Raw genomic sequence first — 57671 nt, 5'->3', positions numbered from 1 at the left:
TGGCTCGCCGATGTTCGCCGGGCTGGACCGCCTGGCCCGCGAGTTCGCGCACGCGGCCAAGATCAAGTGCGAGACGCTGCGCACCGACGACGACATCTTCGAGGTCTGGACGTCGTTCGTCGTGTCGGCGGAGAAGCTCGCCGGCTTCCAGCCGCTGCTCGGCGCGGACGCCTCGCCCCATGAGCGGGAGCAGGCCGCCCGGGGCGTCGAGCTGATCGTCCGTGGCAAGAACGTGATCTCGTACATCACGCGCGCGCGCGTGCCGATGCCCAAGACCACGGGCGAGCTCCTCGAGCGGTACGAGCGCTATCGCGCCACGTACGGCGCCGCGCCCGCGTCCGGGCCCGCGCGCAGCGTCGCCTGAGCGCCCGGGTCGCGGCCGCCGCGAGCGCAGAGGCTTTCACGCTCATGAGCGTCAACGGAGCGGTGTTGTAGGCGGGCGCCCGACATTTCGCCTGTCTGCTGTCGCGGAATGTTTCCGTTGACGCTGGGGCGCGCGTCTCTGTATCACCAGGTGATGAAATGCGCTTTGATCCTTTCGGGAGCGCTCTTCATCGGCCTCTCGTCGCTCCCCGCGAGCGCGCTGGTCACGCAGCCGAACGGCAGCGTCATGCCGCAGGACTCGAGGAACAACGAGGTCCAGCTCTACACCCTGTTCGCCAACCGGGGAGAGGCGCTCGACTACCAGGCCGATGGGAACACCGAGCCGTCCACGTTCTCGCCGCTCTGCGGCTTCACGGCGGAGCTGGTGCTCCGGCAGACAGGGTCTCGCCTCGGGGTCGGCTGGTACAACGTCGACCCCGCTGCCACGGCGCCGCCGGCGATCGACGACATCCACGAGATCGTCCCCGCCGGCTCCTCGGTCGGCACCGTCATCACCGCCGCGGATATCCGGAGCAATCCAGCCTATGCGGGCGGGCAGATCGGCTTCGCCCTCATCGGCGCGCAGACCCACTACTCCGAGCAGCGTTGGAATCAGGTGTGCACGGGCTGCGCCACGCCCGGACCCTGGGTCACCGCAGTCATCTATGCTTCGACGGTGACGCCGAACGCGTTTTACGTCGCGTTCGAGGATGGCGACGTCGGCCGGAACCCTGGCGACTTCAACAACGATGGCGACTACAACGATTATGTCTACTTCTTCAGCGGACTCACCTGCACCGGCGGCGGCGAGCCGTGCGATACCGGGCTGCCCGGCGTGTGCGCGCCAGGGGTGACCCAGTGCTCGGCGGATGGGCTCACCTGCCAGGGGCTCGTGCCGTCGTCGCAGGAGACCTGCGATGGGCTCGACAATGACTGCAACGGCACCGCCGACGAAGGCGACCTCTGCCCGCCGGAGCACGTCTGCGACCGGGGCGTGTGCGTGCAGGCGTGCGGCAGGGGCGAGTTCGTGTGCCCCTCGGACAAGGCATGTAATGCCGCGGGGTTCTGTGTCGAGCCCGCCTGCGCCGAGGTCGCCTGCGACGCGGGCGAGGTGTGCGTCGGCGGGCGGTGCCGCGCGCCTTGTGATGGAGTGCAGTGCCCCTCCCCGACGGTGTGCCGGGTCGGGGTGTGCGTCGACCCGTGCAGCACCGTGACGTGCGAGGAGGGCACGGTCTGCGACGGCGGCGTGTGCAAGCCGGAGTGCCCGTGCACGCCGTGCTCGAGCGGGCGCACGTGCGAGGAGGCGAGCGGGCTTTGCAGAGAGTCGGCCTGCGTTGGCGTCGCGTGCTCGCCTGGCCAGCGCTGCGACGCGGGCACCTGCGTGGACGCGTGCGCTGGAGCGGTGTGCCCGAGCGGGCAGACCTGCGCCGGCGGCGCCTGCGTGGAGGACACGAGCACGACAGCGGCCAGCGGGACCGGCGGTTCGACGGGAACGAGCCTGGACTCCGGCGTGGGCGGCGGCCTCACGGATCCGGCCGGCAGCGGCGTCACGGGAGGCAGCGGCGGCGGCGGCGGGTCAGGCGGCGGTTCGGGCGGGGCCGCCGCGGGCGGGGCCGCCGCGGGCGGCTCCGGCGCGGACAGCGGCTGCGGCTGCACCGTGGCCGGCGCGCACGGCTCGCCCGGAGCGCCGCTCGCGGCGATCGCGCTGGCGCTGGCTGGAGCGATTTGCCGGCGGAAGCGCGGCATTGCTTCCGCAAGGGGCCGGGCGTTTCGGAGATCGACAGGAGCATGACACCGCCCTGGCCGCTCCTCTCCGGCGAGCGGTCATGGCATAGTCCGTTCATGAGACATGAACTCCTTGGCTCCGTGTTGTGTGGCCTCCTCCTCCTCGCCGCCTGCAGCGACGACGAAAACGTGTCGCCGATCGGAGCAGGCGGCGCGGGCGGCATGGGCGGCGCGGGCGGCAGCACGACCGGCGACGGCGGAGGCGGAAGTGGAGGCGCAGCGCCGGTCGCCTGCGGAGGGAGCGCGGGAGCGGTCTGCGGCGAGACGGAGTACTGCGCGACGCCCGACGTGGCGTGCGACGCAGACGCGCAGGGCGAATGCACGCCGAGGCCGAGGGTAGGGGAATGTCCGGACGAATGTCAGGGGGTCTGCGGGTGCGATCAGCGCACCTATTGCAATGCGTGCATGGCGCACGCGGCCGGGGTGAACGCGTCGAGGGATACGGTCTGCGCAAGCGCAGATTACGTGATCGCCGATCACGACCGCGTCTACGTGCACCACGCCGACCTGCGAGAGGATCGGTGTCTGGCGATCTCGATCGCGGCGTTCGCCGATAGCGATCCGCTCTATGCCGGGATCGAGCTGGAGGGGCTCTGGGGCGTGCTGGACGTGGCGCTCACCGACAAGATGGGCGATTGCACCGAGCCCGGCATGCCGCCCGCCGACGAGCGCGCTTATGCCGTGACCGGGGCCACCGGGACGCTGACGTGGGAGGCTGAGCCGGTCACCGACATCCCGTGCATCATCGACATGGATATCACCCTCACGCTCGACGGGGAGCCGGGGACCGTGCGCTTCCAGGAGACCGGCGTGGTCGTCGACAACACGTGCCTGTAGCCAGCTGCTTGCCGGCAACCGGATCCGGTCGCGAGGCTGCCGAGCTGCCTGTCCGTAATCGGGTCCGGTTTCGCGAGGCTGCTCTTTCTTTCGCTGCTTCACCATGCCCCCGGTCGCGTGTGAACCCGGGGCTTCGTGGTGCGCTCCTCCTCCGCAGCGAGGCGCCTCGCGAGCGCTTCCTGCGCGCCCCGGAGCGCTCTCGTGCGCCGCTTGTACGCCGTGCTGAGGGGCATCTCTCTCGTCTCCGCGATGTCTCTCATGGGGATCTCGTGGAGGTCGCGCTGGACCAGCACCGAAGTCAGCTCGAACGGTAGCTCACGGAGGAGCGATCTCATCAGGCGCCGCCGCTCCGCTGCGAGCAGGAGCTCGAGGGCGGTCGCGCTCTCGCCGGCCTCGCTCAGCTCCACGGGATCCGTGATGACCTCGTTCCGCCGAGAAGCCTTCGCGTGGTAACGCGCAGCCAGGTTCACCGCCAGGCCGTTCAGCCACCGCGCGATCGGGCCGCGCGAGGGGTCATAGTTGCCGAAGCTCATGACAGCCGCCAGGAAGACGTCCTGGCTCAGGTCGTGCCGATCGCGCTCGGGCACACGGAGCCGCGCGAGCCACCGGCGAACGCGCCGAATCGTTTCTGCTTGAAAGAGGCATTGAAACGCATGAGCCCGAGACGGGCTCGCGGCAGGCTTCACCTCGTTCTTCCGAGGTCCCGGCTGCGCCGCCGTCCGTTGCGCGGTGCGAGGCGCGCCGACTGCGCTTGAAAGAACCGTCCTGTCGTGCTGGACCGGAGGAGCCCGCTCCTCGGCGAAGACGTGTGTTCTGATGGAATGCATCATCACCCCGCGCGAGGGCAGCGCCAGAAGCTCCATGGTTCGCCTCCAGGTGAAACGTGAGTGCTCCGCGCGAACGCTCGTCCGCGCGCGGACACGATCGCTCCTCTGAGGGCGTCGCTCGGCGCGCGACGTCCTCTCAGGAGGCGCTCAATCCCCTGCGACGAAGGCCGCGAACCACGGTGGTCCAGCACCGCCTCCGTGACGAAGGCGCACGTCGTGAGCGCAGCGATGCCTATGGCGCGGTCATCACCTGAGCCCCGCCAGCTGCGCGTCGCGTTCACGCGCCATGCGACCGCGCGGGAATCTCCGCCCGTGCTCCTCCAGCAGGCGTCGCGCCTCGACGAGCGACACGACATCACCGGCCGCCATGGCCGTCCGTGCGCGGGCGATCAGCTCCTGCTCGCGGGAGCTGATCCTCGGGCGGCGCTGCGCGGCTGGCCAGCCTGTCGGCATGGCGGGGACGGCAGGGGCCGTCACCGCCCCATCCAGCGCCGGAGGGGCCATCACCGCCCCGTCCAGCGCACCGCTCACGCGCGCCGGCCCGGCAGGGTCCCGCGCGGCCTGCCCGGTCTCCGGCTCGGTCGTCCTCCTGGAGAGCAGGGTGGCCATGCAGGGGTGGAGAGGCGCGACGGGCTCCATCGGGCCCACGGCCAGCACACCGAGCGCCGCCGCACAAGCGATGGCGAAGCCTCGCGCCATCCAGCGCGCGGGACTACCTCGCCGCCAGGAACACCGCTCCAGGAGCCAGGGCGGGAACAGCGCGGCGCGCAGCCGGCGAGCGCTCCGGCCTCGTTGCCTCGCTTCCCAGCGGGCCGCCGCCTCTTCGAACTCCTCCCAGGCCCGGCGCAGGCGACTTCGTGCCGTCTCCAGCGGGATCTCCTGCTCTCGGGCGACGTCGGCGATCGGCCGTTCCAGGAGCTCGCACGCGATGAACACCCCGCGGCGCCGCTCGCCGATCTCCTCGATGAGCTGCCGCACCAGCGCCGCCTCCTGGCGAGCGATGGCGTGATCCTCGGGGCTCTCTCGCTCATCGCAGAGCGCCGCCTCGTCGAGGCCCGTGAGCGCCTCCTCGCGCCTGCGCGACGCTCGCCGGTGATCGCGGGCCGTGTTCAGGACGACGCTGTCGCACCACGCGCTCGGGTTCCTGGCCGATCGGGCCTGCTCCCGCCGCTCCCAGAGCCGCGCCATCGCGTCTTGAGCGACGTCGTCGCGGTCCCTCTCGGGCACGCCAACGTAGCTGATGAGCGCTCTCACGCGGGCGGATACAGGGCAGGTCGGCGTTGGTCGGTCCACGATCCAGCAGACGATCCGAGCCCGGCCCGACGGTCAAAAAATCGAAAAAATCGACCGAGTCCTCGCAAGAGGCGCTGCGAGTGGCTCTACGGTGGGCGAGCCCGCAGAGAGGACCCGCGGCTCGGTGAGGTCTCCTCCTCCTCCGCACCTCCGCCCGCTGCGGATCTCAACGGGTGCCCAGCAGCCGTCGTGGGTGCGGTGCTCGTTCCGTCCTCAAAGGCCCTCCGGAGCGGAGCCATGCATTGTATCATCATTGCTGAAATTCTCATGCATCCGGTGGCTTGCGGATGATTTCCGACCATCGTGAGCTCACTGGACCACGAGGCCGAAATACGAGGAGGCTCGGCGCTCGCCGGTCCCTGTGCGTTGACATGGGCCCGCGCACAGGAGTATTCCGGGGCGGCGTGCGCCATGAGCTCCTCTCCGTCTTGCCGTGTGTCTTTCTCGGCGTCGTCGCGGTGGTGGAGGGCGTGGCGAGCGCGCAGGATCTCCATGCGATCGCGGGGACCCACGAGCCATCGACCGCGGAGGATCTGCTGCGCCGTGCTCGGCAGGCGCGCGATGCCAGGCGATGGGCCGAGGCCGAGGCGGCGTACGAAGCGGCGCTGAAGGCGGCCGACGCGGCGTGGACGACCGACGCGGAGCGCGCCGAGATCGCCGCGGAGCTCGGCCTGTGCGAGCTCGCGCTGGGCAGCTATCGAGACGCGGCAGACCACCTGGCGCAGAGCTTGAGACACCGCGGCGCGCTCCGCAGCCTGCTGGCGGAGCGGGCCGAAGAAGGATTGTTGAAGGCCGAGAGCCGGGTGGTGACGCTCTACCTGGGTGTGAGTCCACCGGACGCCGAGGTCTTCGTCGACGGCAAAGCGCTGGGTCGCCGGGCGCCGACGTACGAGCTGTTCCTGGAGCCGGGGCAGCACACCGTGCGCGCGCGGCTGGATGGCCACAGCGAGGCGGTAGGCGCGTTCGACGGGCAGGCGGGCAAGGCCAGCTCGCTGACCCTGAAGCTGCTTCGCGCGCCGGAGCGCGCCGCGCCTGGGGCGGCCGGCGCCGGCCCGGTGCGGCCGGCGGCCCCGTCGCCTCCTCCGGCGGCGCGGCGGGCGCTCCCCCTGACGGAGCTGCGGATCGGGGGCGCGGCGCTGGCGACGGCCGCGGTGGCGGCCGGCACGGTGTTCCTGCTGCGGGCCCATGTGATCGATGACGATGCCGCCGAGCGCGAGGTGGCGCTCCGCCGGCAAGGCTGGACGCCGACGACATGCTGGTGGCCGAACGCGCCCTCGGCGTGCGTGGAGATCCGCGACGACGTGGCGGAGCGGGATCTGTTCGCCACGCTCGGCAACGTGGCGCTGTCGACTGGGGCGGTGTTCGGGATCGCGACGGCGGGCTCCTTCCTTGCAGAGAAGTGGATTTTCGACGAGACGCCGGTCCGCGGGCGCGTGCAGGTGGTACCGAGCACGACGGGAACGCAGGCCGGGTTCGTCCTTCAGGGCGTGTGGTGAGGCGAAGCGGAGCGATGGGGATGCGCGGGGGGCGACGTCGAGGAAGGCTGCATTCGATCGCGGTGCTCGCGCTCGGCTGCGGAAGCGCCGCGGGGAGCGCCGGGTGTTATTATGCCGAGGATTGCGCGAGGACGTTCACGTGCCATCCGCTTCCCGGCGAGATGCCGCCCGCCCTGCCGGCGTCGCCGTGTGACGGCGATCCCGCGACGAGCCCGGCGAAGAACGGGTGCGGGGTGTTCGTCTCGCGGGGTGGAAACGACGCGAGCGACGGGACGAGGGGAGCGCCCGTGAGGACGCTGCGACGGGCGGTGGAGAAGGCGTCGGAGCCCGGGGGGACGCGGCGGGTGTACGCCTGCGCGGAGGACTTCGAGGAGGCGGTCACGCTGCCGTCGGGCGTCGCGTTCTGGGGCGGCCGGGACTGCGCCACGGCGGCGTGGACCTGGGGCGGCAAGGACCGCTTCACCGGGATCGCGCCGGCGCCGGAGCTGGTGCCGCTCGTCGTGGAGGCGCGCGAGGCGAGCATGACGTCAGCGGTGTTCGGCGTGCGGCTCGTGGCGGCGGACGCGGTGCGGCCGAGCGGGTCGTCCATCGGGATGATCGTGCGGGAGGGCGCCGCGGTGGACGTGCTGTCGAGCGAGATCCTGGCGGGGAACGGGGCCGATGGGGCGGACGGGGAGAGCGCTCCGCAAGCATGGCGGGCGCCGGATGGGGCGGGGGGCAATCCCGGCAGACTCGGGTGCCTGGCGGACTGGACCGAGGGCGCGCCGCCGGCGGTGACCGTGTGCGAAGACGGCACGAGGTCCATCGGAGGCGCGGGCGGCGAGGGCGACGTCGCCGCGGGTGGCGATGGTGCGAAGGGTGCACCGGCTCCAGGGGCTGGCGCGATGCACGACGGTAAGGGGGGAAAGGGCGGGCCAATGAGCTGTACGCCCGGCGAGAACGGCGGCGATGGAGCGCCCGGCGCGACCGGGGTCGGCGGCGGGATCGGATTGGGCGAGCGGCTTAAGTACGGCAGCATCAGCGCGCGCGGCTGGCAGGGCTTCTCGGGACAGCACGGCCAGAACGGGGGGATTGGGCAGGGCGGAGGCGGTGGGGGCGGTGTCGGCGCGAACGGGCAGTGCCATCCCGTGGATCCGCAAGGTGGACCGTCCGGCGGCTCGGGCGGGGGTGGCGGTTGCGGGGGACGTGGTGGCCGGGGGGGCGGCTACGGGGGCGGTAGCTTCGGGATCGTCGCTCTGCATGCGCACGTGCTGGTGGATAAGACCGATATCATCACCGGCAACGGGGGTCGCGGCGGCAACGGAGAGCGGGGGCAAGAGGGTGGTCGGGGCGGGCCAGAGGGCCCCCGTGGAGGTATCACAGGCACGGCCTACCGCGCATGCGAGGGTGGGCTAGGCGGCAACGGCGGCTCTGGCGGCCATGGCGGCGGAGGGCTCGGGGGCGTATCCATCACCATCGCGCTCGTGAACAGCAGTATTCACCTCACGGAGAGCGCAGACTGGGATTGGGGAGCCCCTGGTGCCGGGGGAGTCGGAGGCGATCCGAACGACGATAACGCCAAAGGGGAGGACGGCCAGACCGCCGTTCTCTGGGAGTTCCCGGAGCTGATTGTGCCGCCTCAATGAGGCCGTTCGCACGGGAATGATCAGGGAGAGAGGAGCATGAAGATCACAGCCGCTGCATGGATCGTGCTGCTGTCCGCTCCGGCCGCCCTGGGGTGCGGGACGGAGCCGTTCGCCCCACCGTGCGCAGAGGGGGGCGCCTGCGACCCAGAGCCCGCAGCCGCGCCCTCGGAGGAGGAGTGTCTCGATGGGCTCGCCGCGCTGCGCGTGCAGGCCGGGTGCGGGGTGTTCGCGAGCCGGTCGTTTGGAGACGATAGCAATCCCGGCACGATGGAGAAACCGGTGAAGACGCTCGCCCGTGCGGTCGCGCTTGCGCCGCGTGCTCGCGGGAGGGTGTTCGCCTGCACCGACTCTTACGCCGAGGGCATCACGTTGCGCTCCGGCATCGATCTGTGGGGCGGGTTCGCTTGCTGGTCGAGATGGAGACACTACACGGAAGGGGTGACCAACAAGCCGGCGATCCTCTATTCACCAGACGAGGGGGGTCCCCCGATCACCGTGGTGGCAGCGCAGGACGACGGCGAGGGGGCCACCGACGGCATATCGACGATTGTGGACATGCAAGTGCAGCACAAGCGCAGATTGCAGCCGGCTCGCTCTTCCATCGCGATGAGGCTCCAGCCGGGCGCGGTCGTGGAGGTGCTTCGGAGCGAGATCCAGGCGGACAGGGGCGGCGGAGGCGAGCACGGCCAGGATGCGGTCTACGTTGATCCGCAGCCAGCGTACGGGGAGATCGGAGCGATCGGCAAGGACGCTTGCTCGGCAGCGACTGTGGCCGGCGCGCCCGCCGTGACGACCGTGTGCGGCGAGCTGGTATCGACGGGCGGCAAAGGGGGCGACGGGACCCCGGACCGCGGTGGCAATGCCGAGGACGGCAAGCCGCTGACGGCCCCGACCCCCACGGATGCGGGCCTGGGCGGCGCGGGCGCGAAGGACGGCGCCCCGTGCGCGGACGGTCGCCGTGGAGGAGACGGCGCGCCGGGCGCGCCCGGCGTAGCCGGCCAGGGTGGACGCCTCACCGAGGCCGGGTGGGAAGGCGTTCCCGGCAGCCAGGGTGGCACGGGGGCGCCCGGCCAGGGGGGCGGTGGTGGCGGTGGCGCGCCGGGCGGCCGGAGCGCCTGCGGCAACGCGGCGCTGGGCGGCGCGTCGGGCGGTTCGGGCGGCGGTGGCGGCTGTGGCGGCTCCGGCGGCCGCGGCGGCGGCGCGGGCGGCGCGAGCATCGCGATCTTCGCCCATCCGGGCAGCAAGCTGACCCTGCGGGAAACGCGCGTCATCACGGGCCCGGGCGGCCCCGGAGGTCGAGGGGGCCGAGGCCAGTTCGGCGGGCAGGGCGTGCAAGGAGGCCCGCCGGGGCTGGATCCGCCCATGCTCGGCGAACACGCCTGCCGAGGCGGCTACGGCGGTTGGGGCGGCATGGGCGGCTATGGCGGCGGGGGCTCCGGCGGGCCCTCGATCGGCATCGCGTATGCCGATGACGAGCAGCTCACCCTGGATCGCGTCACGTTCGAGATCGGCGAAGGGGGCCCGGGCGGCATCGCGGATGTGTTCGACGAGACGCGCGACAAGGCGAACCGAGGCAGCGACGGCTTCTCCGCCGAGACGATGCGCTTCGCGCGGTAGGTTCGCGCGCGGGAGCGCCGCGACCGGTTCCCCTGACCGGTCGGGAACAGGGTAGGACGAGCGCCTCGCCCCAGGACCAGCCGCTGTGTTGACGGCCGCTCCCATGTCGCCGTCTGCGCCGGGAACTTCCATCGCGCCTCGTCTGCTCCCGTCACGTGCAGCGCCGCCGGCGAGCAGGCCTTATGCGTTGTCGTTGCTTGGTCCTTCCAGCGGCCCCTCGGGCGCGTCCCACCCGCCGGGAGGCTCTTCAATTCCCAGTGCGGCGAGGAGCTCGCGGGCGGCCTTCGAGATGTCGGCGGGGATCTCGGGCCCCGGTTCCCAGGCCGAGAGCAGCGCGCGAAGCCTCCGAGCGGGCGCGGCGAATTTCTGTTGATCGAGCTCCGTTCCGAAGGCGGACAGGAGCTGGTCCATATGCTCGACCAGATGCTCTCGCGACGGCCACGACGTCGCCTTGGCCCACAGCGAGGGCGAGGCGAGCAGCTCAGCGACGTTCACTGCGCCCGCGAGTGCCTGGGCCAGCTGGGCCGCCTTCTTCGACGCATCGCCGTAACCCCGCGGCGCGCCCACGGCCTCCGCTTCGGGCGGCGGCTCCGCGTCGTCTGTGTCGCGATCCATCGCCCGGACCTGGTAGCCGTCGTCGTTCTCCCAGCCGCAGGCGGGCACCCTTATGCCGAGCGAAAGACAGAAACGCCGGGCCGCCTCGTACACTGCCTGCGGGACCTCCTCGCCCTCTCTCCAGGTAAGAACCGCCTCCCGGAGCTCTCGCGCTCGCTCGCGGGGCTCATCGAGCGGGAAATACGCGATGTAGTCGTCGGCCGCCAGGAGGACTTCCGCGCGCGTCGGTCGTCTCACGAGGGTCGACAGCCTGCGGGCCGAGGTCATCTCACGCAACAGGTCGAAGGCGTTGTTGAGGGCCTCGCCCTCCTTGTCGTCAGGGTCCGATCTTCGACGGATGGTGCGCGGCTCTCGCGGTTGGGTAGGCTTCACGGTATCGTCCCTCCTGCTCACGGATACGGCATACAGACGGGTCCGACGTAGATGTTCCTGAGTGCCGAGATGGCGCCGGCACCGACGGCGACGACCTCGGGCGGCGAGGTCCCGGTCTTGACGCAAACATAGGAGCACCACGCTCTTATCACGATGTTCTGCAGGAGCTCGTTCACGAAGTCCGGGCACGTGGGGCACTTCGCCTTCCCGCAGTCGTTGATGATGCAACGATGACTCACGGCAGGTATGTAGCCCTGCTGGCATCGTGGCAGAGATTCGCAGCCGTAGTCTCCCTCGCATTCGTACTTTGGTATCACCCTGTATGCGAGCATCGACGGGTCGGTGCCCGAGAGCCACGCCCGCGCCTGCTCCATCGCTCCCGGCGCGTACTGCTCCAGGAGCGCCCTCAGCGTCTCGTCGTCGAGCGTGGCCGGATCGATCTGCGTGGCCTCGACCGCGCCGGCCATGGCGCACGTCATGTTCCCAGCCAGGGCTGAGGCGAACGCCTGCTCCTCCGGGTCGAGCTGAGCATAGGCTTCCTCAGCCAGCCGTTGCTCCTCCGGGCTGACGCCCGTGCCGTCGTCGACGGTGCTGCTGCCGCCCGTGCCGTCGTCGACGGTGCTGCCGCCCGCGCCTCCCTCGGGGGCTGTCCCCCGTCGTTGGAGCTATGCCACGCTCCATCCTCATCTCCCGGACCCACCCGGATGACGCATCCGGGAACCACCGCATACCCGGCCAGCCCCATGAACACGACCGCCGCCGCCCCTTGAGCTGCTCGCTTCGCCATCTCGACCACCTCCGCCCCCTAAGTCGCTCGCTTCGCCGTCGCACCCGCTCTGAAACATGGCGGGTCCCATTCGGCCACACTGCCAAGCGTCCAGCCGCGTAGCACGCGCGCTCTCCCACCACAAGCGAGCGGCGGACGAGCTGCCGGCAAGCGGCGCAGCGCCGTTCGGTTCTGAATGTGGAGAAAGCGGGACGGCGACGACTCGCACGCACTTCCATTGCACGTGGAGATCGGCGCGATCGGGAAGGACGCCTGCTCCGCAGCCACCGTGACCGGCGCGCCCGCCGTGACGAGCGTGTGCGGCGACCAAGTATCGACGCGCGGCAAAGCCGCGACGGGACCCGAATCGCGGCGGCGATGAAGAGGACGGGGAGCCGCTGCCGACCCCGAACCCCAGCAACGTAGGTCCGGGCGGCACAGGCGCGAAGGACGGCGCCCCGTGCGAGCTCGGCCGCGATGGGGAAGACGGCGCGCTGGGCGCGCCCGGCGCCGGCGGCAGGGGTGGACACCTCACCGAGGCCGGGTGGGAAGACGTGCCCGGTGGCCAAGGCGGCACGGGAGCGCCCGGCCAGGGGGGCGGCGGCGGTGGCGCGCCGGGCGGCCGGAGCGCCCGTGGCAACGCGGCGCTGGGCGGTGCGTCGGGCGGCTCGGGCGGCGGCGGCGGGCCCTTGATCGGCATCGCCTATGCCGACGACGAGCAGCTCACCCTGGATCGCGTCACGTTCGAGGTCGGCCCAGGGGGCCCGGGCGGCATCGCGGATGTATTCGACGGGACCCGCGACAAGGCGAACCGGGGCAGCGACGCCTTCGCCGCCGAGGCGATGCGCTTTTCGCGGTAGATTTGCGCGCGGGATCGCCGCGACCGGTTCCCCTGCCCGATTGGGAGCAGGGTAGGACGAGCGACTCGGGTTTGAGCTTTTTGTGCGCGACTTGGTACTACGGTTGCACGTAGTGGCGAAGCGCTCGACGTCGGCCGCGATTTCTGCGGAAAGTTGGGGAAGTTTACTGGCTGGCCGCCTGGTCAGATCCTCACGCTCGGCGCTTATGCAACTGTGGTGCTACAAACCGAGAATGCAAAATCCGAACTTAGAGATCTTGATTTGGAAGAGCTCGCTCCACAAGCGCGATGCGCTCCAGCAGTTCGGGTGAGGAGGATTGGCCAAGCATCTCTAGGATTTGGAGCATTCTGTGAAGGATGATGGATGTTTTGGGCGCAAATGCATGAGGCACGTCTAGAAAACAGGGCCAGATTGTGTCGAGTGCCTCTTGGGTGGAAGCGAGCGCCGCTTCCCGCTGCCCCAGTGCGCTCTGCCGATTGCCTAGGTTGTTGAGGCTCATGGCGAGGTCGGGCAGGAACGCATCGGGCCGTTGCTCGGCCAGCGTGCGGCGGATGGTGACGGCCTCTTGGGTGGAAGCGAGTGCCGCTTCCAGCTGCCCCAGCTCGCTCTGCCGATTGCCCAGGTTGTTCAACAAACGCGCTCGCTCGGCCAGCCGCTCCAGCTCAGCGCCCTCCGGAAGGTGTTCCAGGCGCTTCTGCTCTGCCCACAGCGTGACCTCGCGAAGCGATACGGTGCGCTCCGGCAGCCCTGCCCGCGCCATCTGCTCCGCAAGATCAATCGTCCCCTCCCGCTCCAGGGCCTTCGCGAGCACGCTTCCGAGCCGCGCATGCGCCGTGCGCTCGCCGAGAGCCTTGGCCGCTTCAAATGCCGCCATCGCTCGGCTCACAACGTCGCGCCCGAGCACGTGCGTGATCCACTGTTCTCCATCCTCGGGCTGATCCTCGGACAGCCGCCCGAGTACCGTGAAAGCGGTCCCCAACGCATCGTCGCCAGCAAGGCACTCGAGCACGCGGTCCAGGTACGAACCGGCTTCGCCGCCCTCCAGCGACAGTGTCCGGTGCACCATGGCCTCGCCCAGCAGATCGGGCTCGAGTCCGCCGAGGTAGTCACCTGCGCGAGAGGCACGGCCTTGCCCGGGATAAAGGTCGCGCAGGAAGCGGAGGTACCGATCCACGAGCTGCTCGTCACGCTCGTCCATGATCCTGGCCACGAGCGCGGCCGCCTCACCGCGGCTCGGCGCGCCACCTCGCAGCGTGAGCGCGGTGACGGCCCGTCGCATCTGCTCGATGAATCGCCGCGCATCGAAGGAGTCAGAGCGCGGGAAGCGCGAGCTCCAGAAACGCTGCTCGTGATCGAGCGTGCTGGCCATCAGCGTCTCTGCGGTAAACTCCCGCCCCTCGACCGTCGCGAGCGCCGCCATGTGAAGGTAGAGCACCCGATCGTAGCGCCGATCGTTGAGCGGCGGCGTCGCACCTGGAACGGCTTTCCTGAGAACGTGTGCAAACGATGCCGCCGCCTCCCGGAAGGCCCCTATCCGCTGGGGGCTCGCGGCGACCCCGGGTGGAAGCTCTCGCGGCGCGTGATCGCCAAGCAATGCTCCCAGCTCGGCATCGGAGCCCTGCAGGAACGTCCACCAGTCGCCGGCGTTGCGGGCGAGGAGCACGAGCCGCAGCCGACCCCGGCCCTTCCGGGCGCGAGCTCGTCCAGCTGGCTCGAGGAGGGCGCGCAGGTCGGGGCGGCTCTCGGCGTAGTCGACGACCGCGAACGTGGGACGCTCCGCCGCCATGAGCGCTTCGACCTGCCGCTCGTCGACGCCTCCTGGGATGAAGCCCGCTCGCCAGCCCTCGCGACGCAGCTGAGCGCAGGCCTCGATGAAGAGCCTCGTCTTCCCTATGCCGCCAGGACCGTAGAAGAGGCGTGCGCGTACGGGGGCTGTAGCACCGCACCAGGCATGGATCTCCTTGAGCACATCGGCGCGGCCGAAGAACGGCACGACCTGGTAGCGAGCGTTCAAGAGCGCGGCGGGGCTCGCCTCGACCGGTGGCTCCGACGTCCCCGGGACGAGGAGGTCGTCGAGCGGGTCGTTCGGCGCTTCCGGTGGGAGGTTGTCGCGCAGGAACGCGATCAAGCACTCGGCCGAGGCGCGAGCGGCGTACTCCTTGAAGTGGTCGTCGCGCCCGTGATTGGCAAAGTCCATGACGCCCTTCATCACCAGCGCGTCGAGCCTCGCGTCGCGCTGGGCATGCGCGAGCGCGCCAAGGGCCGCGGCTTCCATCTCGAGGCCGAGCGTCTTGCGCATGTGCTCCGACACGAAGCTCCAGTACGCTTGGTCCTCGACGACCTTGTTGCCGCTGCCCATCGGCGCGACATGCACCTTGAAAGGGAGCAGCGCGCCCGCAGGAGAAAGATCCGGGAACCGGCCTCGCTGCTGGATCAGGATTCGCACGATCCGTTCGCGCCCCTCCTCGGTGAGCGCGAGCGTGCCATCGTGTAGATGGCCGGACTTCCACAACGACGCGATGACGTCCGCCCATCGTGGGCACATCTCGTCGCACTCCGGCGGCGCGCCAGGATCCGCGACGCCCTCGTGCAGCTTCGCGAGGACCCAGTTCTCCTGCCATTCGCAGGGGATGGGGCGCGCCTTCCACCAGGAGGCGTTCTTGAAGCGCGCGCTGAAGTCTGTGTGCTCCAGCGCAACCTTCCAGTCATCGCGCAGGTTGTATGTCCTCAGGTCCTGTTGCACCCCGTCTGGCAGAGCCTTGCCTGTGTCATGCAGAAACAACCGTTCGGCGGCGACGACATCGCCCAGCTTGGTCTTGCCCGGCCGCCCCGCGCACACGCCGCACATCGCGACGCACCGCGGCCGAACCTCCTGCACGAGCGGCAGCAGCGCGTTCGTCGCAGCGACGGCCCCCATGTCGCCCGCCTGCGCCAGCGCGATGTGCAGCGGCCTGCCACCGGCTCCCTGGAAGCTCCTGAACGCGACGGGCAGGCCGTTGGGACCTTCCTCCTGCTCCCACCGGCTCTCTGGCAAAGCGCCTTCCTCGACCTGAAGGGCAGCCTTGTACTCCAGCGTGATCGCGGCGAGGATCACCACGTCGACCCTACGTTGGTTCCCGCCGCCCGTGGACATCCGGCGAAGTATACGCGCGCGGGCACGCGGGCGGTCCTGGCCGACGAATGAATTGCGCCCGCCCGCCGCGTCACGGCGGAGGCTTTCGGCCGCCCGCCGGTGGTGCAGGGGCCTCGGTCGCGGCGGCCACGCCGGCCGCGGCGGCCACGCCGGCGACGATGCCGTCCCAGTGGCTGCCCTTCCACAGGACCTTGCCGCATCGATCGCACCGCCAGAACTCGTCGTGGCGATCCGCCACCACCGCCGGCACCGCCTCCCGGACGCTGTCCTTCGAGGCGGCCGTGAGCGCGCCGCCGCACGCCATGCAGCGGGGGTCCCGCACGGGCAGCCCGAGCTCCCGCAGCACGAAGCCGGCCTGCTCCGTCGGGCGCAGCCCGCGGGGCACGTAGAGCCCGCGCACAGCCGCGGTGCGCAGGGAGCGCCGCTCGAATACGCCGGCGTCGGAGCTCAGCAGCACCCGGCCGGTCTGCTGCGCGAGGCGCACGAGATCGCCGTCGTCGATGCCATGCTCGAACATGGCGTCGTAGCCCGCGCCGCGCAGCCAGCGTGACAGGCCGCCCAGCATCGCGTCGCACAGGAAGCTCGGCGCCGCTGCGCCGCCTTGCGCCGGGGCCGCGCTGCCCTGCGCCGCCGCGCCCCCCTGCGCCGGAGCCGCGCCGCCCTGCGCCGGATCGGCTCTGCCGCCCGCCTCACCCACGAGCATGCCCCATCACCTCAGGATGGCGGAAGGCCAGCGGGGGGCAAGGGCGCCGCTGGCAAAATCCCCACGCGCCGGCCGCGCGCTGCTACCGTCGCTGTAGGGTCAACCGATCGTGGAGGAGTCGATGGCGATGAAGCGTGCATGGTGCTCCTGCGTGGCGGCCGCGCTCGCCGTGCTGGCGAGCGCGCAGCAGGCGTCGGCCTACTGCCGCTCGAACACCTGCAAGAGGTCGGAGCTCTGCCTGCAGGACGACCAGCCCGTCGGCGAATGCAAGCCGCTCCGCTGGGCGGGCGATTGCATCGGCTTCAGCATCCAGGAGGACGCGTCCAGCGAGATCTCCTACCAGGAGATCTCCGACGTGCTCGAGGCCGCGTTCGATACGTGGATGCAGGCGCCCTGCGACGGGGGAACGCCGGGGCTCCGCGTCCAGAACCTCGGGCCCGTCGCCTGCGGAGCGGTGGAGCTCAACGCCAGGGATGGCAAGACCAGGATCGTCGATGGCCTCGTGCCGGGCAACGCCAACGTGGTCGTCTTCCGCGATCTGGAGTGGCTCGCGGCCGCGGGACACAACACCGAGATGCTCGCGCTCACGACGGTGCAGTTCGACAGGAAGACCGGTAATCTCTGGGGGGCCGACATGGAGATCAACACCGATCTCTACGATTTCACCGTCGCGGACGACTCCGCCGCGCCGAGGGAAGATCTGCTCGCCATCGTCACGCACGAGGCTGGCCATTTCCTGGGCCTCGACCACACCATGGCCGGCCCCGAGGCGACCATGCACTCGAGGTACGACAGGGCGGACCCGATGAACTTCCGGACGCTGCACGACGACGACATCGCGGGCATATGCCAGATCTACCCCCCTCGGGATCTCTCCGCGTCGACCTGCAATCCCATCCCGCCGCACGGGTTCTCGCCCGAGTGCGCCGACGACCAGCTGGTCCGCTGCAGCGCGGCGCCGCCCGCCGCCGGAGGCCCAGGATGGATCGCCCCGCTGGCCGCCGTCGCGATCGGCGCGGTCGCCTGGCTGCGCGCCGTCAGGCGTCCTCGCCGCGAAGGATGGCCCCGATCGAGCTGTCGCGTCTGCGTCAGCCGTCGCTCCGCGAACAGGTGACCACCACCCCAGGGACGAACTTGCCCTACCGCGGCGTCTCTGGCTCCTCGAGGCCGAGGACGCTCTCCAGGCTAGGGTAGGCGGCTTCCTTCTTGTCGATGTTCAGGTCCTTCCAGGGAATTACCTCCTGCAGGAGACCGTAGTCGAAGGCCCAGAGATACTCTGGGCTCCCGGGCTCGAGCAGGGGGCAGCAGTAGTCGGTCCATGTTCCAAACCCATCCACCACGACCGCCTCGCTGCAATTGCATGGGATATCGTCCTCCACCACCCTCCAGGGGTTAACCTCCTCGAGCCGAAGCCGGCGCGCCTTGGGTTCACCCGCGCGAACGAAGCGGATTCCACGGAGGGTGTGCTCGTTGCTCATGCTGAGCTCCAGCTCCAGATCTGGCCACACGGGGAGAGAGTAGAACATCTTCATGGCGTTCGGCGCCTGGCCTCTCGCCGCCGGCTCGACGCGCTGCGGCGCTCCAAGGAACCGACGATACAAGTCGGCATGGCACTCGTCCACGATGTCTGGGTCTTCATGATCCAGGCGTGCGCGCGCCAGCATCGCCTTGGCCGCATCGAACGCCGCCTCATCGACGCCTAAACGCCTCAGGCCGCCTGCGACACCCTCCTTGTTCCGCATGCGTGACATGAGATAAATCTGAAGCGCGCTGATAAAATCCATGACTGCTCCGCTCCGAGATTCCACAAGCGGTCGCCTCTCGTCTGTCATCACGACCCTTCCTTCTTCACGTTGAGCTGGTCGAGTAGCTCCTGAAGTTTATCCACGGGCATCGGTTTCGCCGCGACGATCTCGACGTGAGTCTGGCGCTTGCCACGCTGGATAATTCCAGCCCCGGAGGGAGATGCTCGGCCTGGTACGCGCCCCCGAATCGCTCAACCTCCGCCGCCGCTCCAGCACGACATCGAGCCGGCGATCTGATAAGTTGGACGAATGCACCTGCGTCGCGCGATCCCATACCTCTGTCCGTTGGCCCTGCTCGCCGCGTGCACGGACGAGCAGCGCTCTGACGCGGGCACAGGCGGAGGCACCGGGACCTCCGAGAGCAGCGGGAGCACGAGCGGAGTGACCGGGACCAGCGCAGGCAACGGCGGCACGGGCGGCGGTGGCGGCGGTGGCAGCACGGGGGGCAGCGGCGGCAGCGGCGACGAGCCGCTCCAGGAACCCGAGGAGGTCCCGGTGCTGGAGGACATCACGTTCTACGACGGCTACGCCGAGACCGTCGACGAACCGATCCCGGCCGGCGTGATCCGCCACAACAACTCGCTGGTTGCAACCAGGTTGACCGACGAGCTGCTCGCCAAGATCCAGACCACCCTGAAGGTCCGCGTGGTCGTGGGAGCGCTGTGCGACAACTACGACCGACTCGGCTCGGTCAACCTGGCGCTGGTCCCCAAGGGCGCCCAGACCTACGTTCCCGGGAAGGTCGAGCGGATCGAGATCGCACGGTTCGTCACGCCGTTCATGGACATGAACAAGCAGCCGAAGACGGTCCCCTATGAATGGGAGGCCAGCAACCTCGTGCCGATCTTGAAAGACCCCGACCTCCTGGCCGAACACGATCTCTGGTTCGAATTGGGCATCTTCGGCGTGCCCTACGCCGCGAACGACGAGGTCCCCGGTTGCGCTGGTCGCAATGACACGCAGCTCGGATCGCTGCTGCTGTACACCGACAGCACGCAGGCGGCCCAGGACTTCAGCGTCCTGTTGCCGCTGGCGATCAGCGAAGAATTCAACAACTACGCCACGGACGCCAGCGACAAGGTCGGCACGACCCGCAAGACCGTCAGCTTCGAATTGCCGGCGGATACACAGGATGCACAGCTCGTGCTCATCACGTCGAATCACGGCGCCAACCAGGGCGGCGAGGAGTATGTTCGCCGCGACCATCACGTGTACGTCGACGGAGAGCTGGCCTTGCAGTACAAGCCCGGGCGCACGTCGTGCGAGCCGTTTCGCAAGTACAACACCCAGGGCAACGGCATCTACGGGGCGTCCCCGCGGTCGGACAAAGAGTGGCAGTCGTTCAGCAACTGGTGCCCTGGCGACGTGATCGACACCCGGATCGTCCCGTGGGGCGCCGCGAGCGCCGGCACGCACGAGTTCGTGATCGACGTCCCCGACGCGACCTTCGTGGGCGGGGAGGGCAATATCCCGTTCTCGCTCTACGTGCAGGCGCGCTAGGAGCTCCAAACGCGAGCACCCGACGCGGGAACGGCTCGGGCCGTCACCGCGCTCCCGGCGCCTCTGCGCGGCGGCGTCCGTGCCGTCGCGCGCGCAGGAGCGCGCCGCCGGCCGCGGCGAGGCAGCTCAGCAGCGCCCCGGCGCGCCCCCCGCCCGACGCCCCGCAGGAGCAGCCGCCGCCGGCGCTCGGCTCGGCTGCGCCCGCGCCGGGCTCGCCCCCGCCGGCGCTCGCCTCGCCCCCGCCCGCGCCCGTGGCGCCGCCCGAGCCGGCGCCGGCCTCGCACGAGCCCGCGGCGCCGATGAAGCGCGCTGTCGCCCGCCAGAGCCCGGGGCAGGTCCGGCCGGTCGAGCTGTCGCCCCCGCAGGCCTCCGGCGGGCCGCAGAGCCGGTCGAGCGTCATGAGCGGCGAGAACGTCCTGCCCCCGTCCGTGGAAACGCCGGCGGAGAAGCCGTCCACCGGCTCGTCGGCGCAGGCGAAGAGGCCCCGCGAGGTCCAGGTCAGGCAGCGGACGCCGAGCTGCCCAACCTGGGTGAACTCCAGGGTATCCGTCGGCGCCACCCACAGGCCGTCCAGATCGCTGCCGGCCGCGATCTCGGTCCCGTCGGGCGAGAGGGCGAGGCCGAGGAGGCTCGCCGCCTGGAACACCTCGCGCCACGTGGCGCCCCCGTCTTGCGAGACCAGCAGGGCGTCCGCGCCGTCGCCGTCGCGGCGCACGTACACCACGTCAGGGTCTTTCGGGTCCACGGCGCCGAGGTACGGCAGGTTGCGATCGTCGCTGCCAGGGACGTCGAACTCTTCCCACGTCGCGCCGCGATCGTCCGAGCGCCGCACGATCCCCTCGAACGTGGGGCCGTTGCGGCGCCCGCTCACGTAGATGCGCCGCGGATCGCTGGGCGCGCTGTCCAGGGTCACGCCGAGGAACGTGCTCGGGAAGTCGACCCCGGCCTGAGTCCAGGTCCGTCCGTCGTCCTTCGATTCCCAGACCTGCGTCAAGATCGCGTCGCTGGCCATGACGCTGGAGCCGAGCAGGAGGACGCTCGCGGGATCCGCGCGATCGATCGACAGATCGACGATGTTGCGCTGGGCGAGCGCGCCCTCGGCGATGTGCCAGTCGCAGCCGCGGTCGTGCGTCGCGCTGAGCCCGTCGAAGAGCCCGGCGAGGATCGAGCCGTCGGCGGTGACGACGAGCATCGGGTCCTCGAAGCCGCTGTAGCCGATGGCCGCTTCACAGATCCACGACCAGCGCTCGCCGCCGTCATGGGTGGTGAGGACGCCGTAGGTCGCGCGGACGACGATGTGCTCGGGATCGGCGGGATCGACGAGGATCTGGCCGGCGGTTGGGTATCGGCCGTTGGCGCGCGCGGGCGTGGCGGCGGAGAGGGCGAGGCCCGCCGCGGCGGCGGCGAGCCCGAGAGCGACGCGGTTCATCGATGCGAGGTTCGCTACTGCCGCCGGAACTGCTGGTTCGTCCCGTTGTTGCACGTGTACTGGGCGATCCTGGCGCCGTCGGCGGTGCTGGCGCTGTAGACGTCCACGCACTTTGCGCTGTTGACCGAGCGCAGCGAGACGGCGCCGTTGCCGCGATCGATGAGATCCCACTTCTGGCTGTTCCTGCCGCTGTTGCAGTCCGCCTGCGTGATGTTCGCCCCGTTGTTCCGGCTGGACCCCTGCACGTCGAGGCACTTTCCGCTGTTCACGTTCTTCACGGTCGCCGTGGTGCCGCTGATGATCTCGACTTGCCATTGCTGGTCGCCCGCCCCGGTGCACGGCCGCTGGACGACGGTGGCGCCGTTGTCCAGGCTCGCCGCGTTGACGCTCATGCATTTGCCGGAATGGAGGGCCGCCAGGCTCTGGCCGGCGGTGCCGCCGGTGCCGCCGCCCGGATCGCCGCCGCCGGTGCCGCCCCCGGGGTCGGTCGTGCCGCCGCCCAGGCCGGAGATCTGGACCTGCGCGCCCGTGGCCGACACGGAGAGGAGCTTCAGCGTCGCGTTCGTCCCGAAGAGCTGATGAGAAGCGCCGACGGCGAGCGGCGAGTCCCTGAAGTTCCCGCCAGGGATCATGTCGAGCAGGTGCGCCCGGCCGCTCTCTCGCGACTGCGTGAAGAACGCATGGATGAGCACGCCCTTCGTGGAGAGGTTGCGCGAGTCGACGACGTTCGTCGCCGCCGGCTGGCGGAACTCGATCTGGTACATGACGTCGTTCGGGCCCTTGACGCGGAGGAGCTGGGTCCCGGTGCTCGCCTCGGTCATCGGGGCGAGCGTATACGTCCCGTCGGCGGTGACCGTCTGGGCCTGCGACGACGGGATCCACCCGAGGTTCACCTTGTAGTTGGCGTTGAAGTGCTGCTTCCCGCCGTTGCCCATCGGGTCGAACGGATCGCCGTACTCGTCGAAGGTGCAGTCGTTGCTCATCGTCACCGTCGCCCCGGCGTTGCGGCACGTCCGCGAGGAGGCGTGCCACAGGCCGAAGTTGTGGCCGAGCTCGTGCACGACGACCTCGGGCCAGAGGCCGGCGATCCAGGTGGCGTTGCCGGGCTGCGCGCCCATGCCGGCGTACCCGCAATCCATCTTCCCCATGATCATGTAGTGCTGGTACGCGTTCAGATCGAAGCCGGCGTTCCTCGCCGCGGTCCTGGCCTCGTTCTGCCATCGGTTGTAGTCGTCGCACTTGCCGAAGCTGATGTTGAACGGGCCGGCGACGTCGTACTCGAGCTGCATCTTGCCGAACGACGAGCCCGCCAGGTGGGTCGCCGCGCCGGCCATGGTGTTGCGCACGTCCTGCTCCGTGCCCAGCGTCTGGCCGCCGTCGAACTGCACGCGCAGCACCAGGACGCGCTTGGTCCCGGTCGTGACGAGCGCGTTCGTCAGCTCGCCGATCCCCTCGGCAGGCCGCATCGTGGCGACCATGATCGTGCCGTCGCCGGTCTCGGTGCCGAACACGTCCACGGGGGAGCCGCTCGCCGTGCGCCAGTCGATCGACGGCTCGGCGCCCGGCGCCGTATCCGTCATCGAGCCCAGGTCGAGGCGCACGAACACCCCATCTTCCCGCTCCAGCATGTACCGCGCCTCGCCATTGGCGACTGCGACGGTCAGCGTCCCCGAGGCGGTCGGGGCCGGCCCCGCGCCCTCGTCACCGGCGTCGAGGATCAGGCAGCCGGGCGCGAAGGCGCATGCTGCGGTGAGGGCAGCCGTGGTGAGGTGTGACTTGAAGCGCTTCATTGGATCTTCCTTTCCTGGCTCGGTCCGATGCGCCCATCTCCCCCGATGTCGGAGAGCGCCGCACCATCCCCCTCAGGAGCCAGGGCGCGGCGCGACGGAGCGCTGCCAAGGAGAGGCCGCAAGCGCCGCCAGCCTCTCCGCTGCTGATGTAACTTGACGGCCAATCCGCTCACGGACCCGCGCGACGATCGCTCGCGATCGCCGCGCCGTGCTGCCGTCCTCGCATCCTCGCGAGTGTCTTTGCCTTCAGAGCAAATCCGCGGCCACAGTCGTGCTATCGGCTTGACACGGGCAGCGCGCCTCTCCGGGTGAAACAATCACGTGAGGACGGCCGGTGATCCAATCCGATATGATGTTTGCGCGACTGGCATGGATCGCGAGGGATCCTGAATGGACATGAAAACACCACCCCAGTGAGACCACGTGAGTTGGTGGATGAGCTCTGTTGCTCGGTGGATCGAGCGAACTCGGCCGGCATTCTGCGCGATTGGCCGCGAGGGTGGCGATCCGTGGTCGCGGGTGAGCGCGTGAGTTCTCCGGTGAGGGCTCGGGCGGTGATGTGGGTAGATTGACGCGTTCGCGGCGCGCTCTGCCGGCCGTCGCTTCGTCCGGAGCTCCGCGGGGCGCGGCCTGGTCGCGGGGCGTGGAGCGCGGAGGGAGATCGAGGTGACCCGCGGCAGGGCCCGTCAGCGGGGCGGGGACACGGGCGCCCCGCCCAGCTGGACGGCGGCCCCGCGGCGGATCGCGCCCTCGCGGCGCACGGTCGCGTAAACCCCGGCGACGGCCGGGAACACGACGCCGGGGGCGACGGTCGCGCTCGCGACCGCGTTGTGCCGGGCGAGCGCGCGCAAGAGGCCGGGATCGCGCGGGAGGTCACCCTGGGCCAGCGTGGGGACGACGCAGCGGGGGCAAGGATCGATGACCTCGAGGCGGACCTCCTGGGCGATCTCGAGCGCGCGGCCTATCCAGCCGTTCTCGACGAAGCGGCGCTCGCCGGCGGCCGTCGCGACGACGAGGTTCGGGCGGAACCTCGGGGCCTCGATGCGCCCCGAGGGGTGGAGATCGCGCAGGTGGTCGAGCGTCGCCGTGGTCAGCACGTGCATGGCGGCCACGTCGAAGAACGTGCCGGCCGGCGCGGCGAGCGCCATCGGCTCCTCGACGATCGTGGCCTGCGTGGCGGAGCCGTCCGCGGGCGACCGATCCGCCTCGCGCGTCGCCGCGTCGGGCGGCCGGCTCACGAGCGCCACGTCGCGGCCGAAGGCGCGCGAGAGCGCCCGATCCACGTCCGGCTGCGCGCTGCTGAGCACGGCCCCGTCCGGCAGCGTGATCCACACGGGCGGCAAGGGCGCCGAGGGGCGCGGCGGCGCCGCGAAGGCCGCGCGGCACGCGAGCAGCGCGCCCCACTTGCCGGGGTGCTTGGTGCTCGCGACGTGCCCCGTCTCCAGGTCCAGGACGGCGTAGGCCCGGTCGCCGATCACGCCGCGGTCCGTGATCTCCGCCTCGTCGATCTCCTCACCTTGCATCGATTTGACGGGATAGCGCCATATCGACACGACCGTTCCGGTGGGCTGTTCGTCCGGGTGCATGCAGTCTCTTTACCCGTTGCTCGATCTCCGGGCGAGCTCGGCGCCAGGAGAGATCGGCAAACACGCCCATCGGGCTTCACGCGGGGACGATCAGCTCGGCGAGCGGGAGCAAAGCATAATCGGCGGCCGCGGTGAACCGCATCTCCCCGTCGATCAGGTAGAGATCGGCCGCTCCGGGTCGATCGTCCAGGATCCCGAGGTCGTATGTGACGACGTCGCCGTCGACGCGCAGCGTGCGGATTCCTCCGATCTCCTTCTGGTGCGCTGCCGCCGTGAGCCAGTCGTGACCGAGCTCCGCCTTGCACTTCCTGTGACCGGTGTGACCGGCGACCTGTCGCAGGCCTCGCGGGAGTGAACGCGGCTCGAAGCGCCGCGGCCGCGCCGGATCGAGCTCCCATGCGGGATCGCCGCCCACGCGATCGACGCACGCAGGTCGATGGTAGAGGAGGCCGCCACCTTCGTTGCCCGCGGCGCCCGCGATGTGGAGAGGCTCGAGTGAAAGTGGCGTGCGCGCGCCGCTCTGCCATTCCGTGCGCCGCGCGTCGACCGCGGCGCGCAACTGTCGCTCGAGGGCCGCCGCCAGCCGGTGCGGGTCGCGCTCGTCCGGCATGCCCAGCATCGCGAGCTCGCGCGTGGTCACGCCCGCGTGGGTCAGGAGCACAGCGCGGCCGTCGGGCAGCACGCCCGAGAGCGCGAGATGAAAGCGGCCGCAGAGCAGCAGCTCGATGACGAGCTCGCGCTGGGACTCGCTGAACGACGCGTAATCGCGCGCCGCGAGCCCCGGGGTCGCCACATCGGGAAACTGCGCTGCGAACTCGTCGCGTTCGCGCCGCGCGGCGGCCCCGGCGCCTTCACGCCGCCTGGTCTCCTTGATCGAGCGCCCGAGCGCGCGCGCCGCAGCGAACCGCACGTCGTCGAGGCCGGCGAACTCCATGACCCGCGCCGCGTCATGGTTGCCGAGCAGGAGCCGCACCTGAGCGGCGTCGTGGCTGGCCAGCCAGCGCAGCGTGCGGAGCCCCTCCGCGCCCGCGCCAACCGGATCATCGAGGTCATAGTCGAAGTGATCGCCGATCGACACGAGCACGACGTCGTCGGCCAGCCGGCCGTCCGCGCCGAGCAACGCGTGCGACGCGAGCACGGCCATCACCTTGGACATCGGCGCCTGCGGGTCGCCCATCACGAAGATGCGCCGGGGCGTCACCATTTGCTGTGCGCGGCCATGGCGTGTATTCTAGCATGTCCTCAAACTCGGGCAAACGCTTGTCGATTATCACGCTGCCCGGCCGCCTTCCGCCGCTGGTCTTGAGCATCCGGCGCTCAGCCGCCTCGGCCATGGCCTGAGTGAGGAGCCGCTCGTGCAGCGCCAGGCGCTCGGGCGTCGAGCATGACGAGGCAGGGGATGAGCCCTCCGAGCCTGGATGGGATCGAACGAGGGAGAGCGCCATCCTGCCATCACTTGCATGCGTCGCAGGCGCGCAGCGCCCCCCTTCTCCGCCGTACTGCTTCCAAAGCGGCCCGGCTTCGGGACGGGGATTGGAAGGACCTTCCGTGCCGTGGAGGACGTCGCTCCCTCGGCGTCCGCCCGACCACCCTCCATCGAGCCCTCCTGGCTATTCCACAATCGTCCCCGGAAGTGGCCTGATCGAGGGGCCGGACTCTCGGGGTTTTCGAGGGATCGATGGAGGATCGAACGACGTGGCGGAAACCAAGGTGTTTGCAACAAGGGCCGGCGCGGGGAACCGCTCTATTATCCGCTCCGGGCGTTCACCCTCCCCATCTTCGGCCCGCTCACCTGGCGCATGGACATCGCTCGATGGCGAGGCTCAACACCAACAACGACGCGCTGTCGAAGGCGCACGGGCCCGGGGAGCGGCCGCACCAGCCCCACCCGCTTCGGCGTCTTCAAGTGGCGCATGAACATGGTGCGGATTCTTTACTCGGCGTCGACCACTCATGCGACTGCCGGTGCTGGCCCCCTTAGCGTTCTGGTGCCTCGAGGGAAGGAGGGGGAAAGCACTAACCTGGGTACGATTCAGCTTTTTGCTGAACCCGTGACCTTCGGGCTAGAACACCGACCACTGCTACAGTGTTTGCCATCGGGCGTACTCTTCAGCATCCTTCTCATGGGCGACATGCCCGTCGAGTTTGTCGATATCTATGAAAATGCAACCAGGCTCACGCCCTTCTTCTCGCGAAGGAATATGCTCCGCGTAGAATCTCCACCACATCCATTGTTCGTGACCATTCTCGAGCGGCCCAAATACATCTCCCCTCGTCAGCTTGCTCTCCTCGAGCCTCTTCTCTGCGAGTAGTCGCGCAGCAGCCAGTGAGACGGTTGGCGCGCTATACCGGCACGGCAGTACCAAGGCCGCACCTCCAGCCTTTCGCGTCGAGGTCGGCCCTGCGCTCCGCGATCGCGTGCGACCCGCCTGGCGGGGGGCTGGCGCTCTGGATGCGCCTGCGCAGCTTGAGCTCGGAAGAGCTCGTCCAGCGCGCGCACGCACGCGGCCTGGCCCTCACCCCGGGGTCTGCTCACGCCGCGATGGGCGCCGTGGCCGCGTTTCGCTTCGGGTTCGCGGCTCACACGAGCGAGGAGCTGTCGAAGATCTGCGACACGCTGGAGGCGTGTCTGCAGTCCGGCTCCGGCTCGAAGCGCCGTTGATCCGTGTGCGGGCGCGCGCGTCTCGGGAGCCGGGCGGCGCCCGCGCTCGGGCCGGCGCTTTCACACTGCACATCGACTGGCGCGGATTCTTCGTTCGCCGTCGACGGCGGGGGGCGAGCGCTCGGCTGGCGTGATCGGCGACGTTGGCATGCGCACCCCCGCGTAGTGGCACGGTACGGGCTCTCCTTCTACGTCGAGTCCGATCGGTAGGCGCCCGACGACCGCTCGTCACTCATCATCCCACCCGGAGGCTTGCGCGGGTGACTGCCCGTCCAGGAGCCGCTCGATCAACCATGGCAACGAGAAGTAGTCCTCCATCACAGTGGCGAAGAACTCCATGTCGAACGGCAAGCGCGGCGGCGCCTGAGCTTCGGCCTTGCCGGCGACCCCGCTCTCGACGATTTGCCTTCGCGCTTCGTTGAGGGCGGCGGTGACCAGGTTGCGGCAAACAGGATCGGATATGGATTGCCGCACGCGCTCTGCGGCCTCTTCGTTCAGCGCCAGTGGCGCGCGCACGATGGGGGCCGGTGGAACGGCTTCTCCTTCCAGAATGCTACGAATGAATTGCGGTGTTGAGAAGAGCGCCCGCGTCACGCGGATGAAGAACGCCATGTCGAACGACTCCGCGGGCAGGCGGAGCGGAATCTCCTGGCCGTCCAGCGTAGAGCTCCTCGCGAACCGCCCCCACGCCTTTCCGAATGCAACGCTGACAAGGTTTCGAACCACTGGCTCGTGGATCGATTCTACGATCGCGCTTGCCGCGTCCGCGTCGATGGGTTGCACCTGTATCGATCGGCTGGTCATTTCGTTCCCCATTTCGTCAGCTTGTCGAAGTTCGCCGTGAAGGACCCGTTCGCGTTCAGGGTGAATTGGTCTGGGGTCCTCAGCTTTCCCCGAAACGCCGTGCCATCCTTGGTGAACACCAACGCTTCGTCTGCCGAGCCCACGAACATGGCTTCCGCGTTCGTCACCTTGCGCTCGAAAAACATCATCTCTCCGGGCGCATCTGCCATGATCTGCGCCGCATATTGCCGGAACATGGCGATTCGCTCGTGGGGCGCCGCCGCCAGAATCCGTTTCTTGGCGTCGCTGAACATGAAGAGCCCCGCACGTTTCTGCAACGGAGGAAAGCCCCCTTGCGCCGGCGCTGCCGCGGGCTTGACCTTCGGGGCAGCCGGTCTGGGCTGTTCCGCCGCCGGAGCCTGCGCCCTGGTGCCGGGTTTGGCAGGGGACTCCGGCTTCGGAGGTGACTTCGACGAACCACCATCGCCTTTGTTCGCAGCGCTCATGGCAGCTGCTGGAGCCTTGACTATCGAAGAATCGAATACGATGGTCCCTGCTGACGTGGCCATACTGCCGGCGTTGGCGGTCGCCAGGCGCGGTCCAGGGATGTCGATTCTAATTTCTCCAACTCCAGGAAACAAAGATGTTCCAACGTCGACGATGGCGCCGAACATTCTCTTGTGTTCTTCTGGTGTGACGTATTCCTTGTCTGGCGCCCCTTGTAAAAGATCGACGGCCTTCTGCGCTGCCTTGTCGAGCATCCCCCCTGGAGCATAGATCGTCGCGAAGGGCTCCACAAACGCTCGATTCGCTTTGTCTACCATTCCTTGCCCGAATTGCTCGGGGGTTTGATCGGTCGCAAGCACGAACGCCAGCTTGAGGGCCGTGCTTATCTGATCGCTTATGTCGGGCGTCTTTGAAGCGGGCGGTGGGCTGTCTTCTGTCCCAGTGGGATCGATGAACCTGACAGGGTTGCCTTTTACATAGGCGAACAAATTCAAGCCGGCTCTCGTCCCGATGGGATCCGCCGCCGTCCACCGCCCGAGCCACGCCGCATAGTACCGCGCCCCGTAATAGTAGAGCCCCGTCTCTTCGTCCCGCTCCTTCCCCGTGTAGCGATACCGCTTCCGGCTCACCTCCGCCGCGCCGTCCGCCGACCAGTACGCCGTGGTCCCGAAGGGATGGTACTCCTCATAGCCGATCACGAGCCCCGCCCCGTCGACCTCCAGCGAGGCCGACCCGAGGTGGTTGGCGAGCTGGTAGCGCAGCCGCGGCGTCACCGTGAAGGGCCCCGACGTGTCGACCGTCTTGGTCTCGACCATGGCCAGCCGCTGCGCGCCATCCATCACGTGCAGCGTTTGCCGCTCGAGCTCGAGCCCTGTCGCGTTGCGCTTGCGGTAGACCTCGTAGCCGCCGATGTAGATACGCTCCTCGACGAGCCCGCTGTGCTCCCAGACCTTGCGCACGCGCTGCCCGGCGGCGTCATAGGCGTAATACACGACTCCGCCGCCGTCGAGATCGGTGCTTTTTAGCTGGTCGTTCTCATCCCACGTGAGCGCTGGGATGTGCGGCATGGCCGTCATGTTGCCGTGGGCATCATGCGTGTACATCGGGCTGGACGGCTCGTCTTCGGGATCCCCGAAGGTGCTCTTGAGCCGGTTGCTCGTCGTCTCGTAGGAATACCGCCGGATCCAGGTCCCCGCGCCGGCCAGATGCTCCATCCGCTGGATGTTGCCGACGGCGTCGTAAAAGTACTCCTCGGTATAGTTCCTGAGCGCCTGCGCGTCGTTCGCGTGCGGCAGCGCGTGAATCGGCAGGTCGTTCTGGTCGCGCTGCACGTCGGCGAGCCCGCCCGCGTGCTCTCGTCCCGTAGCCTCGATCAGGCGGTAGACCGCGTCATAGACGTACTGCGCGTCCGGTGACACCACGGCGTTGTTGAAGAACACCGTCTGCTGCGCGCTGTCCTTGATCTCGACGATGTTCCCAACGGGGTCGTAGGTGTACGTCAGGTTCTGAAGAACGGCGCCGTCCGAGCTGCGCGTCGTCCGGAGGCGCGCCAGCCGGAAAGTCAGCGGATCGTACGAGTACACCGTGGACGTGCCGTTGCCGTAGTCGATCCGCTCTCGCTGTCCCTTCGCGTCGTAGTCGATGTTGTCGACGAACGTCGTCCATGCCGCCGCGCCCCGGATGCGCACCTCGATGCGTTCGAGCTGGCCCGCCTCGTTGTAGGTGGGCTTGATCTCGCTGGCATCCGGCGCGATCTGGCTCGTCGGCCGGTTCAGCGCGTCGTACGCAGTCTGCGTCTCGAAGCTCTCGACCTCGAGCAGCGTGTCGGCCGCGGCGGCGATGGCCGACACGTCCGTGAGCGCCGAAAGCACCGACCAGTCGGCGCCAGCATGCACCTCGCTGCGCAGCCGGCGCGACGCCTGCAGCGCGTTGCCCTTGAAGTCGTACGCCTGGCTGGTCACCACACCCGCGCCATCATACACCTGGTACGCCTGCCCGCGAAGGTTGCGCTGCAGCGCCTCAGGATGCGCTTCGCCATAGACCACGCCCTTGACGAGGCGTTCGGCTTCGCCGTCGAGGAACAGCCACGTGCGTGTCGGGCGTTGTAGGGCATCGTAGGTGTAACGACGGTTCTGCCTCCTGCCGTTATAACTGCGCACCGGCTTGTTACCGATATCGACGACCTCCAGGCGAACTCCACCGTCCGGGCTCGCCGTGGAAAACCGCCGCCCAAGGACGTCAAACTGCTCGGTAACCGCCTCGACGCCGCGCGCGTCGAGCATACGGAGCACATGGCCTTGCACATCGAGCTTGCTGCGTGTGTGGTAGGAGGGGGCATCCACCCCGTGGATCCTGTTAGGGATCACGGTCCAGAAGGCACGACCGAGCGCATCGAGGTGCGTGGCCGTCGGCGTATCTGCATGCTCGAGCGCAAGCGTCGCGGCCCGCTGCGCTGCTGGGCTCGCCGAGCCCGACTGCCGCTCGGCCAGCCAGGGCGTGCCCATGACGGCGTCGTTCTGATCGAACGTCCGTGTGAGCCACGCGTCGAACTCCACGCGAGATTCGGTGCCGTCGGGAAACTCCGTGCGGATGACGCGATCGATCGGGTCGTAGTGCAAGATGGGGGTGACGCCCCATTCCACCAGGTCCGCCTCGTCCTCGTATTCCGCGGTGGAGCTGAAGAACGGCTCGAACTGCTTGACCGGATTGCCCTTGTTGTTGAAGACCGTGCGGCCTGTCCCGACCCATCTGGCCGTCACCGGCCCGATGACGAGCGCGCCATTTCCGTCGCGCACGAGGACACCTTGGCCATCGCGGAGCGGCGCGTCGCCGGGCTCGGCCTGAACCTTCTGCATGACCACGCGACCGAAGCCGTCGCAGTAGGCGAGGCTCTCTCGAAACGGGGTGCTAGGACTGTGGGAATAATGCAATTCGCGCGCGAACGTGTGCACGAAGGCCGGCTTCTGTTCGACCTGCCAGCGAAGAATGTCGTATTCGATGCGCGACGTCGGGTTGTCGAGCGTATCGCCCTCGTTCGCGTTGACTTTGCCCATCACGGCGCTGCGGACGACCCTGCCGAGCGCGTCGAAGGCGACGGCGGAGCGGTTGAGGTTCGGGTCGGTGATGTGCCACGGGGCAAGGACGCGGTAGTCGTTCTCGGCCTGGACCTGATTGTTCAGCGGATCCGTCGTGGTCTCGATGAGCAGCGCAAAGTCGTCGTAGGTGACGAAGGAGTGCCCGCCGAACGGATCGACCGCTTCAACGGGGAGGTAGAAGCGCGCGGCATCGAAGATGACGTGGCCGCTGGCCGTCCAGTACCCCCCGTCGCGCTGGACATAGCGCCCCTCGGACAACAATACCGCAGGATCGAACGCCGTCGCGCTGAGCTGCCCGGATCTCTGCACGATCTCGCTCACGAGCCCCGGCGTCAGCGCGAGCTCGTAGCGCTTGTAAGGCAGCGCAAGGGCTTCGACTTCACCGAGCGGCAAGGGCCCGGAAAGGTCGTCCTCGTAAAAGACCTGCTGCGTTCGCTGGATCAGGCGGCGCTGGGGTGCAAGGCCGGTCGACTCGCCCTCGTAGGGCAAATCGTCCTCTGGATCAAGCATATCGAGGACACCCGTCCCCTGGTCATCGTGCAGCGCGGAGCGAGCCAGCAAGCCCTGTCCAGCGGCCGGCAGCGTGAGCCCGGTGAGCTCGAAGAGCCGCTCTTCGCATTGGAGGCCAACCCTGTACCACGTGATTTCCGTTGGCTTGTTGATGTAATCGCTCTCCGTCACTGTCGTCCATGCGCGTCGCTGCTCCTGCTCTCCCGTGGCGCGTGCATACGCGATCGACACCCTGCGCTCGACGTTGCCGAAGTCGTCGACGTCAATCACGAGGTCGTGGACGACGCGCGGATCGTCGGCCTTGCGCTCGCTGTGAATGAGGACACGCTCTCGCTCATGCACCATGAAGACGCCGTGCCGCGTGCCTTCGCTCGTCTTGATGCGCCTGACCTCGAAGCTCTGCTCGGTCGTGAGATACGGGATATTCTCCTTGTCTGTGCCGTCCAGCGCGTAGATCTCCTGGCGCAGCAACCTCCCGCGCAGCGCTCGCGCCGCCTCGCGCTCGTCCTGAATGGACATGCCCTGCGGGAGCACGGTGTCCTTCAAGAGCAGGGCGGCCGGCCCCTTCTGGAAGTACTCCTCCGCCAGCTCCCGTTCCAGCCGCTCTTTCTCGAGCCAGGCGCCCGTGTGATACCAGCTCACCGTCCGTACCGGCGCCTGAAAGAGCTCGGTCCCGGAGGCTCCCACCGTGAACTCCTCCGCGTCGCGCTGCTCGACGCGGGCGAACCCGCGAAACTCGCGCTCCACGCCGTCGAAGAACCCATGCCGGTAGCGATACGTCGTCACGAGCCGGCTCTTCGAGATTGCATCGACGTGCTCGACATGATCGACCACGTGCACCGGGAAGGGGAGGCGCGTGAGCCACTGGATGCCGGCTGCCTTGTCCTCGAGATAAAACTTCGTCGACGTCGCGTAGCTGATCGTCGTCTCCGCTCCGAGGTTGTTGACGACCGAGCGGAGCAGGTGCGGCTTCGCGCCCGCCATCAGGTCCACGTAGAAGATGGAACGCGCCGTGGGGAGCGGCGACGACCAGACCAGGCACGCGGTGCCCTGGCCGAGCAGATCGACGATGCCAAGCCGTACAACGCTGTCCACCGGCGGCAGCGAGTGGATGTGCACCGGCGCGGCGAGGCGATTGCCGGACTCGTTCAGGTAAAGGGCGACGCGATCGCGCCCCAGATAGAAGATGTCGCTGGTGCCCGAGCCGTCGACGTCGCCGAAGCGGACGCGCCGCGCGTCGAACTCGTCCATGGCCGCGAAGACGGGGCTGTTCTCCAGCGTGACCTTCTTGCCGAATCGGCCATAACCGAGGTTGGGCCAGAAGCACACCTCGCCGTTGCGCACGCGGACGATGTCGACGAGCCCGTCGCCGCTCATGTCGGCCAGCTGGATGCTCTGCTCCGGATCCGCGAACACGACCGCCGGCCCGCGCTCGTCGTCGTCCGGATGGAAGACACGCTGGGCTTCGCCGAAGCCCTGCTTCGCCTTCGAACGGTACCAGACGAACGCGTGGTCCTCGGTGATCAGCAGGTCCGCGAGGCCGTCGCCATCGAGGTCGATGAAGCGCAGGTTCGGATCCATCCAGTCGATGTTCGGCAGGGACTCGAACGTCCGGAGCGCCTCGAAGCCGCCCTCTGGCGTGCTCGAGAAGTAGCCGGAGAGCGGCGCGCCATAGGCGACCAGATCGAGCTGGCCATCCCCACCGAGGTCCTCTAGCTGCTGGATGCCCCCCACGAGCGCGCTCGGCGCAGGCAAGGCGGAGAGGGTACGGGGCGCCTCCAGCTTTCCTTGCCCGCGGTTCGACTTGTAGTACCAGGTCGACCCTTCGTCGATGAGCACCCCGGGGATGCCCTCGCCGTTGAGATCGATCCACTGCTTGGCCGCTCCATCCACGCCGCCCTCGATCCCCACGAGGCTGTCGCGCGGGAGCGCGCTCAGCGTGTCGTTGATGACGGGCCGCACGTAGTCGAGGCGCAGCGTGGGGAGCACCTGGCGCTGCCAGGTGCTCGTGACCGTGTCGAACAGATAACCCGCCTGCGTGACACCCACGAGATAGGTGAACGCTCCGCTGGCATCATACTCGAAGTCCGTCGACCTGACGAGCACCGGCGTGCCATTGGCGGGGAAGCGGTGAAACATGAGCACGCGACGGCAAAGCCGGTACGTACGCACCTCGAACGTGGCCCTGTAGCTCGAGAACGGGTCCTGGCGGACCGTCCAGGGCGAGGTCCCCGGTCCGGAGTCCGCCGGTGTGGGTACGGCGGTGGTGCTCGTCTCGGCGGGCGCGTGCTCGCCGTAATCGAACACCATCTCCATCATGAAGTCGCTCGCGACGAACGGAGCCGCATTGCAGTAAAGGACGCGCTTCAGGTAGCGCTGGGCAGTGGCAAGGAAGACAAGATCCCCTCCCTGGCGCTCGAAGCGGCTCTTCTCGCTCAAGTCCGAAGGGTCGACGCCGTGGCCGTCCTCGGCCTTGTACTCGTAACGAATGATGTTGCCCTTGTCGTCGCGGCTCTCGTCGAGCAGCCAGCTGAAGACGCGCGCACCGCGGCCCACCTCCGGGCCTCCCGGGTCCGCGATGCGCGTCTCGGGCGTCTGGCCATAAAAGTGGGTTGTATTGTCCTTGGTGGTCACACGCCAATGCACGTCGCCGTCGTCCTTTCGGATCCAGCGCTCGATGCGCGCAAAGAGGCCTTCCACCCGCGGCCTGTAGGTGCGCGCGACATGGGTATCTCGATCGAGCTCAGGCTCGCCGGTCTGGCTGAGCGTGGGGACCAGATCCTCGGCGCCCGAGAGGATGTAGTCGTCAGAATCGATGTCGTCCAGGTAGCGAGGCAGGCCCTTGTCCGTCTTCCGGGTGATGCTCGGCACCGAGAGAGCGAATCCGAGGCCGAAGGCGCCGTTGCCGCCCCCGCTGTCGTACGCGAGCTGGAGCTGCGGGCCGAACCCGCCGCGGCCGGGCGACGCGGGGAGCGGAACGGCGAGCGAAGAGGTGCCCGTCGCCGCGTTGACCGAGAACTTCTCGCCGATGCCGCGGATGGCACCTCCGCCCTTCGGCAGGGTGAGCGCGGGCAGCAGGGGCTGCCCGCCGGGTTCGCGGCCCTTCCCGTCGCCGGACCCGCCGCCCGGGCGCGCAGCGCGCGCTCCAGCGCCCTGATCGGGCGCCTCCTGCGCGCGGTTCGTCGACGTCGTGTCCGGTTGGCCTTTACGGCCGTCGCTGGATTGCTCTCTCTTTTTCATGACGCCTCACCGACGGTTCAAGGGGCCACCACGCTCTGGATCAGTTGAATGCTGGGCTTGGGAGCCTTGGTCTCCTCGGCCTGGAAGACGCCCTTCATCTTCGCGAGCTTCTGCCGGATCCACGTGCTCGTGGTGGCCGCCGTGAAGAGGCCGCGGAGCTGCTGCGGAGTGAGGTCGGCGACCTCGGAGACGACGCCGATGCCGCTCCGCCGGATCCTCAGGGCGTTGTCCATCTGGTCCTTGCCGTGGGGGACGATGACGATGGGGACCTCCTCCCAGATGGACTCCTTGATCGTGGCGAGGCCGCCGTGCATGAACACCACCTCGGCTCGCTTCAGGATGTCGAGCTGGGAGACCCAGGAGAAGAGGCTGACGTTCGCTGGAAGGCGATTGTTGAGCGGGTCCACGTCAACGCCGTATTCGACGTTGAGCTGAGCGAGGAGCTTGTCACCGACCGCGAGGACGAGGTGATGGTCCTCCATCCTCTGGGTCTTCATCATATCGATGAGGTTGTTGAAGAATTGCCGTGCCTTGAACTCGTAATCCTGGACTTGCGAGCCGGCTGTGCCGAAGATGAGCGGCTTGTCCGTCGGGATCCCCGCCGGATTGCCGGGCAAGGAGCCACCGCTCAGGTGCTGCCGCGCGATCATGGGCTCGACGTACTTGACGTGATCGCCATGATTCCAGTCGTCGTCGTTGAAGTCGAACACACCAGGGCAAGGGATCAGCTCGAGCCTGTCTCGGAGCGGATCGATGAATTGATCGATGTCGAGGCCCGGCTGCGGCGAGACGGAGTCGATGATCTTTTGCGAGACGGCGCGCGGCATATAGACGAGCTTGGTCTTGGCGTGGAGCCGGGGCGTGTCGTCGGGGTGGCGGAGGTAGGTGGTGATGAGGACGAAAGGGATCCCGTATTTGCGATGGATGAGCAGCGTTTCGAGCGCGGTGAAGTAGCCGCCGATGAGCAGGTTCGGCGCGGAGGGCCCGAGGAAAACGTCATCGAGCGCGCCGCGGCAGATCGGCAGCAGATGGTGCGGCTTCCAGCGCTGGTCGAGCGGCTCGAGTTTGTTCTCGTAGGAGTGCCCGAGCGGGTACACCGATGCGAGAATCTCGTGGAACATCGGGTCGCTCAGAGAATTCATGTACGGTTCCATGATGAAACGGCAATCCGGGATGCCCATGAACTCCACGGTGTAGCCGGCGCTCTGCAGGGATTTGGCCAGATTGATGCACGGAAGCCAGTGGCCCTGTTCTTTGTAGAGGTCGGGCCAGATCATTACTCTTGCCATGTTACTCTCCTCATGACGTAGTAGAGACCGCGGACGGTTCAGGTGTCAGTCGGCGGCCGCCGCCGTGTATCTCACGACAAAGACGATATCTTCCACGGTGTCGGCGTTCATGCCGTGCTGCTCCAGCGCCCAGGTCTCCGCGGCCCAGTTCTGGAGCAGCGTCGTGGAGGCGCTGGCGCCTTTGGGCAGGGACTGCACGGCGATGCCATTTTGCGGGTTCACTGGCGCCTGGTCGCCGCCGTTCAGCGAGATGTCGGCGCCGCTCAGCGTGGCGCCGGGCTTGGTGATGACGTGAACGTCGACGTAGCCCTCGTTATTGACGATGTTGGCGAGCGTCAGCGTCATGCGGGCGCGCCGGATCACGAACGGGAAGTGCTCGGGCAGGAGCGTCATATCGACGGGCTCGCCCGGGCTGGTGAGCAGGCGGTGGAACACGTCGGGGAACTCCTTGCGGAGGCTAAGGACCCGCACGAGCCCGGTCTCCTCGTCGGAGACGACCTTGAGGAGCTTGTTGAGCCCGTCGATGATCGCGGATTCCGCGCCGTCCTTGAGCGTGCCGCCGCCGTCGCGCGCGGTGTAGCTGAGCTGCAGGACGGCGTCGGAGATGGTGTTGTGATCGAACTGCGGATACGCCGTCGGCAGCTCGAGCCTCCACCGGCTGATGACCCCCGCGCCCTCGAAGGGCAGGTAGCGCTCGTCGCGGAAGTTGAGCTCGAACAGCCCTGCGTCGCTCTGCGCGCTGCTGGTCGCTATCGATTGAATGCCCACGAGGTCATGGACGAAGCGCGGGTCGTCGAAGCCGGTATACGCGTACGCGGTCGGATTGGCCGTGCTCTGCTTGCGGATGGCGCTGCCGAGCAGGGTGAGCTTGGCGCTGACGCTGGTGTGCGGCCCGGTGACACAGGGGATCGTGAGCCGGACCGCTCGGATGCGCCTGAAGTACTGGCCAGGGTGATCGAGATCGAACAGCACTTCCGGGAGCTCGAACTCGCAGGCGCCCTTCTCGCGCAGGTCTTGAAGCGCGGCCGAGTTGATCGCGGCGAGCGAGATCGGCTTCTGGATCTCGAACTCGCGTCTGTTACGCTCGAGGTAGGCCACTTCCATGCGCTTGAGGTCGAGGACGAGCTTCTCGCCGGCGAGCAGCCCTTGCCGCAAGCTGTCGAAGTATCCGAACTGGATGAAGCTCGTTCCATCGAGCCCGAGCTCGAACTGGAAGGTGCGCTCGGCGCTCTTCGCCACGTCATAGGCGAGCTTGTACACCTGCTGATAAGTGCGGCTGAGCTCGCGCACCATCCACTGGTAGAGGTCGCGGCTCGTGAACTTCTCCTGCAAGAAGTCGCGCACCTCTTCCGCATGCTCCACCTGAGTTTCGTGGTTCTCGAGCTCGCGCTGCGCGATGTCGCGCCGGATCTGCGCGGCCACGATCTGCTGGTTGATCTGGTCGATCTCCTTGCGCGCCAGCCGCTCTTGCAGCTTCCAGTCCTCCCAGCGCCGCTCGTGGCCTGCGTTGATGCCGGCGAGGGTCGCATTGCCGCGCGTCGCGCTGGCCCCAGCGCCGAACGCGTTGGCAATGGAGTTCATCGAGGTGATGAACGCGGTCCCGATCTTCGCGTCGACGCTGACGAGCGGGAACGGCCCAACCATGCCCGCTTTGGTGTCGGGGATGGACGCGAACATGCCGCCAAGGGTGTGGAATACACCCTGGAGCACCTCGAGCTGGGTGCTCACGTCGGTCATCGTGAGCTGCGTCCGCTCGCTCTTGTTGATGCGAGCGCGCGTGCGGTACTCCGTGTGGCGCTCCTCGGCGAGCGCCCGCGAGAGCTCGAGCGCCCTGATGTTCTCCTCGGCCTCGGCGATCTGCGCCTGCCGCACCCGGCGCACGAGCTCCAGCATCTTGATCTCATGCCCCTGGCGCACGAGCTGCAGCTCCTCGGCGTCTTTCTTCTCGAGCGCCGCGAGCAGCGCTGCCCCGAAGCCCTTGAGCTCGTTCGCGAGATCGACCGCCCGCTGGATCCACGTGCCGAAGCGGTAGCAGGGCAGCGGCGCGTTGAGCTGCGCGAGCACGCTCCCGAGGTCGAGGCCCGCCGCGGCGGCGCGCACGAGCAGGGCCGGATCGATGGGGGGCTCGAACAGCTTGAGCTGACGCTTGACCCCATCGATGTTCATGCTGTTTCTTATCTTGAAGAGACGGTCCTGCACCGTGTCCCAGTAGCCATCGAGCCGCTCGTTCCTCGGCACGCAGAAGAAGAGGGTCCTGAGCGAGAGGTTCTTGATCGAGGCCGTCGCCGAGTCCTCTTGCGCGAGCTGGGTCTGCTTGAGGTGCTCGCTGTTGCTCACGAGCCGGTATTCGACGTCGACGATGGCGTTCGAGAAGCTCGTGATCCCCTTCGTCTTGAGCTCGCGGTACGTGTACCTGGGCTCACCCGTCAGCGGCTCGACCGCCTCGGGGCGGTCGCCGAGCAGCTCGGCCGCGAGGATGTAGAGCTGCGTCGCTTGATTGATGGCCTCGATCGTGTCCAGCCGGAAGAGCTGATCCGCCCAGGCGATGAGGTTGTCGAGATACTTCATCACCACGGACTTCTGGTACGCCACCAGCCGCTGCCGCGCGATGAGGTGCGGATTGAAGGGGTTGCGCCGCCAGTCGTCGATCAGCGCGGTGAGCTCCTGGCGATCGTAGGTCGACAGCGTCTTCGTGAGCCCCAGCGTCTCCGAGAGGCTGTCGGTCGCGTCCTTGTTGGCGAAGAACGGCAGGAAGTTCCAGTAGCGGCAGCCGGCCGGCAGGCGCTCGACCCAGCGCTTGGTCTGCTCGTATCGCGTGAGCTCCTGCTTGGGGTCGAAGACATAGTGGTACCATTTCATGGCGTCTTCGAACTTCAGGTCCTGGCTCAGGCGCCCCGCGATCAGCATCGGCAGATGGAAGAAGAGCTCCCAGTTGTAGATGCCGAACGGCGTCCCGTAGCCGAACTCGATCGTGGGCAGCGGATACGGCTGCTTCACGCTGCGCGTCGGGTGGAGCTCCGTCTCGATCAGGCGCTGCGTCGTACCCCAGGCCTGCCTGTCGCCGGCGATGTGGTAGCCCAGGTAGAGGTGGCCGTAGTAGTTGTAGTAGTAGTTCGAGTAGTACCGGTTGTCGGCGATGGGCAGCGCCTGCGTCGCGCGGTTCATGATGCCTTCCGGCCCGAACGCCTGCAGGCGCTTTCGCACCTCCGTCACCAGCGGATGGTTGAACGTCGAGAACGAGGCGACTTGCGTCTTTTCCCGGCTCAGGCCCGACCGCGTCACGACCCCCTTGCTCACGGCAAACAAGCTCGTGGAGGGTGTCTCGTAGAAGAAGGGCTTGAGCTCGGCGCTGCCAAGATAGGGGAAGTTCGTGCCGAAGACGCGGAAGGCGCCCGGGGTCCTCCGGAAGAACGGCGCGTTGCCCAGGAATCGAAGCTCATCGCCGGCGTTCCTGGCGTGGACGATGTAATCCACCTCGACGGCGGCGTTCTGCACGAGCAGGGTTCCTTCCGGCCAGCTCTCTCCCACCTTGAGCACGAGGTCGCTGGACCCCAGCGTGTCGTCGCCCGTGTGCCACACGGCGAACGTGCCGAGCCGCTTCGGTCTGAGGAAGTTCTTGTCTTTCCAGAGCCATTCGGCGAGCGAGTCGGCCCGGCTCACGCCGTCCGCGTTCGGAATGTTCGTCTTGACGACATCCACCGACACGTACTCGCTGCTCGCGACGGCGACACGCAGGTGGTAGCCCGCCGTCCTGGGCTTGTCTTCGCCGAGCTCGCGATCGAAGATCGTCTCCGCGTCGTCATCGGTCACGCGGCTCTTGGAGAGCTTGGGCTTGAGCCACTTGTTCTCGGAGGCCACGTACTCGCTCCACATGAGGCGGATCTCCGCCTGGAACTCCGCGTGCACGGCTCCGGCGTTGTCTCCGTCCACGTGGTTCTTGTTCGCCGGCAGGGGCTTCGGCTTCTGCTTGCTCTGCACCAGGGGCCAGAACAGGTGGAGGCGCCCATTGAAGACGACCGGCGCGACGACGTCGGCGTTGATATCGAGGTTGATCTTCTTCCACGGCGTCCAGATCCCGTCGTGGAACTGCTTGGCCTGGAACGTCCGGTAGTAGAAGCTCCGCGACTGGAAGCGCGTGCGCCCCACGACGTGAAGGACGTGATTGACGCCGGCAGAAAAGACCTCCTCGGCGTAGGTGCCTACCACCTCGAGGTTCGACACCTCGCTCATCTTCTCCAGGTAGTTTTGGAGGGCCGTGAGGCCCCGCTCGTGCGTGATGTCGCCCTCGACGAGCTCGTTCTCGAGCTCCGTGAAGAACTCGGTCTTGTCGTCGCGCAGCTCCGGCTCGATCCAGTTCTCGGGGTAGAGGAAGACCTTGCGGTTGGCCTCCCAGACCCGGTAGTTCTGCATCCACGCCCACTGGTCCTTGGCCTGCTCGAGCTGGATCAGCGAGGCGTTGTCCTCGAGCCCGAGGAAGACGCGCTGGACGAAGAGCTGCACGACGTTCAAAGCGAGCCGGATACGCGAGATGAGCGTGTCGGGCTCCATCTCGACGTCGATCAGGAAGTGAGCGAAGAGGTCGTTCTCGTCGACGAAGTCGGGCTTCTGCTCGCCGTTCACGCCATCGACCTCGACGGCGCCGGTCGTGAGGTATCCCGTGAGCGCGTCCCGCTGACGTCGCCGGAGCGGGTCGCGCAGCGGCTTGAAGACCTCCTTCCAGGCATCCCTGCTGAACTGCGATCGGAAGGCGTTCCTGAGCTGAACGGCGGCGCCGATGGTCGGCGCTGGGCTGAGCAGGAGGTCGATGATCTGGCTCGCGTTGAGCTCGAGCCGCCGGACGATCCGCATCGTCGCCCTGAGCAGCTGCCAGAGCTTGAGCGTCTCCGAGAGGTCATAGCTATGCCAGGGCGGCGGCGGGGGGGGAGCCGGGGAGAGCAGGTCGAAGACGGCCAGAATGTCTTCGAGCCTCCATCCCGTGAGAGCAGCCACGACGTCGGCCTGCGCCTCGGCAGAACCGCCGCCTTCGCTCCAGAACTCGAACAGGGTCTTGGTCTTGAGCTCCACCGAACGCTGGAGGTCGAGCAGATCGATGAAGCCCGCGAGCGCCGACCACGGCACATCCGCGTCGGCGTCGCGCGCGGGGAGCGCGTTGAGCGAAAGCCCGATCGAGCTGTCCGCTTCGATCAGATATCTCAGCTCTGGCTTCTTCAGCTCGAGACCTCTGACGAGCCCGACAGCCTTGAACAGCTTGGTGTAGACATCCGTCCGGAATGGGACGATGGCGCTCGCGGGCACGGGGACCACGTCCGCGTTGCCGACTTGCCAGAGCAGCGCGACGTCCTCAGCGTTGCTATAGGTGATACGCACGTCGAGGACCGTGCCCGCCTTCAGACTCAGGACATCGTGGAGATAGTGCCTGTTCTGTTGAACCTCGTTGAACCCATAGGTGATGCGCTGCTTGCCGTCGATCCACAAGGCGACCTCGATGCTGGGCGCCACCGGCAAGCTGACCGAGATGATGAACCCGTAGTCGTCGTCCCGCGGGATGACCACGGAGGCCCTGAGTTCCCCGGGCACCGCGGTATTCCATCCCCCTTTCATGAAGCTCTTCCAGTCGTGGAGGGCGGGGGAGAAGTCCGTGGTCAAGCTCCGGAGCGCCTTCGTGAGCAGCGTCTCGGTTTCATCACGGGCGAGGTCCATGGACTCGGCAGCCACGGTGAGAGCCGAGGCCGCCCGCGCCTGGTCGACCAGGTAGGCGCGGAGCCGATCCCACACGAGCTTGTAGCGCAGCACGCGCGAGAGACCCGCGTCGTAGGTGACCAGCTGTTCGAGGGGAACGAAGTCGGGGGTCGCCGACCAGAACCGAAGGAAATAGCGCGCCAGGAAGTTCAGGTTTTGCTGCGAGAGCGGTGCGTGCACCGCTTCGTAGGCTGCGAGCGCGGCATCGTACTCCGCCTGCGTAGCGAAGTCGCCCAGGTTGGGCGGCGCAGGCGGCCCCTCGACGATCTGGATCGCCCGCACGACCTTCTCGGCCGGCATGACCTTGGTGAGCGCAGCGACCAGCGCGGCCGCGTCAGGGATCTGTTCCGGGTAGGTCGCTTCGATCTCCGCCGCTGCCGCCGAGAGCCGTTGAGCGGCGCGATCCATGTCCTCCGCCGCGGGCGTGAACGGAGCGCCCGGCGCGCTCTCATGGCGCAGATAATAGGCGATCTCGGCGGCGGACATGCGCGTCGCCCGAGCTCGCTCGAGCTCTCGAATGACGGCGTAGGTGTTCAGGATGGCCGCCTGGAGATCGGTCACCTCCTCCACGAACGGGCTCCCCACGAGCGCGGTGAGGTCGTAGAACTCGGCGACCGAGAGCCCCATCGCCCTCGAGAGCGTCGCTACCCGGTGCATCTCCGTGAGCTCGGCCAGCCCGAGGTTCGTGACCGACTCTGAGACGATGACCTCCCCCCAGAGCCGCTCGATATCGGTCGAATTCAGACGGAGGGCCGCGCGGAGGTGCGCCGGATAGTCCTCGTCATCCGTCACCGTCGCGAGGTTGACCGTCGCCCCGATCCGCACCCGCTCGAGCCCTTGATACTCGGCCTGGCTCGGGGCGCCCACGAGGAAGACCTCGTCGAAGCGGCTCTTCTCGATTCGCCCGGTGCGACGCGTGTCGAGGTTCGCCCACCACGCGACGACGTCGAGCGGCGGGAGCTTCAGCGAGTCGACCAGGCGCTTCACCTGAGCGAGCCTGACGAGATTGGCGGGGATGTTGCCGCCCTCGAGGCTCATCAGATAGACGTCGAGCTCGCGCATGCTCCAGCCGAGCTTGCGCCAGAGCCGGACGAAGAAGCTGACGCGCCGCAGCGTATCCGTAGTGAGATGCGCGATCTGGAACTCGTTGTAGTTGCACTCGACGAGCTCGTCTGTGCTCGATACGACGTGGATCCCGTGCTGATCGGCGGCCTGGAGGTGGACGAAGCGGGTATCCAGCAGGTCGAGCAGCTCCTGGTAACTCAGGCCCGCGCGGTGCAGGAATACGGGCACCAGCGTCACGAGCTTGACCCAGGCCGGCCTCGTGTCCGGGTCCCCCGGGGCCGGCTCCGGGGCGGTGATCTTGAGGGTGGGTTTGTCGGGCCGCCGGATGGTCACCTCGTCGGCGCCGGGCGGGATCACGAAGCCCCAGTACTCCGACGCCGGGCGCTCCGCGCCGAGGATCGCCTGAGCCTCGGAGGGCGTCAGGTTCAGGTAGGCGAGCGCGATGTTCGGATCCAGGAGCTTCGTGTCGGCGTCGCTCGTCGAGAACGCCTCGAGGATCTCATGCTTTCGGATGTTCTTCTGCGTGAGGAAGACGTCGACCTCTTCCCTGCCGAGGGCCAGCGGCAGATGAAACGGAAAGACGGCCTGCGCGAGCTTGTCGTAAGCCTTGCGGTTGAAGTGCTCCGGAAACACCTCGAGCGAGTCGTTCGCTCCGTTGGTCTGGAGCGCTGGATAGACCGTGAGCGGCGCGGCGTTGCCATGGATTCTGAAGCGGACAGCATCGTCCTCGACGATCCACTCGTTGCTCGCTACGGTATAGGCGGCGCTCCGATTGGCGACCGCGCGCTCGCTGAGCACGTACCCTTCGGAGCCAACCGCGCTGCGAAGCGCGCCGAGCGCCCCCGCGACGCCGTCCTTCGCCTGCTCCATCGTAGCGGGCGTGAGGCCGATGGTGAACTCGAGCGGCTCGACGACCGCTTCGAGGACCTCGTTGACGATGTCGATATAAGGCAGGACCGTGTTCGTGTTCGAGCAGGTGAGCTCGATGTCCTCGAGGTCGGGCCGGCGCTCGAACAGCGTTCTCTTGGGCGCGCCGTCGACCCACTCCAGCAGGTCCATCAGGTACGCGCCGGGGCTCAGCACCGTCTGGCAATGCTTGCAAGCACATTTGTTGAGGTCGCCGAACAGGGTGATCCAGTTCGGGAACTTGCCCGAAATCGTGTCGTCCGGTGAGTCTACGAGGTTGGGCGTGTAGCCGTGCGTCGGATCGAGCACGGTGAAGTTGACAGGCCCCGGCACGGCGCTCATACCCCCGACCTCGTTCAGGTTCGGGTGGAACTTGACCAGCGTCGCGAGGATCTCGTTCGCGTAATGAGATGCCGTGCGGTGGATATCGCGCGCCGCGGTGAGCCCACCCACGTGCTCTTCATGATCGGCCACGAATCGGTCCTCCGGGATGCGTGCGATCCGGACCGCGGAGTCGAGCGCCTGGCCGATGAGGTGAGCGGCCGCGTCGAAATCGGGGGTCAAGCGAAACAAGCGCTGGAGCTGCTTGATCGAGCCGACGGTGTCGGCGTTCAGCGTGAGCTCGCTCTCGGCGAGGTAGTCGTCGATGTCGCCCTTCTCGAGGCTGAAGTCGGGGTGATCCGTCAAGAACTGGCGCACCGCCACGAGGGTGGGCGTCCCCTGAATGCGGGAGACGAAGCGACGCTGCGGGCTCAGCTTGCCGAACAGGTCGTAGAGGCGCCTCGCGTAGACAGCTCCTTGCCCGTACGTGCTGTTGAACCCCGGAACATCGCCGGGGTATCGACCGTCATTGTAGCTGGTCGAGCTGGAGGCGAAGTCGGTCCAGTTCGGGTGCGCGCCGTCCAGCGTCACCGTGGCGAGATCCTCGATCGTGCGCCAGCCCGAGCTCGCTTTGTTGGCGTACACGGCGGCGACGATCGGGTAATAGCGGCCGACCTTCTCGTACATCTCGAACACGAACGTGATGTCCTCCGCCTGCTGCTCGGTCAACACCTCGTCATCGACCAGCGCCGCGAGCAGCCCGGGGAGCTCCCCGAGGTTGTCGAAATGCGCGCCGATGAGCGCCTCCTTCTTGGCCCTGAACGGGTTCTCCGCCGCGGGCAGGCCCTGGATTGCGACGGTCCGCGTCAGCCACAACGTACTGGCCGAAGCGAGGGTAAAGGGCTGGGGATTTTCGGTGGCGGCCGCCGTTGCACGTGCGGCGGACGCCAGCGAGCAATTTCCAGGGTTCGTTGACGAGCTCGTGAAATTGTGTGCAGTGTAGTTGGCGGGCCACGATGTCACGACTGGCGCACCAACGAACGCAGCGCATGGGAGCCACAGGGTCTCCGCGTTGGCTGTCAAGGGGGTGTGTGCCGGTGGATCGGCCTGAGCGCTCAGGTTAGCGGCCTGTGCTGAAACGGTGACACCTACGCCTGCTGATATCGTTCCCTTCCAGCTGTTCTTGGCCACGCGATAAACATGCGCGGCCGCCTGCCGTGCGGACGAGGTCTGGAAGTTGACGAGGGTGCCGCCCTCGCTTCCCGTTGCCACTTTGGCGTAGCCGCTCAGGCCAACACTGCCATCCAGACTATGGACGCCGGTCCACAACTGCGTCCAACCGGCCGGTGTCGTCACGGCCGGCCCATCGTGGGCGGCGAACATCACGATGAGCAGGTCGCCGGCCGTGACCGCCGAAGGCATGGCGACCTGGTGCGCCGTGGTTGCGGTGCCAAACGAGGTCTGCCTGAAGTTCAGAATCTGGGGGAATCGCTCTTCTTTGCCGAGCACGAGCTCGAGCAGCTGTTGCTGCCACGGACGGTCGCTGCTCCCGTCCAACGGGACGAAATTCATCAACTTCGCGAGCACCGTTCGCCAGGTGTCGACCAGGGTCGGATAGATGTCGACCTCGATCGCTGCGGAGATGATCCCGCGGTGGACGGCGGCGACGAGCGTCTGGAAGAACTTGTCGGGATTCACGTCGAGCAGCGCGCGCAGGTTGTCGCCGAGCCCGGCGCGCACGAGCGAATAGATGACTTCCCGCGACATGGGCGCGCTCAGCGTCGAGGGAGGAAGCTGTGTGTCGATCTCCTTCGCGATGAGCCAGGAGCGAACGAAGGCGCGGACCAGCGCTTCATCGAAGCCGCTCGAGCGAGCGACCAGGGTCAGGAAATCTGGGCGTTCATCGAGCTTGCGTACGGTCGACTGCTGTGCGGCTTCTGAGACCCCCAGGCTGGGTGTCAGCCCCGTCACCAGGCGCTCGTACTCGCAGTCGGCGTTGGCGACCACGCGATCGATCACCACATCGAGCTGCTGCTCGCGGGCGGCATTGTAGATCACCTCCGAGGACGATAGCCTCCGCAGCTCCGTTCCCTCCGGATTCAATTTTTCGTTCGCATACAGGATCAGGTTGATCTGTCCTGCGGGTGTGCCGATCGGGATCGACGCGCTCGCCACCGGCGGCGGGCTGTAGAGGATCTCGAAGTTTCCGCCTGCGTCGCTCTCCGCCGTGCTGAGCAGGAATTCGTCGACGCCGCTGCTCGTCCAGCCGACGTGATACGCCTCGACGACGATGCCCGAAGCGGCGAGACCGATCGTGTTCCGCACGGTGCCGAAGGCGCGGTGCTTGCGCGAAGATGCGGTCCAGGTCGCGCTGCTCACGAGCTCGGCGCTCTGGCCGATGATGATGCGCACCCTCGACCCGCTCTGGATCGCGTTGAACGTCTGCGTCCAGCCCACCTCCTGCCCGTTCGCGCTATAGATCCTGAAGCGCAGATTCGCCGTCTCTCGTGTCGAGGCGAACGCCGCGACGCGCTGCAGGACCACCGGCCAGCCGCCGGTCTCCGGGTCGTAGTCGCCCTGGCCTACCTCCGTCTCGGTAGCGCCGTCGATATCGAATGCCCTCACGCGCGCGATCTCGTTCTGAGTCGGACGGTTCATGTTGGGCCAGAACAGGTCGATGTTGATGATGTAAGGGTTCGGGATTGACATGTTCTTTCCTCTCAGGCACGCTCGCGCGCGCACCTTCAACGTCGACAATGGCGCGCCATGCCCTGGCTTGCCTCATGGCCGTGCCCGGGTCGGCGCTCCCTCCAGGGAACGTGGCAGAACGTCAGCGTTGCGGCGTGATCTCGCCGCAAACCATGTGCGACAGACGCACTACGGATTCTGTCGCATTCTGATGGAATGTGCCTTCAATGTTGATTTAACATTGCGTAATCTGTGGCTGCGGAAGCTGCACGCGTCACAGGTGGCGCCGTTTTACTTGCGCTCAAGCGCTGCCGAGCGAGTGGCATTCCGTGATGGACGAATATGTCAGCGTGCAGACTGCTGGTCAATCTCGGACCGGTACTTGAGACCATGCGGAGATCTCGGGAGCGAGGCATTCGAACGGTGATCCCCGTGGGGGACTGGTGATCACGGAGCGCTGACGCCGGAGAACTGTCGAGGGCCGGCCGCGCCCGGTGAAGCGGCGCGTCACGGCGCGTTGACGCCCAGGTTGGCTCATGGGCTTTTCCGGGCAAGGTCCTTGATGGCCATGGCGGGCGTGCTCGAGTGCATTCGTCGACGATCGTCTCCGCCTCCGTTCGACTCCGCGCAACCGAATCCGAGCCGTTGACGACCACGACCACGATCACGACGAGGACAACCACGTTGGTGAGCGGGGGGGAGGGGACGAGGGCGTCGTGGCCTTAGGGCGACCCAACGAGCCTGGTGAACACCGATGCTCTCGTCCGCCTGGCTCGGAAGAGCCGGCTGTGAACCGCAGGGGTCCGGTTCCAGGAGACGCGAGCCCCGGCAACGGGGGCGCCCCCTCGATAGGACGTTATCGAGGCTCGGACATCAGCCCGGCCCTGCCACGCGTGACGACCTCCCTCCACGGGGGGCGTGCCGCGGACGCGGAACCAGGGAGGAGCCTGAGCGACGCTGTGCTAGGCCGCCCTGGAGCGATCCACGCGGAGCTCGATCCAGGGAGAGGTCTGCTCGGCCAGGGTGCGGTAGGTGAGCGCCGCGGCGCCGACGAAGAAGAGCGCGAGCGCGGCCGGGCCGATGTCGATGGTCCCGGCCGACGCGACGGTGCCGAGCACGCTCGCGTGGAACGCGCGGAACAGGCCGAGGTGAAGCGCCGCGAGCGCCCCGCCGAGCGCGAGCGCCCAGGAGCGGTGGAACCGCGCGCGCTGGGCGTGGTGGGCGATGACCGTCTCCGAGGCGACGCAGAGGCTGCCGTGCGCGGGCGCCCGGAGCACCCAGGCCCGCGCGGCGTCGCGGTAGCCCGTGCCGGCGGCGCTCGCGTCGATCTCGCGGCGCACGGAGCCCGCGATGTAGATCGTGTCGCCGGGGCGGACCTCGGACACGTAGGCGGGCGCGCCGCCACGTCTCGTCGGGACGAAGGTGGTGTCGAGGCTGAGCCTGCCGCTCGCCGGCTCGACCCGCACGGTGGCGCCCGAGGCGAGCCGGAGCGAGAACGCGCGCGCCCGCGTCTGACACGCGCTCGGCGCGGCGCCGGCCTGGCCGCCGCACGGGATCTCGACCGCGATCACCGCGTCTCCCGGCGCGGCGTCCTCCGCGCTCACCTCGCCGCGCAGGAGCGCAAACCCCTCGCGTATCGCGCCGGGTGATGCCGACGGGCTCCGCGCATACGCGGCGATCTGCGAGCGCCGCCGGTGGTGGAGGCAGCGCCCGATCGCGATGGCGACCGCGACACCCAGCACCACCCCGGCGACCCCGTAGACGATGAAAAGGCTCGCGACAAAACCCATCGTGACAGCGTAGACGTGCGGCGTCGGGGCGTCGAGACAGGGTGTTGGTCTCGGGAGCCCGGGAGCGCAAGGCGCGCATCTCGCACCATCGCCGCACCGCGGCCCCGCGCCCCGCGTCGACACAGACAGGGGCGCACAGCGCCGCAGGCACCAATCCCACCCCGTGTGTGGCGCGGAGCGCACCTTCCGCCTGCTCCGCCGCGTGGATCTCGGTGATTGGCACTTCCGCCGTTGTGCGGCGCCGTCGTTCGGGAGCGTTGGTTCGATAAATGCTTATAGTTTCGATACCTTGTAGCGGTTTCCCTCCTCTCGCTCCGCTCCGGCTCCATCGCTGGAGCGATGCGCCGGTGCGCCAGCCAACGGACGTGAGGCCCGCCGCGCGCTTCGCGCGAGGGCCGGAGCGCCGCTGCACGCCAGGGAGCGCACAGCCACGGGTGAGGCGCAGGGGGCACAGCCGCGCGGCGCATTGTCGTCTGGACGGGCGGATTGCCACGGCGGGAGGCGATTTCGATACGAAGCAAGCGCCGCTCCAGGGCCGAGCGCGAGACGGCGTCCTGCGTGTCGGGCGCGGGTGGCGCCGCGCGTCAGAAATGCGCGATAGAAGTTCAACGCGACGCCGGAAGCGTGTTAAGGAGACGCCGTGTCCGACCAGCTCAGCTCGGATCTCGCCTCGCTGCGGATCCAGCGGGACGTCGATCCCGATCGGCGGAGCCCGCTCCGCACCGTCCTCGTCGCCGCGGTCGTGCTCGCGGCGGTCGCCGGCGCCGCCGCGTTCGCCCTGCCCAGGGCGCAGAGCGCGATCTTCAAGACCGAGGTCACCACCACGGAGGTCGCGCTGGTCTCGCCGGCGCAGGCGTCGATCTCCGTGACGTCGACCGGGTACGTGGTCCCGCAGGTCGTGTCCAAGGTCGGGGCCAAGTTCCCCGGCCGCATCGCGCGGGTGCACGTCAAGGAAGGCGACGTGGTGAAGCAGGGCGACCTGCTCGTGGAGCTCGACGACGCCGACCAGAAGAGCCTCGTGGCCGCGGCCCAGGCCAAGGTCGCGGCGGCGCGGGCGCGCGCCGCGGCTTCCAGGGCGAGCATCGTCGAGGTGGAGCAGCAGGTCGCGCGGGAGCGGCTGCTGGTCGAGCGCCAGGTGACCGGCCGCGCCTCGATGGAGGACCTCACCGCGCGCATGCACTCGCTCACGCAGTCGGCGGCGGCGGCCGACGCCGAGGTCAAGGCGGCTGCGGCCGACGTCGAGAGCCTCCGGGTCACGCTGGTCGACCGGAAGATCGTCGCGCCGATCGGCGGCACGATCATGTCGAAGCCGCCGGAGGTCGGGGAGGTCGTCGGCCTCGAGCTGCCGCACCTCGTCGAGATCGCCGACTTCACGTCGCTCGTCGTCGAGACCGATGTCCCGGAGACGCGCCTCTACCTCGTCGAGCCCGGCAAGCCGTGCGAGGTGGTCCTCGACGCGTATCCCTCGAAGCGACACCGGTGCACGACGCTCGAGATCGGCAAGCGGGTGAACCGCGCCAAGGCGACCATCCCGGTGAAGGTGAAGTTCGTCGGAGAGCCGAAGGAGGCGCTGCCGGAGATGAGCGCGCGGGTCAGCTTCCTCGCCGAGGCGCTGTCCGAGGAGGCGATGAAGGAGCCGCCGAAGCGGGTCGTCCCGGAGGCCGCGGTGGTCGAGCGGGGCGGCGCCAAGGTGGTGTTCGTGGTCAACGAGGGCCAGGTGAAGATGGTGCCCATCAAGGTGGGCGGCCCCGCGCCCGGCGGGCTGGAGCTGCTCGACGGCCCGGCCCCGGGGGCGCGCCTCGTGGCGAGGCCATCCGCCGAGCTCGCGGACGGTCAGAAGATCAAAGAGAAGGAAAAGGGGAGCGAATGACCGAGGGGTATCGCGACGGGAAGCCGAAGCCCATTGTCGAGCTGCAGGGGGTCGGCAAGAGCTATTTCCGCGACAAGGAGCCGATCGTGGTGCTCGACAACATCACGCTCGACATCCCGGAGGGGTCGTACGAGGCGCTGATGGGGCCCTCGGGCTCGGGCAAGTCGACGCTGCTGAACCTGATCGCCGGGCTCGATCGCCCGACGCGCGGCTCGGCGCGCGTGGCGGGGCAAGACCTCACGCGGATGAGCGACGGCGAGCTGGCGCGCTTCCGCTCCAGGACGATGGGCTTCATCTTCCAGGCCTACAACCTGATGCCGGTGCTCACCGCGGTCGAGAACGTCGAGCTGCCGCTCCTGCTCACGAGCCTTTCGGCCTCCGAGCGGCGGAAGCGCGCGCAGACAGCCCTTCGCGTCGTCGGGCTCGAGGAGCGGATGGGCCATTATCCCCGGCAGCTCTCCGGCGGCCAGGAGCAGCGGGTCGCGATCGCGCGGGCGATCGTGAACGACCCGACGATCATCGTGGCGGACGAGCCGACCGGCGATCTCGATCGCAAGAGCGCCGACGAGATCCTGGCCCTCCTGGAGAGGCTCAACAAGGAGTTCAAGAAGACCATCCTGATGGTCACGCACGATCCGCAGGCCGCCGAGCGCGCGACGGTGACGCGCCGGCTCGACAAGGGGAACCTGTCATGAACCTCGTCTCCGTCGCCGCCAGGAACGTCCTTCGCAACAAGTTCAGGACGCTGCTGACCGTGATCGGCGCGGTGGTGGCGGTGCTCGCGTTCGTGCTCCTCCGGACGGTGCTCTCGGCGTGGAACGTCGCCGCCGACCACGCCGCGAAGGACCGGATCGCGACGCGGCACAAGATCTCGTTCATCCTCCCCTTGCCGAAGCGCTACATGGACACGGTCCGCGAGGTCCCCGGCGTGACGGAGGGGTCCTTCATGAGCTGGTTCGGCGCCAAGGACCCGCGCGACGCCAACAATTTCTTCGCCTCGATGGCCGTCGAGTCGAAGACCTTCTTCAAGGTCTACGACGAGATGGTCGTCTCGCCCGAGGACATGGAGCGGTGGCTGGGCGACAGGAAGGGCGCCATCCTGGGCGACGTCCTCGCGACCCGGCTCAAGGTGAAGCCGGGCGACACGGTGACGCTGGAGGGGACGATCTACCCCGGAAACTGGCAGTTCAACGTCTCGGGGATCTACACGGCGACGCGCAAGTCGATCGACAGGTCGCAGTTCATCTTTCACTACGACTACCTGAACGAGTCGCTCCCCGAGCGGCAGCGCGACCAGATCGGCTGGATGGCCGCCCGGATCGACGACCCGTCGCGGAGCGCGGACATCAGCGCGGCGATCGACAAGATCTTCGACGAGAAGGACGTCCAGACGGCGACGATGAGCGAGCGGGCGATGAACCTGTCGTTCATGGCGATGATGTCGGCCGTGCTGACGGCGCTCAACGTCGTGTCCGTCATCATCCTTCTCATCATGATGATGATCCTCGGCAACACGATCGCCATGGGCGTCCGGGAGCGGACGCGGGAGTACGGCGTGCTGCGCGCGCTCGGGTTCGAGCCGAAGCACGTGAGGATCTTCATCATCGGGGAGGCGGCGACCATCGGGCTGCTGGCCGGGTTCCTCGGGCTCGTGGTCTCGTATCCGATCGTCGAGCTCGGGCTGGGCCGGTGGCTGGAGGAGGAGATGGGCGCCTGGTTCCCTTATTTCCGGATCGAGCCTTCGACGATGGTCATGGCGGTGCTGCTCTCGATGGGGCTGTCGCTCGTCGCGTCGCTCATCCCGGCGTACAACGCCTCGAAACTCTCGGTCACCGACGCGCTCCGGCGCGTGGCGTGAGCGACCACGCAGCCTGTCTTCGACACCCTGAAAGCGGGAGAGAGCGCTCATGATCCCCGTCGCCTACAACGTTCGAAATCTGGTGGTGCGCAAGACGACGACCCTCGCTACGGCGTCCGGTCTCGGCCTCGTCGTGTTCGTGTTCGCGTCGGTGCTGATGCTCTCGAACAGCGTGGAGCGCACCCTGGGGCGCACCGCGCGGGACGACGTCGCGATCGTGATGCGGAAGGGCTCCGACGCCGAGATGGTGAGCAGCATCGAGGAGCAGCAGATCGGCGTGATCCTCGCGAGCGCCGAGGTCGCGAAGCGGCAGGACGGCAAGCCGGACGGGGTGGGGGAGGTGGTGGCGGTCATCCTCCTCGAGAAGCTCGGCACGGACGGCATCTCCAACGTGCAGGTGCGCGGGGTGCCCGACGACGTGCTCGCGTTCCGCTCGCAGGTGAAGATCATCGAGGGCCGGCCGGCGCAGCCGGGCACGGACGAGGTGATCGTGGGCAAGGCGATCAGGGGCCGCTTCAAGGGCCTGTCGATCGGCGAGTCGTTCGAGCTGCGAAAGAACCGGCCGGTGAAGGTCGTCGGGGTGTTCGAGGACGGCGGCTCCTCGTCGGAGTCCGAGATCTGGGCCGACCTGCACACGACGCGCTCGGCGTTCGGCCGCGAGGGGGGCGTCTCTGCGGTGCGGGCGCGGCTCGCCTCGGCCAGCAAGTTCGACGCGTTCGAGGCGTCGATCGAGCAGAACCGGAACCTCGGGCTCGAGGTGATGCGCGAGAGCGTCTATTACGAGAAGCAGTCCGAGGGGACGAGCATGTTCATCAAGGTGATGGGCGTGCTCATCGCGGTGTTCTTCTCGATCGGCGCCATGATCGGCGCGATGATCACGATGCACTCGTCGATCGCCAACCGGCAGCGCGAGATAGGCACGCTGCGGGCGCTCGGCTTCTCGCGGTTCAGCATCCTCGTGTCGTTCCTCATCGAGTCGGTCCTCCTCGCGCTGGCGGGCGGGGCGCTCGGCGTGCTCGCCGCGCTCGGGATGAGGTTCGTGCGCTTCTCGACCGTCAATTTCGCGAGCTGGTCGGAGGTCGTGTTCACGTTCGAGCCGACGCCCGGGATCCTGCTGACGTCGGTGGCGATCGCGGCGGTGATGGGCCTGCTCGGCGGGTTTTTCCCGGCGCTCCGCGCTGCGCGGATCAGCCCGATCCAGGCGATGCGGGGGTGACCCGGGGCGCGGGAGCTCGCGGGGTTCCAGCGTGGCGCAGATCCGGGAAGCCGCGTAGGGCCCGCGCGGCGTTCCGGCGCGCCCGGTGCTCCCTTGGCCGGGGACGTGCTCTCCCCTCGCCGGGGGGAACAGCATGCCCACGATCACCAAGGCGATTTACGTGAACTTCGCGGCGGGGAGGAACGTGGAGCGGCTGAATCGGCTCTCCTCCCTGGTCCAGCGGACAGAGCTGAACTCCCTGGTGATCGATATCCGGTCGGAGGGTGGCGCGCTCCTCTTCGAGCGTGACGAGGTGACCAGGGCCCAGCTGGGCGCCCTGCGCGAGGCCGGCATCTACGTCATCGCCCGGCTCGTCGCGTTCAAGGGCGGCTCGCGGGGCTGGTACGACCCGGGCTCGCAGCCGCGATGGCACGAGATCGCGGAGATCTCGCTCCGGGCGTACGACGCCGGCTTCGACGAGGTGAACTACGATTATGTGCGTTATGGCGCCGCGCGCGAGCCGCGGTCGCGGACGCCGATCGAGGAGAGAGTGCCGACGATCCGCGCTTTCTTCGAGTTCCTCCGCGCGGAGGTCGGCAATGCGGCGTCTCGCCCGATCTCCGCGGATGTCTTCGGGTTCACGCTGCTCGGGCCGCAGGAGGGGATAGGCCAGCGGCTGGAGGACGCCGTGGAGCTCTTCGACTACGTGATGCCGATGCCGTACCCATCGCACTGGGGCCCTGGCAGCTTCGGGTTCGCGAACCCTGCGCATCACCCCTACGAGACCCTGTATGCCTCGCTCTCGGCCGGCTGGCGCAGGGTGGCAGCGCTTCCCGGGCGCATCGGGCTGCTGCGCAGCTGGATCCAGGCGTTCGATCTGGACAGCTCGCGCCCCATGCAGCGGTACGAGTACACGCCGTGGCACATCCAGGAGCAGATCCGCGCGAACGACGACGCCGGCTGCGCGGGCTACGCTGCGTGGAACCCCCGGAGCCACTACGACGAGAGCGCGTTCGTCGGCGCGCCGCGGGACACGGCGTGAGAGCGCGGCCGCTACCGCTCTCGCCACGCCCGCAGCGGGGCCATCCGGGGGCTTTGCCGCGGCGAGAGCGCTTGCCCTACCGCGCTGCTGCCCGCACGCCGCCGCCTGACCGGACGGGCTAGCTCCGCGGGTCAGAAATCCCGCCAGAACAACCGGTCGATCCAGGTGGCCGCCTGAACGAAGCAGCCTGCGGCGCAGGCCCGCGTGCTCGGCCCGCTGGACGAGCTTTGGAGGCGCCGACGCGGCGCCTGCGCGCTCTCGTTCGTGTGGCCGCGGCTCGAGCCGGTGATCATCGCCGGGTAGCGGTCGAGGTCGCCACGCGCCGAGGCGGGAGCCATGAACGCGGCGGGCAGAGGAATTCAACCCTGCCGCACCTGGCGCCGCGCCCAACGGGGCCGGCCTCTGGTAGCCTCCCCCGCGCCGCCGACCGACCGGCGGAAACGAACGGAGAAAGAGACACCACCATGGCCATCGTTCTTTACCACCACCCGTTTTCGCGCGCCGCCAACACCGTGTGGATGCTCGAGGAAGTCGGCGTCGAGTACAAGCTCAAGTTCGTCGACATCATGGCCGGCGACCAGAAGAAGGAGGACGTCACGAAGCTCAATCCGATGGGCAAGCTGCCCTTGCTCGTCGACGGCGACACCGTCGTCACCGAATCCGCGGCGATCGGCCTCTATCTCGCGGATCGTTATGCCCCGGGCCGCCTCGCGCCGAAGCTCGACGACGCGGCGCGCGGCACGTATTTTCGCTGGTCGCTCTTCGCCCCCTCGGTCATCGAGCCCGGCTCGATGGCCAAGGCCGGCAACTGGGAGTTCCGCACCGGCTCCGCCGGTTGGGGCAACTACGACGACATGATCGCGACGATGGAATCGGCCATCTCTGGCCGTGACTTCGTCCTCGGCAAGGAGTTCTCGATGGCCGACGTCATCTTCGGCGGCACCATCGCGTACATGCTCGACTTCAAGATGCTCGAGCCGCGCCCGAGCTTCACCGGGTATGCCGAGCGGGTCAGAGCCCGCCCGGCGTACGCGAAGAGCGAGGCGCGCAACAAAGCCGTGATGGACGAGCGCGGCCTCAAGATGCCTGGGGCTTAGATCGCCCTGAAGGATTGAAGCGGAGCACCTCGGCGCATCGTAGAGCTGGCGCGCGCCGTAGAGGCGCGCGGCTTCGACTCGCTCTACCTCCCCGAGCACACCCACATCCCGGTGAGCCCAACCACGGCGTCGACTTCCGCCGCCGCCGGGCGCTGGTGCGCGAGCAAATCCTCGCCATGCAGCGCCTGTGGAGCGACGAGGTCGCCTCCTTGAGCGCGGCGCTACGCGCGGGCGAGGGTCCCGTCCGCGGCGAGGACGTCGGTCAGAACTGCTTGAAGAATTTCCACGACTCGATGGGAATCCAATTCGGATTGCCGTCGATGTTCGTGTGCCCGCCGCCGAAGGTGCACACCCGCGTCGGATGTTCCGGATCGCAATCCTTGAAATCGTAGCAGCTGTACGCGCCGTTTGAAGTCGGGATGTTGTCCGGAATCGTGCAGCCGTTGTCTTCGGCTTTTTCGAGGGCGATGAACTTGGCCCCTCTCTTTTGACCTTCGTTGTTCACCCAGGGGCAAGTCCCGTCGCTCATGCCCGTCGTGTGCATCCAAGCAATGGGCTTCCGCGTCTTTTCAGGCAACCAGATGTTGTAGTTGGCCGGGGCGATGCCCACGGCCGCACGGATTTCCGCCTGATGGTTCGTCGACAGCGAATAGGTGATCATCCCTCCGAAGCTGAAGCCGGTCGCGAACACGCGGGTCGTGTCGTAGCAGACATTTTCATTCATGAACGCCATGATGTCGTCGAACAGCGCGTGGTCCTTCTCTTGCCACGTTGCACCGTCCGAGGAGGGGGCCACGAAAATGGCTTGCTCTCCGTCGGCCTCCATCTGCGGTTTGAGAAAGTAGAAGTCTTGCCCCTCGACGTCTTGCCAGCGGCTGCCGATCCAATGTGAAGTGTAGAACAGCCGGTAGGGCTTGTTCATGTCGTAGTTCTTGGGCATATCGACGTAGTACACGCGATTTTGGCCCGAACTTGAGATCGTATACTCCTTGGTCGTCAACGTGGTTGCCTTGCCGCACCCCGCGCTCCGCACAGGCGCGTTCCCCATGGGAATGGCTCCTTCGGGCCAGCCACCCGTGCCAGCACCGCCGCTGCCGGTCGGCTCAGCCCCGCCGCTCCCGCCGCTGTTGTCACCGCCGGTCCCAGCCGCGGTGGTGCTGCTAGAGGTCGCAACGCCGCTGCCGCTCGTGCTACTAACGGAGCCGGTCGTCGTCGCTCCGCTCGCTACGACGCCTCCGCCCCCTCCGCCGCCTCCGCCCCCTCCGTCGTTGTTCGAGTCGGACTCGGCGGGGGCGCACGAAACCGCGACCCAACTCGCAAGGGTGACACAGAAGGCGAGTCGGCTGAACGTTTGATCTTGCATCACAGGTCTCCTACGTACCGGAATCAGGTGAAAAGGAAACTAAACGATTCGAGCGTGTCAAGGGCGACTCGCCACACTCCCCTCAGGTGACAGAACGTTCCTCACGGGATCCGCCTCCCTGGCAAAGTGCCTCCCACCCGGCCCAGACGAGCTCCCGGACGGGGCCGGCGTGATGACACCGGTGCGCCCGAGGAGCGTCTTAGCACAACCCGCCGCAACATAGGTTCCCTCGTTCCCGAGCTTGCCATC

At 68.0% G+C, this 57671-nt stretch carries 33 protein-coding genes and 1 pseudogene (1 of these 34 cut by a window edge); 17 read left to right on the top strand and 17 right to left on the bottom strand.

Translation table 11 applies throughout. The annotated features are described in order from the left end of the window. The 3 genes from WMF39_RS36100 to WMF39_RS36090 form a co-directional block, all read left to right on the top strand. On the top strand, positions 1 to 364 hold the 3' end of the coding sequence (locus tag WMF39_RS36100) for a hypothetical protein (RefSeq protein WP_437741016.1). The gene continues 572 nt to the left of window position 1, outside the view; only the last 364 of its 936 coding nucleotides appear in the window; the start codon falls outside the window, past its left edge; the stop codon is at positions 362 to 364. Between the two features lie 153 nt (positions 365 to 517). Beyond that, on the top strand, positions 518 to 2155 hold the full coding sequence (locus WMF39_RS36095; RefSeq protein ID WP_437741015.1) for a hypothetical protein: 1638 nt from the start codon (positions 518 to 520) through the stop codon (positions 2153 to 2155). Positions 2156 to 2205: 50 nt separating this feature from the next. After that, positions 2206 to 2985: a hypothetical protein gene (locus WMF39_RS36090; RefSeq protein WP_437741014.1), complete on the top strand. Its 780-nt coding sequence runs from the start codon at positions 2206 to 2208 to the stop codon at positions 2983 to 2985. Between the two features lie 98 nt (positions 2986 to 3083). Here WMF39_RS36090 and WMF39_RS36085 read toward each other — a convergent pair whose 3' ends face one another. Next, positions 3084 to 3812 (bottom strand): RNA polymerase sigma factor, encoded by a 729-nt coding sequence (locus WMF39_RS36085; protein WP_437748073.1) that lies wholly within the window; start codon positions 3810 to 3812, stop codon positions 3084 to 3086. A gap of 246 nt (positions 3813 to 4058) precedes the next feature. Continuing rightward, positions 4059 to 5066, bottom strand: coding sequence for an RNA polymerase sigma factor (locus tag WMF39_RS36080; RefSeq protein ID WP_437741013.1), 1008 nt, complete (start codon positions 5064 to 5066; stop codon positions 4059 to 4061). Positions 5067 to 5476: 410 nt separating this feature from the next. Here WMF39_RS36080 and WMF39_RS36075 point away from each other — a divergent pair, with 410 nt between their 5' ends. From WMF39_RS36075 to WMF39_RS36065, 3 genes are all read left to right on the top strand, one after another. Then, positions 5477 to 6601 (top strand): PEGA domain-containing protein, encoded by a 1125-nt coding sequence (locus WMF39_RS36075; RefSeq protein ID WP_437741012.1) that lies wholly within the window; start codon positions 5477 to 5479, stop codon positions 6599 to 6601. Between the two features lie 62 nt (positions 6602 to 6663). Then, on the top strand, positions 6664 to 8226 hold the full coding sequence (locus tag WMF39_RS36070; protein ID WP_437741011.1) for a hypothetical protein: 1563 nt from the start codon (positions 6664 to 6666) through the stop codon (positions 8224 to 8226). A gap of 36 nt (positions 8227 to 8262) precedes the next feature. Beyond that, positions 8263 to 9843, top strand: coding sequence for a hypothetical protein (locus WMF39_RS36065; protein ID WP_437741010.1), 1581 nt, complete (start codon positions 8263 to 8265; stop codon positions 9841 to 9843). A gap of 180 nt (positions 9844 to 10023) precedes the next feature. Here the strand turns inward: WMF39_RS36065 and WMF39_RS36060 are convergent, their stop codons facing one another. Next, the gene (locus WMF39_RS36060) at positions 10024 to 10830 is read right to left on the bottom strand and encodes a hypothetical protein (protein WP_437741009.1); all 807 of its coding nucleotides are present in this window, start codon (positions 10828 to 10830) and stop codon (positions 10024 to 10026) included. 17 nt (positions 10831 to 10847) lie between these two features. Next, on the bottom strand, positions 10848 to 11309 hold the full coding sequence (locus WMF39_RS36055) for a hypothetical protein (RefSeq protein WP_437741008.1): 462 nt from the start codon (positions 11307 to 11309) through the stop codon (positions 10848 to 10850). Between the two features lie 841 nt (positions 11310 to 12150). On the opposite strand from WMF39_RS36055, the gene WMF39_RS36050 reads away from it, so the two are divergent. Beyond that, positions 12151 to 12456, top strand: coding sequence for a hypothetical protein (locus tag WMF39_RS36050; RefSeq protein WP_437741007.1), 306 nt, complete (start codon positions 12151 to 12153; stop codon positions 12454 to 12456). A gap of 247 nt (positions 12457 to 12703) precedes the next feature. Here WMF39_RS36050 and WMF39_RS36045 read toward each other — a convergent pair whose 3' ends face one another. Next, positions 12704 to 15553, bottom strand: a complete 2850-nt coding sequence (locus WMF39_RS36045; protein ID WP_437741006.1) for a tetratricopeptide repeat protein — start codon at positions 15551 to 15553, stop codon at positions 12704 to 12706. A gap of 106 nt (positions 15554 to 15659) precedes the next feature. Beyond that, positions 15660 to 16292, bottom strand: a complete 633-nt coding sequence (locus tag WMF39_RS36040) for a Mut7-C RNAse domain-containing protein (RefSeq protein ID WP_437741005.1) — start codon at positions 16290 to 16292, stop codon at positions 15660 to 15662. A 127-nt stretch (positions 16293 to 16419) separates the two neighbouring features. Here WMF39_RS36040 and WMF39_RS36035 point away from each other — a divergent pair, with 127 nt between their 5' ends. Then, positions 16420 to 17406 (top strand): matrixin family metalloprotease, encoded by a 987-nt coding sequence (locus tag WMF39_RS36035; RefSeq protein WP_437741004.1) that lies wholly within the window; start codon positions 16420 to 16422, stop codon positions 17404 to 17406. A gap of 25 nt (positions 17407 to 17431) precedes the next feature. On the opposite strand, the gene WMF39_RS36030 is transcribed toward WMF39_RS36035, so the two are convergent. Next, positions 17432 to 18124 carry a hypothetical protein gene (locus tag WMF39_RS36030; protein WP_437741003.1) on the bottom strand — a complete coding sequence of 231 codons (693 nt, stop codon included), beginning with the start codon at positions 18122 to 18124 and terminating at the stop codon, positions 17432 to 17434. Positions 18125 to 18382: 258 nt separating this feature from the next. Between WMF39_RS36030 and WMF39_RS36025 the strand changes: the two genes are divergently transcribed. After that, on the top strand, positions 18383 to 19597 hold the full coding sequence (locus WMF39_RS36025; RefSeq protein WP_437741002.1) for a peptide-N-glycosidase F-related protein: 1215 nt from the start codon (positions 18383 to 18385) through the stop codon (positions 19595 to 19597). Between the two features lie 43 nt (positions 19598 to 19640). On the opposite strand, the gene WMF39_RS36020 is transcribed toward WMF39_RS36025, so the two are convergent. The 4 genes from WMF39_RS36020 to WMF39_RS36005 all read right to left on the bottom strand — a co-directional run bounded on the left by WMF39_RS36020 (position 19641) and on the right by WMF39_RS36005 (position 25606). Next, positions 19641 to 21026, bottom strand: coding sequence for a WD40/YVTN/BNR-like repeat-containing protein (locus tag WMF39_RS36020; protein ID WP_437741001.1), 1386 nt, complete (start codon positions 21024 to 21026; stop codon positions 19641 to 19643). Between the two features lie 14 nt (positions 21027 to 21040). Continuing rightward, on the bottom strand, positions 21041 to 22816 hold the full coding sequence (locus WMF39_RS36015) for an RICIN domain-containing protein (RefSeq protein WP_437741000.1): 1776 nt from the start codon (positions 22814 to 22816) through the stop codon (positions 21041 to 21043). A 686-nt stretch (positions 22817 to 23502) separates the two neighbouring features. Then, positions 23503 to 24402, bottom strand: a complete 900-nt coding sequence (locus WMF39_RS36010; protein ID WP_437740999.1) for an MOSC domain-containing protein — start codon at positions 24400 to 24402, stop codon at positions 23503 to 23505. Between the two features lie 76 nt (positions 24403 to 24478). After that, entirely contained in the window at positions 24479 to 25606 is a 1128-nt protein-coding gene (locus WMF39_RS36005) for a metallophosphoesterase (RefSeq protein WP_437740998.1), read from the bottom strand. A gap of 1263 nt (positions 25607 to 26869) precedes the next feature. Here WMF39_RS36005 and WMF39_RS36000 point away from each other — a divergent pair. Then, positions 26870 to 27064 (top strand): hypothetical protein, encoded by a 195-nt coding sequence (locus tag WMF39_RS36000; RefSeq protein ID WP_437740997.1) that lies wholly within the window; start codon positions 26870 to 26872, stop codon positions 27062 to 27064. A gap of 228 nt (positions 27065 to 27292) precedes the next feature. On the opposite strand, the gene WMF39_RS35995 is transcribed toward WMF39_RS36000, so the two are convergent. The 5 genes from WMF39_RS35995 to WMF39_RS35975 all read right to left on the bottom strand — a co-directional run bounded on the left by WMF39_RS35995 (position 27293) and on the right by WMF39_RS35975 (position 48997). Beyond that, positions 27293 to 27868 carry a hypothetical protein gene (locus tag WMF39_RS35995; protein ID WP_437740996.1) on the bottom strand — a complete coding sequence of 192 codons (576 nt, stop codon included), beginning with the start codon at positions 27866 to 27868 and terminating at the stop codon, positions 27293 to 27295. Beyond that, entirely contained in the window at positions 27865 to 35199 is a 7335-nt protein-coding gene (locus tag WMF39_RS35990) for a SpvB/TcaC N-terminal domain-containing protein (RefSeq protein WP_437740995.1), read from the bottom strand. The genes WMF39_RS35995 and WMF39_RS35990 overlap by 4 nt, the downstream gene beginning before the upstream one ends. Positions 35200 to 35216: 17 nt before the next feature. Beyond that, complete coding sequence (locus tag WMF39_RS35985) at positions 35217 to 36488, bottom strand: glycosyltransferase (RefSeq protein WP_437740994.1); 1272 nt, start codon at positions 36486 to 36488, stop codon at positions 35217 to 35219. A gap of 45 nt (positions 36489 to 36533) precedes the next feature. After that, positions 36534 to 47228: a neuraminidase-like domain-containing protein gene (locus WMF39_RS35980; protein ID WP_437740993.1), complete on the bottom strand. Its 10695-nt coding sequence runs from the start codon at positions 47226 to 47228 to the stop codon at positions 36534 to 36536. A gap of 941 nt (positions 47229 to 48169) precedes the next feature. Continuing rightward, the gene (locus WMF39_RS35975; RefSeq protein WP_437740992.1) at positions 48170 to 48997 is read right to left on the bottom strand and encodes a hypothetical protein; all 828 of its coding nucleotides are present in this window, start codon (positions 48995 to 48997) and stop codon (positions 48170 to 48172) included. A 640-nt stretch (positions 48998 to 49637) separates the two neighbouring features. Here WMF39_RS35975 and WMF39_RS35970 point away from each other — a divergent pair. From WMF39_RS35970 to WMF39_RS35940, 7 genes and pseudogenes are all read left to right on the top strand, one after another. Then, positions 49638 to 50867 carry an efflux RND transporter periplasmic adaptor subunit gene (locus WMF39_RS35970; protein ID WP_437740991.1) on the top strand — a complete coding sequence of 410 codons (1230 nt, stop codon included), beginning with the start codon at positions 49638 to 49640 and terminating at the stop codon, positions 50865 to 50867. After that, positions 50864 to 51562, top strand: coding sequence for an ABC transporter ATP-binding protein (locus tag WMF39_RS35965; protein WP_437740990.1), 699 nt, complete (start codon positions 50864 to 50866; stop codon positions 51560 to 51562). The genes WMF39_RS35970 and WMF39_RS35965 overlap by 4 nt, the downstream gene beginning before the upstream one ends. Next, on the top strand, positions 51559 to 52725 hold the full coding sequence (locus tag WMF39_RS35960) for an ABC transporter permease (protein ID WP_437740989.1): 1167 nt from the start codon (positions 51559 to 51561) through the stop codon (positions 52723 to 52725). Before WMF39_RS35965 ends, WMF39_RS35960 begins: the two co-directional genes overlap by 4 nt. 49 nt (positions 52726 to 52774) lie before the next feature. Next, on the top strand, positions 52775 to 53941 hold the full coding sequence (locus tag WMF39_RS35955; protein WP_437740988.1) for an ABC transporter permease: 1167 nt from the start codon (positions 52775 to 52777) through the stop codon (positions 53939 to 53941). Positions 53942 to 54074: 133 nt separating this feature from the next. Continuing rightward, positions 54075 to 54962 carry a putative glycoside hydrolase gene (locus tag WMF39_RS35950; protein WP_437740987.1) on the top strand — a complete coding sequence of 296 codons (888 nt, stop codon included), beginning with the start codon at positions 54075 to 54077 and terminating at the stop codon, positions 54960 to 54962. A 464-nt stretch (positions 54963 to 55426) separates the two neighbouring features. Next, positions 55427 to 56059 (top strand): glutathione S-transferase family protein, encoded by a 633-nt coding sequence (locus tag WMF39_RS35945; protein WP_437740986.1) that lies wholly within the window; start codon positions 55427 to 55429, stop codon positions 56057 to 56059. A 36-nt stretch (positions 56060 to 56095) separates the two neighbouring features. Then, positions 56096 to 56185, top strand: a pseudogene (locus WMF39_RS35940) (LLM class F420-dependent oxidoreductase); the annotation flags it as partial. A 136-nt stretch (positions 56186 to 56321) separates the two neighbouring features. Here the strand turns inward: WMF39_RS35940 and WMF39_RS35935 are convergent. Beyond that, positions 56322 to 57422 (bottom strand): alpha/beta hydrolase family esterase, encoded by a 1101-nt coding sequence (locus tag WMF39_RS35935; RefSeq protein ID WP_437740985.1) that lies wholly within the window; start codon positions 57420 to 57422, stop codon positions 56322 to 56324. Positions 57423 to 57671 lie beyond the last annotated feature (249 nt).

Source organism: Sorangium sp. So ce1504, assembly GCF_051521635.1.
Taxonomy (GTDB): domain Bacteria; phylum Myxococcota_A; class Polyangia; order Polyangiales; family Polyangiaceae; genus Sorangium; species Sorangium cellulosum_B.
The sequence above is the reverse complement of the archived record's forward strand: the minus strand, read 5'-3'. Positions and strand labels throughout refer to the sequence as shown.

Excerpts from the sequence above, each read along its gene's own strand:
- WMF39_RS36095 (WP_437741015.1), top strand. The coding sequence starts at position 518 with ATGAAATGCGCTTTGATCCTTTCGGGAGCGCTCTTCATCGGCCTCTCG.
- WMF39_RS36090 (WP_437741014.1), top strand. The coding sequence starts at position 2,206 with ATGAGACATGAACTCCTTGGCTCCGTGTTGTGTGGCCTCCTCCTCCTC.
- WMF39_RS36085 (WP_437748073.1), bottom strand. The coding sequence starts at position 3,812 with ATGCATTCCATCAGAACACACGTCTTCGCCGAGGAGCGGGCTCCTCCG.
- WMF39_RS36075 (WP_437741012.1), top strand. The coding sequence starts at position 5,477 with ATGGGCCCGCGCACAGGAGTATTCCGGGGCGGCGTGCGCCATGAGCTC.
- WMF39_RS36065 (WP_437741010.1), top strand. The coding sequence starts at position 8,263 with ATGAAGATCACAGCCGCTGCATGGATCGTGCTGCTGTCCGCTCCGGCC.
- WMF39_RS36055 (WP_437741008.1), bottom strand. The coding sequence starts at position 11,309 with ATGACGTGCGCCATGGCCGGCGCGGTCGAGGCCACGCAGATCGATCCG.
- WMF39_RS36040 (WP_437741005.1), bottom strand. The coding sequence starts at position 16,292 with ATGCTCGTGGGTGAGGCGGGCGGCAGAGCCGATCCGGCGCAGGGCGGC.
- WMF39_RS36035 (WP_437741004.1), top strand. The coding sequence starts at position 16,420 with ATGAAGCGTGCATGGTGCTCCTGCGTGGCGGCCGCGCTCGCCGTGCTG.
- WMF39_RS36030 (WP_437741003.1), bottom strand. The coding sequence starts at position 18,124 with ATGACAGACGAGAGGCGACCGCTTGTGGAATCTCGGAGCGGAGCAGTC.
- WMF39_RS36020 (WP_437741001.1), bottom strand. The coding sequence starts at position 21,026 with ATGAACCGCGTCGCTCTCGGGCTCGCCGCCGCCGCGGCGGGCCTCGCC.
- WMF39_RS36015 (WP_437741000.1), bottom strand. The coding sequence starts at position 22,816 with ATGAAGCGCTTCAAGTCACACCTCACCACGGCTGCCCTCACCGCAGCA.
- WMF39_RS36010 (WP_437740999.1), bottom strand. The coding sequence starts at position 24,402 with ATGCACCCGGACGAACAGCCCACCGGAACGGTCGTGTCGATATGGCGC.
- WMF39_RS36005 (WP_437740998.1), bottom strand. The coding sequence starts at position 25,606 with ATGGTGACGCCCCGGCGCATCTTCGTGATGGGCGACCCGCAGGCGCCG.
- WMF39_RS35995 (WP_437740996.1), bottom strand. The coding sequence starts at position 27,868 with ATGACCAGCCGATCGATACAGGTGCAACCCATCGACGCGGACGCGGCA.
- WMF39_RS35990 (WP_437740995.1), bottom strand. The coding sequence starts at position 35,199 with ATGAAAAAGAGAGAGCAATCCAGCGACGGCCGTAAAGGCCAACCGGAC.
- WMF39_RS35985 (WP_437740994.1), bottom strand. The coding sequence starts at position 36,488 with ATGGCAAGAGTAATGATCTGGCCCGACCTCTACAAAGAACAGGGCCAC.
- WMF39_RS35980 (WP_437740993.1), bottom strand. The coding sequence starts at position 47,228 with ATGTCAATCCCGAACCCTTACATCATCAACATCGACCTGTTCTGGCCC.
- WMF39_RS35975 (WP_437740992.1), bottom strand. The coding sequence starts at position 48,997 with ATGGGTTTTGTCGCGAGCCTTTTCATCGTCTACGGGGTCGCCGGGGTG.
- WMF39_RS35965 (WP_437740990.1), top strand. The coding sequence starts at position 50,864 with ATGACCGAGGGGTATCGCGACGGGAAGCCGAAGCCCATTGTCGAGCTG.
- WMF39_RS35960 (WP_437740989.1), top strand. The coding sequence starts at position 51,559 with ATGAACCTCGTCTCCGTCGCCGCCAGGAACGTCCTTCGCAACAAGTTC.
- WMF39_RS35955 (WP_437740988.1), top strand. The coding sequence starts at position 52,775 with ATGATCCCCGTCGCCTACAACGTTCGAAATCTGGTGGTGCGCAAGACG.
- WMF39_RS35950 (WP_437740987.1), top strand. The coding sequence starts at position 54,075 with ATGCCCACGATCACCAAGGCGATTTACGTGAACTTCGCGGCGGGGAGG.
- WMF39_RS35945 (WP_437740986.1), top strand. The coding sequence starts at position 55,427 with ATGGCCATCGTTCTTTACCACCACCCGTTTTCGCGCGCCGCCAACACC.
- WMF39_RS35935 (WP_437740985.1), bottom strand. The coding sequence starts at position 57,422 with ATGCAAGATCAAACGTTCAGCCGACTCGCCTTCTGTGTCACCCTTGCG.